This window comes from Microbacterium sp. UBA837 (assembly GCF_002296025.1).
GTDB lineage: Bacteria > Actinomycetota > Actinomycetes > Actinomycetales > Microbacteriaceae > Microbacterium.
Genome location: NZ_DBHD01000003.1, coordinates 1 through 57,671, shown reverse-complemented (window position 1 = coordinate 57,671; position 57,671 = coordinate 1). Strand labels below are relative to the sequence as shown.

The 57,671-nt window shown below is 67.4% G+C and carries 46 protein-coding genes (1 of these 46 running past the window's edge); 35 read left to right on the top strand and 11 right to left on the bottom strand.

Annotated features, from left to right (window positions below; genetic code table 11):
- A protein-coding gene (locus B3587_RS00360) for a protoporphyrinogen/coproporphyrinogen oxidase (protein ID WP_292725708.1) crosses the window boundary here: on the bottom strand, positions 1–659 show its beginning. Its footprint begins 751 nt before the window's first position; only the first 659 of its 1,410 coding nucleotides appear in the window; its start codon is at positions 657–659; the stop codon falls past the left edge of the window.
- Positions 649–1,770, bottom strand: a complete 1,122-nt coding sequence (gene hemE / locus B3587_RS00355; protein WP_292725706.1) for a uroporphyrinogen decarboxylase — start codon at positions 1,768–1,770, stop codon at positions 649–651. Before hemE ends, B3587_RS00360 begins: the two co-directional genes overlap by 11 nt.
- 41 nt (positions 1,771–1,811) lie before the next feature.
- On the opposite strand from hemE, the gene B3587_RS00350 reads away from it, so the two are divergent.
- Positions 1,812–3,071 (top strand): glutamyl-tRNA reductase, encoded by a 1,260-nt coding sequence (locus B3587_RS00350; protein WP_292725704.1) that lies wholly within the window; start codon positions 1,812–1,814, stop codon positions 3,069–3,071.
- 6 nt (positions 3,072–3,077) lie between these two features.
- Positions 3,078–4,163, top strand: coding sequence for a LacI family DNA-binding transcriptional regulator (locus B3587_RS00345; RefSeq protein WP_292725702.1), 1,086 nt, complete (start codon positions 3,078–3,080; stop codon positions 4,161–4,163).
- Here B3587_RS00345 and B3587_RS00340 read toward each other — a convergent pair.
- The 8 genes from B3587_RS00340 to B3587_RS00305 form a co-directional block, all read right to left on the bottom strand.
- Positions 4,145–5,026, bottom strand: a complete 882-nt coding sequence (locus tag B3587_RS00340) for a TatD family hydrolase (protein ID WP_292725700.1) — start codon at positions 5,024–5,026, stop codon at positions 4,145–4,147. The two genes, B3587_RS00345 and B3587_RS00340, sit on opposite strands and share 19 nt — an antisense overlap.
- A complete protein-coding gene (metG, locus tag B3587_RS00335) occupies positions 5,023–6,600 on the bottom strand; it encodes a methionine--tRNA ligase (protein WP_292725697.1) in 1,578 nt (525 codons plus the stop codon). The genes B3587_RS00340 and metG overlap by 4 nt, the downstream gene beginning before the upstream one ends.
- Entirely contained in the window at positions 6,597–7,448 is an 852-nt protein-coding gene (gene rsmI / locus B3587_RS00330; protein ID WP_292725695.1) for a 16S rRNA (cytidine(1402)-2'-O)-methyltransferase, read from the bottom strand. Before rsmI ends, metG begins: the two co-directional genes overlap by 4 nt.
- Before the next feature lie 53 nt (positions 7,449–7,501).
- Positions 7,502–8,740 carry a multiple monosaccharide ABC transporter permease gene (gene mmsB, locus B3587_RS00325; protein WP_292725693.1) on the bottom strand — a complete coding sequence of 413 codons (1,239 nt, stop codon included), beginning with the start codon at positions 8,738–8,740 and terminating at the stop codon, positions 7,502–7,504.
- Positions 8,741–8,763: 23 nt separating this feature from the next.
- The gene (gene mmsA, locus B3587_RS00320; protein WP_292725691.1) at positions 8,764–10,293 is read right to left on the bottom strand and encodes a multiple monosaccharide ABC transporter ATP-binding protein; all 1,530 of its coding nucleotides are present in this window, start codon (positions 10,291–10,293) and stop codon (positions 8,764–8,766) included.
- A gap of 70 nt (positions 10,294–10,363) precedes the next feature.
- Entirely contained in the window at positions 10,364–11,497 is a 1,134-nt protein-coding gene (chvE, locus tag B3587_RS00315) for a multiple monosaccharide ABC transporter substrate-binding protein (RefSeq protein ID WP_348681271.1), read from the bottom strand.
- A 73-nt stretch (positions 11,498–11,570) separates the two neighbouring features.
- Entirely contained in the window at positions 11,571–12,338 is a 768-nt protein-coding gene (locus tag B3587_RS00310; protein WP_292725687.1) for a class II aldolase/adducin family protein, read from the bottom strand.
- Between the two features lie 163 nt (positions 12,339–12,501).
- The gene (locus tag B3587_RS00305; protein ID WP_292725685.1) at positions 12,502–13,524 is read right to left on the bottom strand and encodes a LacI family DNA-binding transcriptional regulator; all 1,023 of its coding nucleotides are present in this window, start codon (positions 13,522–13,524) and stop codon (positions 12,502–12,504) included.
- 206 nt (positions 13,525–13,730) lie between these two features.
- On the opposite strand from B3587_RS00305, the gene B3587_RS00300 reads away from it, so the two are divergent.
- Both B3587_RS00300 and B3587_RS00295 read left to right on the top strand, forming a co-directional pair.
- The gene (locus B3587_RS00300; protein ID WP_292725683.1) at positions 13,731–14,282 is read left to right on the top strand and encodes a hypothetical protein; all 552 of its coding nucleotides are present in this window, start codon (positions 13,731–13,733) and stop codon (positions 14,280–14,282) included.
- A 9-nt stretch (positions 14,283–14,291) separates the two neighbouring features.
- The gene (locus B3587_RS00295) at positions 14,292–15,863 is read left to right on the top strand and encodes a dolichyl-phosphate-mannose--protein mannosyltransferase (RefSeq protein WP_292725681.1); all 1,572 of its coding nucleotides are present in this window, start codon (positions 14,292–14,294) and stop codon (positions 15,861–15,863) included.
- Positions 15,864–15,873: 10 nt separating this feature from the next.
- Here B3587_RS00295 and B3587_RS00290 read toward each other — a convergent pair whose 3' ends face one another.
- Positions 15,874–16,710, bottom strand: coding sequence for an aldo/keto reductase (locus tag B3587_RS00290; protein ID WP_292725679.1), 837 nt, complete (start codon positions 16,708–16,710; stop codon positions 15,874–15,876).
- An 85-nt stretch (positions 16,711–16,795) separates the two neighbouring features.
- Between B3587_RS00290 and B3587_RS00285 the strand changes: the two genes are divergently transcribed.
- The 31 genes from B3587_RS00285 to hrpA form a co-directional block, all read left to right on the top strand.
- Positions 16,796–17,734: an FHA domain-containing protein gene (locus B3587_RS00285; protein ID WP_292725677.1), complete on the top strand. Its 939-nt coding sequence runs from the start codon at positions 16,796–16,798 to the stop codon at positions 17,732–17,734.
- Between the two features lie 142 nt (positions 17,735–17,876).
- A complete protein-coding gene (locus tag B3587_RS00280) occupies positions 17,877–19,019 on the top strand; it encodes a serine/threonine-protein kinase (protein ID WP_292725675.1) in 1,143 nt (380 codons plus the stop codon).
- A 4-nt stretch (positions 19,020–19,023) separates the two neighbouring features.
- Positions 19,024–24,972, top strand: coding sequence for an Ig-like domain-containing protein (locus tag B3587_RS00275; RefSeq protein ID WP_292725673.1), 5,949 nt, complete (start codon positions 19,024–19,026; stop codon positions 24,970–24,972).
- A gap of 25 nt (positions 24,973–24,997) precedes the next feature.
- The gene (locus tag B3587_RS00270; protein ID WP_292725671.1) at positions 24,998–25,963 is read left to right on the top strand and encodes an AAA family ATPase; all 966 of its coding nucleotides are present in this window, start codon (positions 24,998–25,000) and stop codon (positions 25,961–25,963) included.
- Positions 25,960–27,315 carry a DUF58 domain-containing protein gene (locus tag B3587_RS00265; RefSeq protein ID WP_292725669.1) on the top strand — a complete coding sequence of 452 codons (1,356 nt, stop codon included), beginning with the start codon at positions 25,960–25,962 and terminating at the stop codon, positions 27,313–27,315. Before B3587_RS00270 ends, B3587_RS00265 begins: the two co-directional genes overlap by 4 nt.
- Complete coding sequence (locus tag B3587_RS00260; protein ID WP_292725667.1) at positions 27,312–29,867, top strand: transglutaminase domain-containing protein; 2,556 nt, start codon at positions 27,312–27,314, stop codon at positions 29,865–29,867. Before B3587_RS00265 ends, B3587_RS00260 begins: the two co-directional genes overlap by 4 nt.
- On the top strand, positions 29,864–31,036 hold the full coding sequence (locus tag B3587_RS00255) for a DUF5684 domain-containing protein (protein ID WP_292725665.1): 1,173 nt from the start codon (positions 29,864–29,866) through the stop codon (positions 31,034–31,036). The genes B3587_RS00260 and B3587_RS00255 overlap by 4 nt, the downstream gene beginning before the upstream one ends.
- A 14-nt stretch (positions 31,037–31,050) precedes the next feature.
- Positions 31,051–31,890 (top strand): PP2C family protein-serine/threonine phosphatase, encoded by an 840-nt coding sequence (locus B3587_RS00250; protein WP_292725663.1) that lies wholly within the window; start codon positions 31,051–31,053, stop codon positions 31,888–31,890.
- Positions 31,887–33,197, top strand: coding sequence for an FHA domain-containing protein (locus B3587_RS00245; RefSeq protein WP_292725661.1), 1,311 nt, complete (start codon positions 31,887–31,889; stop codon positions 33,195–33,197). The genes B3587_RS00250 and B3587_RS00245 overlap by 4 nt, the downstream gene beginning before the upstream one ends.
- Positions 33,194–34,741, top strand: a complete 1,548-nt coding sequence (locus tag B3587_RS00240) for a serine/threonine-protein kinase (RefSeq protein WP_292725660.1) — start codon at positions 33,194–33,196, stop codon at positions 34,739–34,741. Before B3587_RS00245 ends, B3587_RS00240 begins: the two co-directional genes overlap by 4 nt.
- A gap of 51 nt (positions 34,742–34,792) precedes the next feature.
- Positions 34,793–35,566 carry a hypothetical protein gene (locus tag B3587_RS00235; RefSeq protein WP_292725658.1) on the top strand — a complete coding sequence of 258 codons (774 nt, stop codon included), beginning with the start codon at positions 34,793–34,795 and terminating at the stop codon, positions 35,564–35,566.
- Positions 35,563–40,080, top strand: a complete 4,518-nt coding sequence (locus B3587_RS00230; RefSeq protein WP_292725656.1) for an FtsK/SpoIIIE domain-containing protein — start codon at positions 35,563–35,565, stop codon at positions 40,078–40,080. The genes B3587_RS00235 and B3587_RS00230 overlap by 4 nt, the downstream gene beginning before the upstream one ends.
- A gap of 42 nt (positions 40,081–40,122) precedes the next feature.
- The gene (locus B3587_RS00225; protein WP_292725654.1) at positions 40,123–40,413 is read left to right on the top strand and encodes a hypothetical protein; all 291 of its coding nucleotides are present in this window, start codon (positions 40,123–40,125) and stop codon (positions 40,411–40,413) included.
- A gap of 10 nt (positions 40,414–40,423) precedes the next feature.
- Positions 40,424–41,632 carry a hypothetical protein gene (locus B3587_RS00220; RefSeq protein ID WP_292725652.1) on the top strand — a complete coding sequence of 403 codons (1,209 nt, stop codon included), beginning with the start codon at positions 40,424–40,426 and terminating at the stop codon, positions 41,630–41,632.
- Positions 41,625–41,888 (top strand): hypothetical protein, encoded by a 264-nt coding sequence (locus tag B3587_RS00215; protein WP_292725650.1) that lies wholly within the window; start codon positions 41,625–41,627, stop codon positions 41,886–41,888. Before B3587_RS00220 ends, B3587_RS00215 begins: the two co-directional genes overlap by 8 nt.
- A gap of 140 nt (positions 41,889–42,028) precedes the next feature.
- Positions 42,029–42,448, top strand: coding sequence for a hypothetical protein (locus B3587_RS00210; RefSeq protein ID WP_292725648.1), 420 nt, complete (start codon positions 42,029–42,031; stop codon positions 42,446–42,448).
- The gene (locus B3587_RS00205) at positions 42,445–43,113 is read left to right on the top strand and encodes a hypothetical protein (RefSeq protein ID WP_292725646.1); all 669 of its coding nucleotides are present in this window, start codon (positions 42,445–42,447) and stop codon (positions 43,111–43,113) included. Before B3587_RS00210 ends, B3587_RS00205 begins: the two co-directional genes overlap by 4 nt.
- A 7-nt stretch (positions 43,114–43,120) precedes the next feature.
- The gene (locus tag B3587_RS00200; protein WP_292725644.1) at positions 43,121–43,795 is read left to right on the top strand and encodes a GPP34 family phosphoprotein; all 675 of its coding nucleotides are present in this window, start codon (positions 43,121–43,123) and stop codon (positions 43,793–43,795) included.
- A gap of 116 nt (positions 43,796–43,911) precedes the next feature.
- Positions 43,912–44,208 carry a WXG100 family type VII secretion target gene (locus B3587_RS00195; protein WP_292725642.1) on the top strand — a complete coding sequence of 99 codons (297 nt, stop codon included), beginning with the start codon at positions 43,912–43,914 and terminating at the stop codon, positions 44,206–44,208.
- Positions 44,209–44,313: 105 nt separating this feature from the next.
- A complete protein-coding gene (locus tag B3587_RS00190) occupies positions 44,314–45,051 on the top strand; it encodes a hypothetical protein (RefSeq protein ID WP_292725640.1) in 738 nt (245 codons plus the stop codon).
- A gap of 5 nt (positions 45,052–45,056) precedes the next feature.
- A complete protein-coding gene (locus B3587_RS00185; protein ID WP_292725639.1) occupies positions 45,057–45,770 on the top strand; it encodes a hypothetical protein in 714 nt (237 codons plus the stop codon).
- Positions 45,770–46,540: a hypothetical protein gene (locus B3587_RS00180; RefSeq protein WP_292725638.1), complete on the top strand. Its 771-nt coding sequence runs from the start codon at positions 45,770–45,772 to the stop codon at positions 46,538–46,540. Before B3587_RS00185 ends, B3587_RS00180 begins: the two co-directional genes overlap by 1 nt.
- 10 nt (positions 46,541–46,550) lie before the next feature.
- The gene (locus B3587_RS00175; RefSeq protein ID WP_292725636.1) at positions 46,551–46,766 is read left to right on the top strand and encodes a DUF2997 domain-containing protein; all 216 of its coding nucleotides are present in this window, start codon (positions 46,551–46,553) and stop codon (positions 46,764–46,766) included.
- A complete protein-coding gene (locus B3587_RS00170) occupies positions 46,763–47,260 on the top strand; it encodes a hypothetical protein (protein WP_292725634.1) in 498 nt (165 codons plus the stop codon). The genes B3587_RS00175 and B3587_RS00170 overlap by 4 nt, the downstream gene beginning before the upstream one ends.
- Positions 47,257–48,042 (top strand): hypothetical protein, encoded by a 786-nt coding sequence (locus B3587_RS00165; protein ID WP_292725632.1) that lies wholly within the window; start codon positions 47,257–47,259, stop codon positions 48,040–48,042. The genes B3587_RS00170 and B3587_RS00165 overlap by 4 nt, the downstream gene beginning before the upstream one ends.
- Positions 48,035–49,681, top strand: a complete 1,647-nt coding sequence (locus B3587_RS00160) for an AAA family ATPase (RefSeq protein WP_292725630.1) — start codon at positions 48,035–48,037, stop codon at positions 49,679–49,681. Before B3587_RS00165 ends, B3587_RS00160 begins: the two co-directional genes overlap by 8 nt.
- Entirely contained in the window at positions 49,671–50,327 is a 657-nt protein-coding gene (locus B3587_RS00155; RefSeq protein ID WP_292725628.1) for a 4Fe-4S single cluster domain-containing protein, read from the top strand. Before B3587_RS00160 ends, B3587_RS00155 begins: the two co-directional genes overlap by 11 nt.
- Before the next feature lie 804 nt (positions 50,328–51,131).
- Positions 51,132–51,431, top strand: a complete 300-nt coding sequence (locus B3587_RS00150; protein WP_292725626.1) for an FHA domain-containing protein — start codon at positions 51,132–51,134, stop codon at positions 51,429–51,431.
- 100 nt (positions 51,432–51,531) lie between these two features.
- The gene (locus B3587_RS00145) at positions 51,532–53,154 is read left to right on the top strand and encodes a hypothetical protein (RefSeq protein ID WP_292725624.1); all 1,623 of its coding nucleotides are present in this window, start codon (positions 51,532–51,534) and stop codon (positions 53,152–53,154) included.
- 25 nt (positions 53,155–53,179) lie between these two features.
- Positions 53,180–54,832, top strand: a complete 1,653-nt coding sequence (locus B3587_RS00140; protein ID WP_292725622.1) for a hypothetical protein — start codon at positions 53,180–53,182, stop codon at positions 54,830–54,832.
- Between the two features lie 62 nt (positions 54,833–54,894).
- The coding region (hrpA, locus tag B3587_RS00135) for an ATP-dependent RNA helicase HrpA (RefSeq protein WP_292725621.1) at positions 54,895–57,671 on the top strand (2,777 nt) is incomplete at its 3' end.

Below are 57,671 nucleotides of genomic sequence, written 5' to 3'. Positions count from 1 at the left end.
CCGGGGCGGGGCCCCGCGGCAAGCTCGGCGACGGCATCCGTCAGCGCGCCGGTCTGCATGAACCGCTGCCAGAGCTGCGGGTGCACCACCGAGAGCTTCAGGTCGCGGGCAGAGCGCGAGTAGACGCCGCGGCAGACGGTGTCTACCACCGCGCTTGCCAGGTCATCACCGAGTCGTGTGGCGACGAGGTCGTAGAGCGAAGGCTCCTCGGCGGGCACGGGCAGCACCTGCTCGGCGCGGGGCGGTACGAGCGCCAGGATGTCGGCAGCGCTGGGATCGGCGGGGATCCCCAGGACGCTCTGTCGCGGGAGCGGGGCGCGACGGATGCCGGAGTCGCCGCCGGCAACGAGCCACGCCCCGGCGGGGTTCGGGGCCGTGACAGTGACGGGAAGCTGCCAGCGGTCGATGAGATCTGTCACGCCGGTCGTTCGGGTCGCGAACGACTCGGCGCCGGCATCCGCAGCGACCTGCCCACCAGCAGCGCCCACACCAGCACCGCCGGCGATCATGACCGGCGCGAGCATCCCCCCGACGCGGTCGGAGGCGTCCACGACGACGGTTCGGAGTCCAGCCGCGGCGGTTTCAGCGGCAACGACCAGGCCCGCCATCCCCGCGCCGACGATGCACACATCGACGATCTCGTCCGTCTCAGCGGGCATCGTGCACCATCGTGACAAGATCCGTCAGCACGTCAGGATCCGTCTCGGGTGGCACGCCGTGCCCGAGGTTGAAGACGTGAGCGCGGGCGACCTTACCTGCGGCGATGATCCGGGAGACCTCCGCGGCGCGGACCTCGGCGGGAGCGAACAGCATGGCGGGATCCAGGTTCCCCTGCACTGTCACCTCTCGCCCTACCCGCTCCAGGGCCTCGTCGAGATCGATCCGGTGGTCGATTCCGACGACGTCGAGATCGAGGCTCGCGATGTCGGCGAGAAGGTCGCCGGTGCCGACACCGAAGTGCGAGAGCGGGACCCGCAGCATCCCGGAGTCCGCGGGCGGTTCGATCTGCCGCACGTGAGCGAGTGCTCGAGCGGATGCCGGGAGCGCTGCCTGCCGGTACAGGCGCGGGGAGAGAGAACCAGCCCAGGAATCGAACAACTGCGCAGCGCTGGCGCCGGCCTCGATCTGGAGGGCGAGGAAGCGTCCGCTGATGTCGGCGAGCCACTGTGTGAGCGCGTCCCACCCGGGCGGGTCCTCGTGGATCAGGCGGCGCGCGGCGAGATGGTCCTTCGAGGGCCCGCCCTCGACGAGGTAGGCAGCGAGGGTGAACGGGGCGCCCGCGAAGCCGATGAGCGGGAGCGGCGTGCCGCGAGTAACGGACTCGGCGGCGAGCATCTTGGTCGTGCGGCGCACAGCCTCGATGATCGGCCCGCCCCGCTCGGTGACGGTCCGCGGGTCGATCGCGGTGACCCGCGCGATGTCGGCACCGGTGCGAACCGGTTGGGAGAAGACCGGACCCCGGCCCGCGACGATGCGCACGTCGATCCCCGCCAGCATCAGGGGCACGACGATGTCGCTGAAGAAGATCGCGGCATCCACGCCGTGACGGCGCACGGGCTGCAGCGTGATCTCACTCACGAGCGCGGGGTCGAGGCAGGCGTCGAGCATCGAGCTGCCCTCACGCAGCGCACGGTACTCGGGAAGGGAACGCCCCGCCTGCCGCATGAACCACACGGGGGTGATAGCTGGTCGGTGTCCGACGAAGGCGCGGATGAGGTGCGAGTCCTTCGTCGCGTGCGCAACGAACGGATGCTGATCGGAGAGCTGCATAGTTAATCGATATACTAACCAGTCGACGCGAGGAGGAAGCGATGCTGGTCTGCCTATCGGCCAACCATCGGGCTACCCCGTTCGCCTCTCTTGAGCGCCTGGCCGAGGTGGGTGGCGAGGTCCGCCGCGACATCCCCCTCGCCCACGAGTCGATCGGCGGAGCCGTCGTGCTTGCCACCTGCAATCGGTTCGAGGCCTACCTCGATATCGACCCCGACGAGGGCCACTCTGCTGAGTCCGCCGTCACTGCCGCGCTCGGCGAGCTGGCCGATGCCTCGGGTATCGACTACCGAGAGCTGCGCGAAACGCTCGATGTCACCGTCGGCAATCGTGTCGCGCATCATCTGTTCGCCGTGGCGTCGGGCCTGGACTCGGTCGTGGTCGGCGAGGACGAGATCGCGGGTCAGGTCACGCGCGCCTACGAAGACGCCCGCGGCGAGGGGATGACGACCCGCGCCCTCGAGCACCTCTTCGAGCGCGCGAAAGAAACATCGCGGACCGTCAAGAACTCGGCGCGCGTGGGGGAATCCGGTCGTTCTCTGGTTCGACTTGCCCTGGAGCTCGCCTCCTCACGGATCGCCGACTGGTCAAGCGCCCGCGTGCTCCTGATCGGGACCGGTCAGTATGCCGCGGCAGCATTGGCGGCACTGCGCGCGCGCGGCGCGCGCGGCATCCGTGTTCATTCGGCCTCCGGTCGCGGCCCCGCGTTCGCCCAACGACACGGACTGATCCCGGTCGACCCGGAATCGTTTCCCGCCGAGATCGCGTCGGCCGATGTCATCGTGACCTGCACGACCCGGGTCGTGCTCGGCGGCGACGAGCTGGATGCCGGTCGCGCCGCGGTGACAGCCGCAGCCGAGCGGCTCCTGGTGATCGACCTCGGCATGCCCCGGAACGTCGCCGCCGACGTGCAGGCGCGTCACGGCGTCGAGGTGCTCGACCTCGAGACGATTCGCTTGCACGCACCGCTTGACGAGTTCGCCTCGCTCGCCGATGCGAAAGCGATCGTCGCCGACGCAGCGCTCCGCCACGCCGGGGCAGGTCGGGTCCACGATGTCGCGCCGGCGGTTCGAGCGGCGCGAGGGTGGGTTCAACAGCTCCTGGATGCTGAGATCGCGCGCCTCCCCGAGAACCCCTCGGAGAGTTCGCTGAAGACCGAACGGGCGCTCCGGCATTTTGCCGGCGTGATCATGCATCACGTCGTTGCGCGCGGCCATACACTGGCGTCCTCCGGGGAGGGCGAACGCTGGTCAGCAGCGGTCGAGACAGTTTTCTCGGAGGCGCCGAATCCCGGCACGTGAGTGAGCATGACCCAGCAGCCCGACCAGACACCGATCCCGTTGCCGCGCGCGCGGGTCACGGTGAAGGATGTCGCGGCGAGAGCTGGCGTGTCCACCGCCGCGGTCAGTCAGGCACTCAATGGCCGGGGCGCGCTCAGCGCCGACACCAGACAGCGGATACTCGATGCCGCGACCGAACTCGGATACTCCCCCGACCGCTACGCCGCAGCGCTCCGGCGCGGGCGAACACTCTCGATCGGGTACGTCGCGTCACCGCCGCTTGACCCGGTTCGCGAGGCCACTCAGGCGCAATACGCCATGCGACAGCTCAGTGCCCTCGTTGACGCCGCAGCCGCGCACCACTTCACGGTCACGGTCATCCCCTATGCGCGCCCGGAGCTGCTGCGCAGCGCCCGGGTAGACGCCGTGTACGCGCCCGACGCCCGCGAGAGCGACCCACTGCTGGCGATCGCTGCAGCGCAGAGCATCCCCGTCATCACCAATGACCTCCCCCTTCCGCCGGACGCAGGGATGTGGATCCGCACCGGATACGAGGATGCCGCGACCGCGGCCCTTGACCTGCTCGCTGCCAGTGGCGCCACGAACATCGGGCTTCTCACCGGCGAACCGGGGCTTCCCCGTCTGGAGATCGGCGAAAGCGTCTACCAGCAGTGGTGTGCCAGCCGCGGCCAGGCCCCGATCGTCGCCCGGGTGGATGCCGCGAGCCTGGAGCTTGCGGGGAGCATCCGTGAACTCCTGCTGCACGGTGTCGACGGGCTGTTCTCGTTCGCGCAGGAGGGGCCGCGCCTGTTCCTCGACCTCGCCGCGCTCGATGTCGTCTTGCCGCGGGATCTGCAGCTTGTCGCGCTCTGTCTTCACGACTGCGCACTCAACCGCCGCCTGAGCGTGACGCACGTGTGCGTCCACCCCGAGCTCGCTCCCGCGCTGCTCTTTCCCGAACTCGTGAACGCGCTGGAGACGGCGAGCACCCCGAGCTCGCCGGTCGTGCTGCCGTGGGAGTTGGAAGGTGGATCAACGACCCGCGCGACCCCGAGCCGCATCCGCCGGGACGACGGGGTCCCGCGCGCTTCCGTTCAGGCGAACGTGCCGTAAACCTCGAGCGTGTTCGCGGCGACCTGGGCGGCGAGCTCGTCGACGGAAACACCCAGCTCTGCTGCCATGAAGCGCAGGGTGATCGGCACGAGATACGGCGCGTTGGGGCGCCCACGGTGGGGTACCGGAGTGAGAAAGGGCGCGTCGGTTTCGACCAGGATGCGCTCCGCCGGGGTCACGGCGAGCGCATCGCGCAGATTCTGCGCGTTCTTGAACGTGATGTTGCCCGCGAAAGAGAGGTAGTAGCCGCGGTCGGCGGCGATCCGCGCCATCTCGGCATCCCCGGAGAAGCAGTGGAAGACGGTCTTCTCGGGCGCGCCAACGCTCTCGAGCAGGCGCAGAACCTCGTCGTGCGCGTCCCGGTCGTGGATCTGCATTGCGATGCCGTGCTTTTTGGCCAGAGCGATGTGCGCCTCGAAAGACCGGTACTGAGCCGGCTGACCCTCGGCATCCGTGCGGAAGAAGTCAAGCCCCGTCTCGCCGATCGCCCGCACCCGAGGGTGGGCGGCAAGCTCATCGATCGCCGCGATCGCCTCATCGAGGCCTCCCGCCGCCTCGTAGGTCGGTGCCTCGTTCGGGTGGATCGCCACCGCTGCGAGAACCTGCGGGTGATGCTCCGCGGCCCACACCGCCCACCGCGACGACTCCACGTCACCGGATGCCTGCACCACACCCGCGATCCCCGCCGAGGCCGCGCGGGCGAGTTGCTCCGACAGGCCCAGCGGGTCGTCGCCGTCCACGATCTCGAGGTGACAGTGGTTGTCGTACACCGGAACAGCCACCGGCTCAGGCAGCGGGGGGTAGGTGAGGTCACGCCGACCCGATGCCGACCTCTCCCGCACGTAGGCGCTCGGGTCGCTCACGCGGGCTGCTCGACCCGGGGGAACAGCGGCGCCAAGCCATTGATCGAGGTGCCCGGCTTCAGCTGACCCCAACTCCCCGCCTCGCGAAGGGGCTGATCCTGCAGCCGGCCGATGGTCTCGGCAGCGCCGAGGGCGATCCAGAGCTTCTCGGTCGAGATAGGCATCACCGGCGAGAGCAACTGAGCAAGCGCGCGCAGACCCTCGGCGGCGGTGTACAGCACGGTCTCCAGCCGCGCACGCTGCGCGTCATCCTTTGCAAGGGCCCACGGCTCGTTCTCGGTGATGTAGCCGTTGAGTTCGTCGACGATCGTCCAGATCGCGGCGATGGCCTCGTCGATCCGGAACCGCTCGATGGCCGCATCCGCCGCCGACGCCGCGTCGGCGACGACACGCTGGATCGCCAGGTCGGCGTCAGTGTACTGTGCGGGCGGCGGCACGATCCCCTCGAAGTACCGCTCGATCATCGCGACCGTCCGCGAGGCAAGGTTTCCGAACCCGTTCGCCAGCTCCGCCTGGTAGCGCGCGGACAGATCCTCCCATGAGAACGATCCGTCCTGACCGAAAGCGATGGCCGACAGGAAGTAGAAACGGTATGCGTCTGAGCCGAAGACGTCGGTGATCTCGGTCGGGGCGATGCCGGTGAGCTTGGACTTCGACATCTTCTCGCCGCCCACCAGGAGCCAGCCGTGCGCGAAGACGCCGCGGGGCACCTCCACACCGGCTGCCATGAGCATCGCCGGCCAGATGACGGCGTGGAAGCGCAGGATGTCTTTTCCGACGACGTGATAGGCCGGCCAGCGTCGCGCGAACTGCTCGGGGTCGGATCCGTAGCCGACGGCGGTGGCGTAGTTCAGGAGCGCGTCGACCCACACATAGATGACGTGCGAGGGATCCCACGGCACCTTGATCCCCCAGTCGAAGGTCGACCGTGAGATGGAGAGGTCCTTCAGTCCACTGCGGACGAAGGATGCCACTTCGTTGCGCGCGGACTCGGGTCGCACGAAGTCGGGCACGCTCTTGTAGAGCTCGAGCAGTCGGTCCTGGAACTCGCTGAGCTTGAAGAAGTAGTTCTTCTCCTGCAGGAGCTCGAGCGGCTTCGAGTGGATCGCACAGACCTTGAGACCCTCGAACGCCCCCGTGCCGTCCATGATCTCGGCCTCGGTCTTGAACTCCTCACAGCCGACGCAGTACAGCGCCTCGAATTCGCCGGCGTAGATGTAGCCGTTGTCGTAGATCGCCTGGACGAACTGCGTCACACGCTCCTCGTGCCGGGCCTGGGTCGTGCGGATGAAGTCGTCGTTGGCGACATCCAGGGTGCGAAGCAGCGGGAACCACGACTCACCCACGAGGCGATCGACCCACTCCTGCGGTGTCGCACCGTTCGCGGCAGCAGCCCGCAGCATCTTCTGTCCGTGCTCATCGGTGCCGGTGAGCATCCAGGTGTCGTCACCGGACTGCCGGTGCCAACGCGCGAGCGTGTCGACGGCGACCGTCGTGTACCCGTGGCCGATGTGGGGGACATCGCTCGGGTAGTAGATCGGCGTCGTGATGTAGAAAGAACTGCCGGAACTCACCCGTGAAGTCTAGTTCGGGCTGATGCCGCCTCGCGGGTCTGTGACAGCGATGCGTTGTAGAGCTCACGCGACGAGTGCCCGGATGCTGCGGCGACGTCGGCGCAGGCATCCTTCAGGCGTTTGCCCTGCGCGAGGAGATCCGAGACGTACGCCACCGCGTCCTCGAACGACATCGCGGGCCCCGCAGCGCCGCCGACGACGATGACGATCTCACCTTTGATCCCCTCGGCCGCCCATGTTGCGAGCTCCTCGAGGGATCCGCGGCGCACTTCTTCGTGGAGTTTGGTGAGTTCGCGGCAGACGGCGGCGGCGCGATCGGCGCCGAGGACCTCGGCCATGTCGGCGAGGGTCTGGGCGCACCGTCCAGGTGATTCGAAGAACACCATCGTGCGGGATTCGGCACGCAGAGCCGACAGTGCCCCGCGCCGCTCCCCCGCCTTGCGCGGCACGAAGCCCTCGAACGTGAAACGATCGGTCGGGAGGCCCGACACCGCCAGCGCCGCGAGGACCGCACTCGGCCCTGGCAGGACGCTCACTGCGACGCCGGCATCGGCCGCCGTGGCGACGACCCCGAATCCCGGGTCGCTGATGGTCGGCATCCCCGCATCCGAGAGCAGGAGCACATCGCCTTCGCGCGCGAGATCGACGATCTCCGCTGCGCGCGCCTTCTCATTGTGGTCGTGCACGGCGATCAGTCGGGGCCGGTTCTGGATGCCGAGCGCGGCGAGGAGCCGCTGCGTCGTCCGGGTGTCTTCGGAGGCGACCACCTGCGCATTTTCCAACGCGTCGATGAGGCGCTGGGACGCGTCGCCGAGATTCCCGATCGGCGTGGCGGCAAGGATGATCACGGCCCCAGCCTAGGCCGGTCGCCTGAGGCTGGGGCCGCGCCCGTCCGACTGACTCAGCTGTTGCCGGAGCGTCGCTTGTTGTAGACGTCGAAGGCCACGGCCAGCAGCAGCACGAGACCCTTGACCGCCTGCTGCCACTCGATACCGATGCCCATGATCGACATACCGTTGTTGAGCACACCGATGATGAGGCCACCGATGATGGCTCCACCGATCGTGCCGACACCACCCTGAACCGCCGCGCCACCGATGAAGGCCGCCGAGATCGCCTCGAGCTCGAAGCCGTCACCGGCCTTGGGCCCCGCGAGGTTCAGACGCGCGGTGAAGATCAGGCCGGCCAGAGCGGCGAGGAAGCCCATGTTGACGAACAGGAGGAAGTCGACGCGCCGGGTCTTGATGCCCGACAGCTCGGCGGCGTGCCGGTTCCCGCCGATCGCGTATACGTGCCGACCGAAGACGGAGCGGTTCATGACGGTGCCGTAGAACAGCACGAGCACGGCCAGGATGATCAGCGTGACCGGGATGCCCTTGTACGACGCGAGCGCGAACATGAAGAAGCCGATCGCGGCCGCCACGAGGAGGAGCTTCACGATGAACCAGACGATCGGGTCGACCTCCTGGCCGTACTTCAGACGCGCGGCGCGCGAGCGCACCTGATTGAGGACGAGCAGCACGATCGCGGCTGCGCCGACCAGCAGCGTGAAGATGTCGGGCGTGCCCTCACCGAAGACGCCGGTGAGGAATCCGTTGCCGAGGGCACGGTACTCCTCGGGGAACGATCCGATGTTGGCGTTTCCGAGCACGACGAGGGCGAGGCCTCGGAAGATGAGCATGCCGGCGAGGGTCACGATGAAGGCCGGAATACCGACGAAGGCCACCCAGAAGCCCTGCCACGCTCCCACGACGGCGCCGATCAACAGCGACAGCACGATCGCAAGCCACCACGGCAGGCCCCACTGCACGGCGAAGACACCCGAGAGCGCACCGATGAAGGCTGCCACCGAACCGACCGACAGGTCGATGTGGCCGGCGATGATGACCATCACCATGCCGATCGCGAGAACGAGGATGTAGCCGTTCTGGACGATCAGGTTCGAGATGTTCTGGGGTCGCAGCAGGATGCCGTCGGTGGTGATCGTGAAGAAGATGACCACCGCGATCAGGGCGATGAAGATGCCGTTCTTGCCCAGGTCGGCGAGGATGTTGCTGAACCAGCGGGTGAACCGGTTGTCGGGCGGGTTGACGAGCGCGCCAGCCGCCGTGGACTCTGTGTTCTGGGTGTCGTTGGACATGGTGTGTTCTCCTGCGGGGCCCGTCAGCGGGCCTTTTCCATGGTCATGAGCTTGAGGACTGACTCGGGAGTCGCGTCCTCGACGGGCAACTCACCGGTGATCCGCCCCTCCGAGATGGCGTAGAGGCGATCCGAGATCCCGAGAAGTTCGGGCAGTTCCGACGAGATGACGATGATGCCCTTGCCTGCGGCTGCCAGCTTGTTGATGATCGTGTAGATCTCGTACTTGGCGCCGACGTCGATCCCGCGCGTCGGTTCATCGAGGATGAGCACGTCGGGATCCGAGTAGATCCACTTCGACAGCACGACCTTCTGCTGGTTGCCACCCGAGAGCTTGCCCGTCTTGACGAGCACGTTGGGAGCCTTGATGTTGAGGTCGCGGCGGTACTCGTTGGCGACCGCATACTCCTTGTTGTCGTTGACGAGCCCGAGACGCTCGAGCTTGCCCAGAGACGCCATCGAGATGTTCCGCTTGATGTCTTCGATGAGATTGAGTCCGTAGGTCTTGCGGTCCTCGGTGGCGTAGGCCAGTCCGTTCTCGATGGCCTCCGCGACCGTGCGTGTCTTGATCTCGCGACCGCGCATGAAGACCTTGCCGGTGATCTTGCTGCCGTAGCTGTGACCGAACAGGCTCATCGCGAACTCGGTGCGCCCGGCGCCCATCAGACCCGCGATGCCGACGATCTCACCGGCGCGGACGTTGATCGACACGTTGTCGACGACGACGCGGGACGGATCTTGCGGGTGGTGCGCCGTCCAGTCCTCGACGCGCAGGAGCTCCTCGCCGATCTGAGGATCATGGTCGGGATAGCGATGCTCGAGGTCGCGGCCCACCATGTCCTTGATGATGCGGTCCTCGGTCACGTCGTCGCGGGCGATCGTCTCGATCGTCTTGCCATCGCGGATGACGGTGACGGTGTCGGAGATCTTCTTGATCTCGTTGAGCTTGTGGCTGATGATGATCGACGTGATCCCCTGCTCCTTGAGCTGGAGGATCAACTCGAGCAGGTGGTCGGAGTCCTCGTCGTTGAGGGCGGCCGTCGGCTCGTCGAGGATGAGCAGCTTCACTTCCTTGGAGAGCGCCTTTGCGATCTCGACGAGCTGCTGCTTGCCGACACCGATCTGCTTGATCGGCGTGCGGGGGTTGTCGCGCAGGCCGACGCGGGCGAGGAGCTCCGCGGCCTGGAAGTTGGTGCGGTTCCAGTCGATGAGACCGAGGGCTCCGCGCTGTTCGTTGTTCAGGAAGATGTTCTCGGCGATCGAGAGGTGCGGGCTCAGCGCCAGCTCCTGATGGATGATGACGATGCCCTTGGCCTCGCTGTCGCTGAGGCTGCGGAACGCGACCTCCTCGCCCTCGAAGACGATGGTCCCGTCGTAGGAGCCGTGCGGGTACACGCCCGAGAGCACCTTCATGAGGGTGGACTTGCCGGCGCCGTTCTCACCGCAGATCGCATGGATCTCGCCGCGCTCGACCTCGAGGTTGACGTTGGAGAGCGCCTTCACACCGGGGAAGGTCTTGGTGATGCTGCGCATCTCCAGGATGTTGTCGGTCATCGTGACTCCTTGTCCGAGGGCTCAGATCGGGCGGCGCGAGTGCGCCGCCCGACCGTGCCTTCGATCGTTCTTAGCCGTTGATCTCGTCTTCGGTCCAGTACCCGCTGTCCACGAGGACCTCGGTGATGTTGTCCTTGACGACGATCGCGGACTCCAGCAGGTACGACGGGACGACCTTCACGCCGTTGTCGTAGTCCGTGGTGTTGTTGACGTCGGGGCTCTCGCCGTTCAGGAGCGCGACCGCCATGTCGACCGCGACCTGCGCGAGCAGTCGGGTGTCCTTGAAGATCGTGGAGTACTGCTCACCGCGGTTGATGGCCTTGACCGAGTCGAGCTCGGCATCCTGACCCGAGATGATCGGCCAGCCGTCGCCGACCGTGTAGCCGGCGTCGGTGAGGGCCGAGATGATGCCTCGCGAGATGCCGTCGTAGGGCGAGAGCACGGCGTTGACCTTCGTACCGTCGGAGTAGTTCGCCGTGAGGATGTCCTCCATACGGCTCTGAGCGGTCTCACCGTCCCAGCGCAGCGTCGCGGCCTGCTGGAAGTCGGTCTGACCCGAACCGACGACGAGGGTTCCGTCGTCGAAGTACGGCTGAAGGGTGTCGATCGCGCCGTCCCAGAAGAAGTAGGCGTTGTTGTCGTCGGGCGAACCGGCGAACAGCTCGATGTTGAACGGACCGGTCGAGGCGCCCTCGATCGGCGTGCCGTCCAGCTCTGTCAGCCCGAGCCCGTTGAGGATCGACGTGGCCTGCTGCACACCCACCTGGTAGTTGTCGAACGACGCGTAGTAGTCGACGTTCTCGGTGTCGCGGATGAGGCGGTCATACGCGATCACGGGGATGCCGGCATCCGCAGCCTCCTGCAGGACGCTCGTGAGCGTCGTGCCGTCGATCGAGGCGATGATGAGCGCCTCGGCGCCCTTGGTGATCATGTTCTCGATCTGCGAGACCTGAGTGGGGATGTCGTCCTCGGCGTACTGCAGGTCGACGGTGAAGCCCTGCTCTTCGAGCTGCGCCTTGACGGCGTCGCCGTCCTGGATCCAGCGCTCGGAGCTCTTGGTGGGCATCGCGACGCCGACGAGGCCGCCGTCTCCGCCGCCGCCGTCGGTCGAACCGCCGCCACCGGAGCCGGAGCATCCGGAAAGCAGCAGGGCACCGGCGGCGAGGGTTGCCGCTCCGGCGAGCAGAATCTTTGTGCTCTTCACAGTGATTTCCTTTCTGAAGGACATCGTTGTCTTGGTGTTGTCCTGGTGAGTGCGTGTATTCAGTTGTGGGTGTTCAGTTGTGGGTGAGACCTGACCCGGGCGCAGCGGCGTCCGGGGTCGAGGTGGCATGACGGCGGGCGCGCTCGTGCAGCGCCGCGGCGACCGCGGCGTCGAGAGCGAGATCATCGAGCGGACCGGACTGAGAGACGAGGAACGCGTGACGCGCCGCGACTTCGAGGGAGGTCGCGACCCTCATGGCCTCGCGGAGGTCAGCACCGATCGCGAAGACCCCGACCGCGCGGACCAGGGCGACCGAACACGGGGACGCGAGGGCACCGGCGACAGCCTCCCCGAGCGTCTCCTGATCAGCGACGTCGGTCACGGTCACGGGAACTGCACCTCCGAACTCTTCGGCGGCGGCGACCGTGAGGCAGGGCAACGACGCAGCACGAGCTGCCCAGGCCAACGCGTACGGCGAGTCGGTGTGAACGATCGCCCGCGCGCTCGGGACATCGCGGTAGATGCGTGAATGCACCGAGGCATCCGCGGACGGGAGTCGTTCGCTGCCGAGGACCTCGGGGAGGGCCACCCCGTCGAGATCGCACAAGACCATGCGCTCGGGAGAGATCTTGTCGAGGAACGCACCGGCGGGGGCGATCACGAAAAGGTCGGCGGCGGTGATGCGCGCCGACGCGTTGCCGCGCGGGCAGGCGACCAGGCCGCGTTGCTCGAGCTCAGCCTGCCGATGAGCGACATCGGCACGCGTCCGGGCGATCGCGACTTCGGCTTTCACACCGGCGGCGTACCCCTCGGTCGTGCCCGCAACATCCTTGGGCGGCATGGCTGAACTCCTTCGTTCCGATCGTTGGTGATCGGTGTGACGATCAATGTGACCGGTCACATTGCGAAACTATAGACCGGACGCCGTCCCGAGTGTCAAGCAGCGAAAAGTCTCGGATTGGTAACGGGCCGCCGGAGGGCCGTTTCCCGCGGAGCGCGGGTCGTCAGATCCGCCCGAGCGGGCCCGACGACGCCCGGGGAATGAAGGTCGGCGCGATCGTGCCGATCCCTCCAGCGGCAGATCCGGCCCCCGTGTCATCGAGCAACAGCGCCACGCAGCGGCGGCCCAACTCGGGGAAGTCCTGCCTCACAGTGGTCAACGGCGGCCAGAAGTGTGCGGCTTCGGGGATGTCGTCGAAGCCCACGATGCTGATGTCCCGCGGCACCGACAGTCCCTCGTCACGGATCGCATGGAGAAGACCGAGGGCCATTTGGTCGTTCGAGGCGAAGACCGCCGTGAAGTCGCGGACTCGCAGCAGCTCCCGCCCGGCGTGGTAGCCGAACTCCGCCGTCCAGTCCCCCAGGATCGGCGCCGTCATCGGCAGGTCATGAGCGTCCATCTCGTCCAGGAATCCGCGCATGCGCGCCTCGGCTTCGATCCAGTCCTGGGGCCCCGCGATGTGATAGATCTGCCGATGTCCGAGTTCGATGAGGTGGCGGGTCGCCATTCTGGCCCCCGCGATCTGGTCGACCGAAAGCGTGTGCTCAGGGCCCAGCACCGCGGACTGCAGCGTCACATAGGGAACATCAATCCGCTGCGAGGTCAGCGCGCGAAAGACCCGCATCTGCGGGGCGATGACCACGAGCCCCTCGATCGACTGGGCGCTCAGGTGCGCGATGCCATCCGTGATGGAGTCCGGATCGGCGGCGTCGATGTTGGCGGTGGAGACCCAGTATCCGCGCTCGCGTGCGGCCTCTTCGATCGCCGCGATGCTCGACGCGGGACCGTACTGCGTGGAGGAGGACGCGAGGATGCCGATCGTCTGCGATCGGCTGGTCACCAGCATGCGCGCCGCCCGGTTGGGGGTGTAGCGCAGGTCGGTCATCACCTGCACGACGCGTGCCCGGGTCTCGGGACGGATGCTCGGATGGTCGTTGAGTACGCGCGAGACCGTCTGGTGGGAGACGCCGGCAAGTCGTGCGACATCCCGGATGCTCGGCGGCCGTCCGCCCGCTCCCTCGCTCATCGCACACCTTCCGTGCGCACGGTCACATGACGGTGTGCCAGGTTTCCGCGCCTGTTCGCTCATGATAGCGGCATGCTGTATGTGACTGTCACATCGGGGCCGGGCGCGTGTGCCGAACGACGTCGGAATCTGTCACATCCGTCACATCGCCGAGCCGGCATGCACTCGTCCTTCCCCCGCGGGAAACCGGCAGCTACGCTGTCCCGGTGGCAGACTTCCTGCGATTTCTTCCTCTCAGCGCCCGACCGCGTCAGGACGAAGGAGACGTCTCGAGCGATCGCCGTCGCGAGATCGACGCTCTGCTGGAGAGCCTGTCGGCGGTGACCGGCGCGAAGGAGATGTGGGCGGCGTTCGCGACGGATGCCGGGCTTGCGGGGCCATGGCGTGCGTCGGATGGAACGATCACCGGCTTTCGAGCTGCCGTGCTCACGCAACGGCGCAGCATCCGCGTGCTCTCCAAGGCACTCGCCGCCGCGCTCCGGATCGCCGCCGACCTCGGCACGGACCTCGAAGTCGACCCGATGACCGCCGGCGCCGTCGCCCTGTACGCCCACGGCGCCGGACCGTTCGAGCGCCGCGCCGTCGTCGCCGGCCATACCGTGCGGGCAACCGATGCCGAGTGGGCCTTCGGCAACGGCCCGGTGCTGGAAGGCACCGCGGTGCAGATCGCCGGCTTCCTGCTCGGCGTCACGGATGACCCCCCGAGACCGCCGGACCCTGCGTCGGAGCCGCCGGAGCTCACATCCTCGCCCGAATAGGCTGTCACGGTGACCACCACCGTCGAGACCCCCGTACGGCCGACGGTCTACGACCGTGTCAGCACCCGGGTCGCGGCCTCCCCCCGACTGCAGATCGCGGTGCCGGCGCTCGTGACTGCCGTTGCCGGCATCCTGCGCTTCTGGAACCTCGGACATCCACACGAACTCGTCTTCGACGAGACCTACTACGTGAAAGATGCCTGGTCCCAGTGGAACCTGGGGTTCGCGGCGAAGTGGCCCGACGAGGCCGATGAGCGATTCGCTGCCGGCGAGACCGACATCTTCCTCGACGAGGGGAGTTTCGTCGTCCACCCTCCGCTGGGCAAGTTCCTCATCGGCGCGGGGATGGCACTGTTCGGCGCCGACTCATCGGTCGGATGGCGCTTGGCCACAGCGCTGTTCGGCACCCTCGCGGTGCTCCTGCTCTACGTCGTCGCACTCACTCTCACCCGCTCGATCGGTGTGGCGACGGCGACAGCGGGCCTCATGGCGATCGATGGACTGGCCATCGTGCTCAGTCGCGTCGCGCTGCTCGACACCTTCGTCATGTTCTTCACGCTGCTGGCGTTCTGGTTCGTTCTGCTGGATCGACGATGGCTCCGCGAGAGGGAGTGGCCCCGACGAGTGACCGTCGGACGCTGGGGAACCGACCCCCGTTGGGGTCCGGTCTTCTGGGCGAGGCCGTGGGTCCTCGCGGCCGGCCTTGCCGCAGGAGCGGCGACCGCCGTGAAGTGGTCAGGCCTCTACGTCCTGGCCGGCATCGGCATCTACCTCGTCATCGTCGACGCCCTGGAGCGGCGCCGGCGGGGCGTCGAGTACTGGCCCGCCGATGCCGCGGTGCGCCAGGGACCGGTGACCTTCGTGCTGCTCGTGCCGCCGGCACTCCTGCTCTACCTCGCGACGTGGACGGGGTGGCTGGTGACCGACGGTGGCTACGACAGGCACGCCGTGGACGGCGCGCCCGCCACCGGGTTCTGGTCGTGGGTGCCGCTGTCGCTGCAGAATCTCTGGGCGTATCACCAGGCGATGTACGGCTTCCACGTGGGGCTGTCGGCAAGCCACAGTTACGCAAGCCCGGCCTGGCAGTGGCCGCTTCTTGCCCGCCCGACCTCGATGTTCTATCACAGCGACCCGCTCGGCGAGGCGGGCTGCACGGCAGCCGCAGGGTGCGTGCAGAACATCTACTCGATGCCGAACCCGCTCGTGTGGTACGCCGCCGTCGCAGCAACGGTCTACCTCGTCATCCGGTTCGTACGGCGTCGGGACCTCGCCTCCGGCTTCGTCCTGACCGGCATCGCCGTCACCTGGGTGCCGTGGCTCCTTTACCCCGAGCGTACGGTGTTCCAGTTCTACACGGTCGTGATGCTGCCGTTCCTGCTGCTGGCGCTGGGGCTGGCGCTGCGCGATCTGGCCCATCCCGCCGGGGCACGTCCAGACAGGCGCGTGACGGGCCAGCGTGTCGTCGCCGTCTTCCTCATCGTGGCGGTGGCGCTCTCAGCGTTCTGGTACCCGATCCTCACCGCGACCGGCGTGCCCTACGACTTCTGGCGACTCCACAACTGGTCGCCCACCTGGATCTGACGCGTGGCGCTCAGTTGACCTCGTCGGGATGCGCCGAGACACGACCCGAACCATCGCCCGGGTCGATCGCGTCGATCGCGGCGATCTCGGCATCCGTCAAGGCGAAATCGACGATGTCGATGTTCTCGGCGAGCCGCTCACGTCGCACGGACTTGGGGAAAACGATGTTGCCCTTGTCGAGGTGCCAGCGCAGCACGACCTGCGCCGGGGTCTTGCCGTGCGCGGCGGCCGCGCCTGCGACAGCCGGAGCCGAGAACAGGTCGTACTTGCCCTGACCGAGCGGGCCCCAGGCCTCGATCCGGATGCCGCGAGCGCTCGCCCACTCGACCACCTCCCGCTGCTGGTATGCGGGGTGGAGTTCGATCTGGTCGAGGACGGGGGCGACTCCGGTCTCGGCGATGATCCGCTCGAGGTGGGGAACAAGGAAGTTCGCGACCCCGATGCTTCGCGTGAGACCCTGCTCACGCAGGTCGATCAGGCGCTCCCACGCGTGCACATAGTTGTCGCGTGCCGGAGTCGGGCAGTGCACGAGGTACAGGTCGACGGCGTCGAGTCCGAGCTTGTCGAGGCTTTCGCCCAGCGCAGCTCGGGGTTCGTCGCCGTCGTGGCGGTCGTTCCAGAGCTTCGTCGTGATGAAAAGCTCGTCGCGCGGGATGCCGCTCTCGGCGATCGCAGCACCGACCCCCTCTTCGTTGCCGTAGATGGCCGCCGTGTCGATATGCCGATAACCGAGTTCGAACGCCTCGAGCACTGCACGACGCGTGTCATCGGCCGGAACCTTGAACACGCCATAACCCACCTGCGGAATGCGGTTGCCATCGAGAAGCTGCAGCGTAGGAATCGTCATGATTCCTACCTACGTGGCATGGCGCAGCCCGCGATGCCGTGGGTGGCGCGAAGAAGACCCCACGGGCGCGCAATATGCTGTGCGCATGTTCAGCTATACCCCGGCGGCTGCCGATCGCGACGCCTGGGGCCTGATCACCGATCGGTTCGTCCTGACGATCGCTACCGACGCGGGCCACGCACTCGAGCTGTGGCGCACGATGACAACCCCGGATGCGACGCTGGAGAGCATCCTCGAAGCCCTGGTCACCCGCGGGGTGCGGGTGATCCCCGACTTCGCGCTGATCGAGCTGCTGGACGCCTCGACCGGCTCGGCATCCCTCGCCCTCCGCGGGCGAGGACGGGCTGAGGTCGGCAGCGCCCAGCATCAGCGCTACTCGGGCAAGGGTGCGGCCACGTGGGTCGAAGCATCGACACAGCAGATCGCCGAGCTGACGATCGGTCTGCGCGGAGAGCCTCCGGGGCCGGCGCGACTGCCCGTCGAGCGCGGAGTCGTCCGCACCGAACAGGTCCACTGGGGCATTCCACTTCCGGAGTTCGACACAGCTGTCGAGCACTCGTCCGAGCCTCGCTGGGCGACCGGTATGGTGCCGAGCGCCGACCCCGAGCACGGCGAGCTCGACGACCGCACGGTGATCGGTTCGAGGGCCGCCGCCCGCGCGGATCTCGACGATGCCACCGTCATCGGGCAGCGCCGCGTCGAACCGCGCCTGGCTCTGCACTTCAGGAATGGCCCACTCATTCCCATCGCGGGGACCGTCGTCTTCGGCCGCTCACCCACTCGCGCGGGCGCGACGACAGTGGCCCTCGCTTCGCCGCGACACGAGGTGTCCGCAACACACGCCGAGGTAGTCGCCGAGGGGGTGCAGCTGCGGCTCCGGGACCTCCGGTCCACCAACGGCACATTCGTCACTGTAGGAGACGGCCCGACGATCGAAGTGCGCGATCGCGAGATAACGCTAGCGCCCGGCGACCGCGTCGATTTCGGCGACGGCAATATCGCCGAGGTCACTCTGTCTCGCTAAGGCCGTCCCCGCGGCCGGAGTTGCACAGTCGTGATCCGCATGTGATAGGAAATATCCGAACGGCCAGGGGAACAAGGGCAGTCACGCAGTTGAACGCGGTACACACACCCGACGGTGCCGCGCTCACTTCGAGGGGGAAACAATGGCAGGGCGCCTACCAGCGGCGCCGCCGATCCTCAGCGGATTCACCTATGTGAGACCACTGGGCACCGGCGGCTTTGCCGACGTGTTCCTGTTCGAGCAAAACATGCCTCGCCGCCCCGTCGCCGTCAAGGTGCTGCTTCAAGACATCGTTGACGACGGCCTGCTGCGGATGTTCAACGCGGAAGCCGACGTCATGGCGCGCCTGAGCGCTCACCCCTCCATCCTCACGATCTACCAGGCCAGCGTCTCGGCAGACGGTCGCCCCTACATCGTGATGGAGCACTGCCCGAATTCGATGACCAACCGCTATCGACGCGAGCTCATACCGGTCGCCGAGATCGTCGCTCTCGGCGTGAAGATCGGGTCTGCCCTCGAAACCGCCCATCGCGCGGGTCTGCTGCACCGCGATATCAAGCCCTCGAACATCCTCATGACTGCCTTCGGGGCTCCGGTACTGTCGGACTTCGGGATCGCGGCCTCGATCAACGCCCGCGGCGACGGTGAGGTCTTCGCTATGTCTGTCCCGTGGAGCGCCCCGGAGGTCGTCGACGAATCGATTTCGGGCTCGATCCCCAGCGAGGTGTGGAGCCTCGGCGCGACGATCTACACGCTGCTCGCTGGGCGGAGCCCCTTCGAGATCGCCGGCAGCGGGCAGAACGGGCGGGATCAGCTCAAGGGCCGGATCCGCAAGGCTCAGTACACCCCGATAGGTCGATCGGATGTGCCTGCTTCGCTCGAAGCGCTGCTGCAGCGGTCGATGAGCAAAGACCCCGCACGGCGCCAAGCCTCGGCGGCGCAGTTCGCCTACGAGCTGCAGGTCGTCCAGCACGAGATGGGGCTCCCTTCGACACCCCTCGAGATTGCCGTCGACGAGTGGGCGGCCGCGGGAGCCGCGATCGACTTCCAGGACAACTCACTGCGCGGCCCAGTCCGCCCCACCGTCGAGCACGCCTCCCGCCGCCCGCAGCGCGCGTCGCGCTCCACCGCGCGCCGGGTGAGCCTGGACGGCACAGTGCTCGCCGGGTCCTCGCCCTCACGGCCTGCACGCAGCCGCTGGCTCATCCCGACGATCATCGCGGGCGCGGTGGCGGTCGGCGTCGCAGCGACGGTGACAATCCTCGCCCTCACGGGGGTGTTCTGAGCGGATGACATCCACCCCGACGAGCCCGACAGGGCCCCGCTGGCGCGCACTCGTGGCCGGTGGGGCAACGGTCGCGGTCGTCGGCCTGGTCGTCGCGGCCGCAGCCGTCTGGCCAGGATTCGATGCACAGGAGACGCCGCTGCAGGATTCGTCCGTGTGGGCGCTGCAGACCGGCGACGGGCGGAACTATGCACGGGTGAACACGGCACTGGGCGAACTCGTCACGGTCAAGCAGGTCGAGAACCCCAGCAGACTCGCCCAGACGCAAGGGCATCTGTTCGTCTTCACCGATGGCGACAGCAAGTACGCGGATGTCTCGCTCCCCTCACCTCCCGACATCGACGCCGATGCCGCCGACGTCCTCCAGCCGACCCCGTCCGGAACCAGCGAAGTGTCTTCGGCGGGCGATTATCTCGCCTATCTGACCGACACGGGCGACGTCTACGCCGCCCGCCTGTCGACCGGCGGTGCCGCGACGATCATCGACCCCTACGCCGACGTCGTGGTCGAACAGGGGCAGACGCGTCCGCGCATCGGTGCTGATGCGGTGACCGTGACCGACACCGGAACGTTGCTGGCGCTCTCGCTCGCGAGCGGGAGGATGTTCACCGCGGACGCCGCCACGGGCGAGATCACCGACGAGGAGGAGGTCGAGATCCCGGCCACCGACGACGTGCAGCTCAGTCGGGTCGGCGGGCGGTGGGCCGTCTTGGAGCCCACCAGCGGAACACTGTGGATCCAGGGCGTCGACGGTCCGGTCTCCCTCGATGTCGATGAGAACGCACGTCTTCAGAGTCCAGACCCGTCCGCAGCCGAGGTCTCGATCGCCGACGGAAGCGGCCTGGTGACGGTCGCCCTCGACGGTCAGAACACGCAGCGCACTGTCGAGGCCCAGGGTGCGCCCGCGCAGCCGACCTCCGTCGGGGGTGTCCTGTTCGGCGCATGGCTCACCGCCGAAGCTGGCACGCTGTGGTCCTCGGAGTCCGGAGCCACCGACCTCGACTTCGCCGGAGCCGCGCTGGACGAGCAGCTGACGCCGGTCATCGCGGCCAACTCCGGACAGGCGATCCTCAACGAGACCACCTCCGGCTGGGTGTGGACGCTGCCCGACGGTGCGCTGGTCGCCTCGTCGCAGTCCTGGCGCAGCGAAGAGGCCGCCCGTCAACAGGAGCAGGACCAGAATGTGACGCCCGACCGAGTCCTCGACCCGCGACCTCCGGTCGCCGAGCCCGACTCCTTCGGCGTCCGTGCGGGGCGGGACGTCGTCCTGCCCGTGCTCCTGAACGACCACGACCCCAACGAGGATGTCCTGAGCATCATCGGCTCGTCGGTGACGGGGCTTGATCCGGCCTTCGGCACCGTCCGTGTTGCCAATGAGAGTCAGCAGCTGGTCATCGAGGTCGCAGCGGGAGCCTCCGGCTCCGCGACCTTCTCGTACCGGGTGACGGATGGGACCACGGCCGATGGTCTCAACTCCGAGCCAGCCAGCGTGACCGTTAGCGTCGTCCCGGAGGATGTCAACAACGCGCCGATCTGGTGCGGTGGCGACCCGGGATGTCTGGCCACGTGGCCCTCGCCCGATGTCCTGCCCGGCGGTACCGTCTCGGTGGACGTGATGGAGGCCTGGGTCGACCCGGACGGCGACCCCGTCTACCTCTCGGACGCCACCAACGGCACCGGCTTGGGAACGGTCGCCGCCGACCCTGCGGGCACGGTCACCTACCAGCACCCGGATCCCAACACCACGACGGCGCTGAGCGTGCAGGTCGATGTCACCGTCTCGGATTCCCGTGGCGCGTCATCGAGCCAGCCCCTGTTCATCTCCGTCACCCCGTCGCCACAGCTGTCCGCCGACTCGTTCGCGTTGACCGGGGAACTCGGCCTGCCGATGTCGGTCACCCTGGATGACCGCGTGCACGGCACGAAGGGCGCGGTGTCGTTGACCGCCGTCAAGACGCTCAACGGTTCGACGGCCACCGTCGTCCCGAACTCCTCCGGGCTCTCCTTCACCTTCACCGCCGACCAGCCGGGCTCGCATGTCGTGCAGTACACCGTGCGCGATGACACCGGCGAGATGTCGGCGACCGTGCGGATCACGGTGCTCGATCCCGCGGAAGTCCGCATCTCGACGCCGCCGCTGACCGCCTTCGTCCGACCGAACGAGGATGCCTCGATCGACGTGCTCACCGCGGTCGAGAACCCGTCGGGGCGCGTCCTGCTGGTCAGCGATCTTCGCCCGGAGCCCGCCGCTGGCGCCTCGCTGAGCGTGGACGTCGTCGCACAGAGCCTGATCCGCGTGTCCGGTACCACCGCCGACGGGCAGCCCGGGCAGTTGGGTACAGTCCGGTACACGGTCTCGGACGGGACCGGGGATCCGAACGCCACCGCAACGGGCGAGCTGACCGTCATCCTGCTGCCGTCCCCGAGCGCCAAGCCGCCGATCGCGACCGATGACACTGTCACCGTGCGCGTCGGCTCCCTCATCGACATCCCGGTTCTGGCCAACGACACCGCTCCCGCCGGCGCACTTGTCTCGATCGATCCATCCCAGGTTGTGAACGAATCCGATGCCGGACTCGCCTTCGCGACACCGCGGGTGGTGCGTTACCTGGCCCCCTCCGAGCCGGGCACCTATTCCGTGGCGTATACGATCTTCCGCCTCGGGTTCCCCGAGATGACCGACAGTGCGCGCATCTTCATCACGGTGCTGCCCTCTGATACGAACACCGCTCCCCTTCCCACCGACCTTTCGGGACGGGTGCTGAGCGGTCGCGCGGTGTCGATCCCGTTCGACAGCTTCGGTGTCGACCCCGACGGCGACAGCGTGGTTCTCGACCGCATCGTCACGCAGCCCGCGCAGGGCTCGGCGGCGATCTCGGCCGAGTCTAATGCGATCGTCTACACGAGCAACCCAGGCGCCCGCGGCCAGGATGCCTTCACCTACCAGGTGCGAGACTCCCGTGGCGAGACCGCCGTCGCTACGGTCCGCATCGGCATCCTGGACGAGGCCTCCGACCCGAGCCCGGTGACCTACAGCGACTACGCCCAGGCGCAGGCCGGTGCGTCCAACACGGTCGTGCTGTTCCCGACCGACAATGACGTCGATCCCACCGGGAGCGAGCTGCAACTGGTCGATGTGCGTCCCAACGCCCAACCTGACACCGACGAATACGCGAAGGTCGAGGCGATGCTGACCTCAGTGGATACCGAGACGGGGCAGGTCGTGCTCGCGGCGGGGACGGAACTGGGCACCTACTCCTTCTTCTACACCGTACGAAATCGCAGCGGTGACACAGCGCAAGGACTGATCGTCCTCAAGGTCGTGCGTACTCCGGTACCCGACTATCCGGTCGTGCAGGACACCATCCTTACCGCCGAGTCCCGTGAAGATCTGCCCGCTGGGATCGATGTCGTCACAGGCCGGGTGACCTGGAGCGGTGGCGACATCTCGAACCTCACGATGGCTCTCTGGGACGACTCGGCGGCCTTCACCGCGCAGGGCTGGTCGATCTCAGGAGAGATTCCCGAGGACTCCACACTCGTGCCCTTCCAGCTCTCGGGCACCGCCTTCAACGGGACCGAGGTTGTCACCTACGGGTTCCTCCGGATCCCCGGCGACAACGACATCGAACTGGCGCTTCGTGCCGGGTTCGCACAGATCGAGGTCAACGAAGAGGGTTCGGTCGACGTAGACATGGCGCAGGCCGTGGCAGTCCCCAGGGGAGAGGAGCTTGTCGTTGACGGCGCCGGCGTCACCTCGACCGGTTCCCGGGCTGGGCAGTGCTCCCTCGAGCGCGGCACGACGATTCGCTATGACGCGGGCGTCGGCGGCCCCTGGACCGACACCTGTACCGTGCCGGTGCGACTCGCCTCGCAGGAGGATCCCACCTATCTCGCGCTGCGGGTCTCGATCATTGCGAAGGCACCGCAGCCGGAGCTGCGTGCCGCATCCCTCAGCGTCAGCCCCGGCGCCGAAGCCGTGTACGACCTGCAGTCGATGACAACCTGGAACGGGGAACCCGACTGGGCCTCGGTCGAGTACGGCATCGAGTACTCCGGCGATCAGTTCGAGGTGACGCAGTCCGGCTCCTCGCTGACCATCGTTGCGAAGGACGCATCGCGGCCCGCCCGTGAGGAGCCGGTCACCGTGCGCATCCTCAGCCACCCGGATGCCGCGGCAGCGACCCTGGCACTCACGGTCGGGCCTGCACCTTCGACACTCCCGAAGGGCGGGACGGCGACGCAGCAGTGCTCCCAGAGCGGTGGCACGACATCCTGCACGATCCAGGTGATCGGCGTGGTCGGCGAGGTCAATCCGCTTCCCGGCACGCCGCTGACGCTGGTCTCGGTGACAAACCCCGAGAACTGCCCCGACGTCACGTTCACAAAGGCCAGCGCCACCGCGGTGACCGCGAGCTGGGCCTCCGATGCGCCAGGCGCGGCCGACTGCACCGGAAGCTTCTCAGTGCAGGATGCGCAACAACGCGTATCCAGTGGGGATCGCGACGGCACCGTGATCCTCGACCTCCAGGGACTGCCGGCAGATCCCGCACGCATCAACTGGACCAACTACACCGGTGACACAGTGACCCTGCGGGTGGTGTCCGAATCCACGTCGTACCCGGCGGTGAGCGGCTACCGAGTCGCGGGGAGCAACGGTGTTGAAACGACCTGCTCTGCCACAGGCGAGTGCGCCCCGATCTCGGCGACCAACGGTGAGAAGGTCACGTACCAGGCGTGGGCGGTCAACTCCACGGGTGAATCGCGAACCAGCGCGAGCATCGTGGCCTGGGCGTATCAGGCCCCCGTCGCCCCCAGCGGGATCGAGGCGGCTCCTGTGCCGAACCCACCCGATGGTCTCATCGCGAAGATCACCGTGACCGGGATCGGTCCGACCACGGGCGCCATCCGTCTGACAAGCCCTGTCGGCGAGACCGTCACCGTTTCTGTCCCGTCTGGACAGAACAGCGTCGAGTTCCCCGCGTTCCTTGTCGGGTCGAACACCCCCACCACTGTCACTGCGACCCCGGTCACCCGGTTCGAGGTGCCGCCCGAATCCGTCGTCGCCGGCGGCAGCTCGGACGGGACCTCGGTCTCGGGCGAAGCCTGGGGCATCGGTGCGCCGCTGATCACCGACCCGACGGTCACCGCGAGCACCGACGGCAGCGGGCAGATCCAGGTCGCCGCGACGGTCACGCCCAACGGCACGGGCGCCACCGTGAAGGCTCGGGCCGTTCTGGCCGGCACGACATGCACTCCCTCGGGGTCGGTGACAGGATCCTCGTTCTCGACGACGCTCGCCGGCACGGTATGGGAGGCGACGACGGTCAATATCTGTGCCGAGACCTGGTACGACGGAGTGTCGTTCGGCACGACAAGCTGGACCAGCGGCACCGTCCGTCCCAGCGAGACGATCCCTCCCCCGACCGGAGATACGACCTACTCGATCACTGCCACGGCCGACTCCACTGTCGCCAACGCGCGGGTACGTGAATGGAGTGTCATCAGCGCCCCGGCGCTGGCCGCCACCGGCAGCTACGAGGTGGTCTTCTTCACGGGTGGCACTCCCGTCGCCTCCTTCAACGAGGCATTCCGATACAACGGTGTGGCGCCGGCGCCGCTGACCGCGAAGGCCTGTCTGGCGGGTAGCACCGAGACGTGTTCCGAACCCGTGACGATCTCACCCGCTACTGGATCACCGGCCTACCTGGTGCGGATCGAGTTCCCCGCGACCTGCGTCAGCGGCGACGTCTCGCCCGGTCAGATTGTCGTTGCAGCTGAGGCCGGTCAATACTCGACGTCCGCGTCAGAGGATGGCTCGACGGGAGCGACCTACTCGGTCGCGTTCACCGCGGCCCTGTCGGCGCTCGACACACAGTCATACAGCCTCACCTGCACCGCCCCGGATCCGCCGCCCGCTGACTCCGGAACAGAGGGGAGCACCACCCCGTGAGCACCGCACGCCCGAAAGGATCCGCATGACCCTCTCCGCCGAACAGACCAACTGGTTCCAGGAGTCGTTTGACAGCCTGGTCGCCAACGTCGAACAGGTCGTGCTCGGAAAGCGCCACGTCATCGAGCTGGCCTTCACGGCGATGATCTCCGAGGGCCACCTGCTGCTGGAGGATTACCCGGGGACGGGCAAGACGTCGCTTGCCCGCGCCATGGGGCGCACCGTTCAGGGCACGAGCAGCCGCATCCAGTTCACCCCCGATCTGCTTCCCGGCGATGTCACCGGTATCACGGTGTACGACCAGAAGAAGGGGGAGTTCGAGTTCCACATGGGACCGATCTTCGCCAACGTCGTCCTCGCCGACGAGATCAACCGCGCAAGCCCCAAGACCCAGTCGGCCCTGCTCGAGGTCATGGAAGAGGGCCAGGTCACCGTCGACGGCGTGACCCGCCCGGTCGGCACCCCCTTCTTGGTCGTGGCCACCCAGAACCCGGTCGAGCAGGCCGGCACCTACCGACTGCCCGAGGCGCAGCTCGACCGCTTCCTGCTCAAGACCTCGCTCGGCTACCCCGATCACGCCGCCACTCTCAAGATCCTCGAGGGTACGGCAACAGCGAAGCGCGAAGTCGCCCCCGTGATCACCCCCCAGGGTGTGGTGACGATGGCCGACATCGCCCGCGAGGTCTACCTCAACCCGCTCGTGCTCGACTACATCTCGCGCCTGGTCGAAGCCACCCGAAACGCGACGCAGGTGCGCCTGGGCGTGAGTGTGCGCGGCGCGCTCGCGCTGACAAAGGCCTCCAAGACCTGGGCCGCAGCCCACGGCCGCTCGTACGTCACCCCCGACGACGTGAAGGCGCTGGCCGAGCCGGTCCTCGCCCACCGCCTCATCCTCGACCCCGAGGCGGAATTCGACGGGGTCACCGCGAACGCCGTCATCGGACAGGTGCTTCTGGACACCGTGCCGCCCAGCCAGCGCGAGTCCGCGTGAGCTCACACACCGACTCCCGGATCACGCGAACGAGTGGATCGACCGGCCGGTCCACCACTCGAACGCGCTATGCAACGGGGGGAGCCACGACGGTCGTCGTCGTCCAGGGAATCAAGTTCTGGCGGCGGCTGAGGCAGACGATCACGCGCGCGACACGGGCGGTGACCGAAACGGTCACCGCTGGCGGGTGGATGCTGGTGGCCGCCGCCGTGGTCGGGCTCACGGCCGGACTCATCCTCGGCTGGATCGAGTTCGTCGCCGCCGGGACCATCGCTCTCAGTCTTCTGCTGCTCGCCTCGGTGTTCCTCTTCGGCGCGCGGGCCTACGAGGTGGACCTCACGCTCGCCCATGACCGGGTCGTCGCCGGCGCCGAGGTCAGCGGCGCGATCACCGTGACCAACATCGGGCGTCGACTCGCCCTCCCAGGGGTCGTCGACGTCCCCGTCGGCGAAGGTCTTGTCGAAATAGCCGTACCCCTGCTGCGGCCCGGGGCAGTCTTCAGCGAACAGGTCGCCATTCCCACCCACCGCCGCGGTGTCATCGCGATCGGCCCAGCCCGCACGGTCCGCGGGGACCCGCTCGGACTGCTGCGACGTGAGACAGCGTGGCAGGACCACCACACCCTGTACGTGCACCCGGTGACCACGGTGATCCCCAGCACCGCCACAGGCTTCGTCCGCGATCTCGAGGGCAATCCCTCGTCTCTCATCGTCGACTCCGACATCTCCTTCCATGCCATCCGCGAATACGTCCCCGGCGATTCCCGCCGCCAGGTGCACTGGAAGTCGACTGCCAAGACCGGCACGCTCATGGTGCGCCAGTACGAGGAATCCCGGCGCTCGCGCATGCTGATCGCACTCGCCACAGCCGAGACGGAGTTCGCTAACGAAGACGAGTTCGAGCTCGCGGTCAGCGCCGTCGGCTCGCTCGGTGTGCGCGGCATCCGCGACGGCCGTGACGTCGACGTCGTCGTCGGGCAGGAAATACCCGAGTTCGCCAGACGCATCACCCGCGCCGTGCACGAACTGCCGACGGTGAGCGCCCGAACGCTGCTGGACGCCCTGTGCGAGGTCGCCGAGCGCGCTTCCGTAAACCCCCTCCTGGATGTCGCCACCTTCGCTGTCGAGGCCCATCGCGATGTCTCGGTCGGATTCCTCGTGTGCGGCTCGACAGTCACCGCGCATACTATCCAATCCGCGGCCGTCGCCTTTCCCCTCAACGTCAGTGTGATCGTGATCGTCTGCGACCCAACCGCCGAGCCCGGCTATCGGCAATTGGGTGATATCGCCGTGATCACGATCGGACTCCTCGACGACCTCCGCCACATCCTTGCCCGGCGGTCGGCGGCATGAGCGCGCCTGCCGCCCCGATCCGCGACCGTGCGCGCCGCAGCGCGCGCACCTCCGCCCTGCCACGAATACTGTGGGTCATCGACGTGGGGCTGGTCGTCGCATTCGGCGGCGTCGCCGCTGTGGCCGCGTGGCCGATCTACCGCGACCCTTGGATGTATCTCACCGTCGGAATCGGGGTTGTGACGGGGGTTGCGATCGCCGTCCTGGCTGCCCGCAGCCGGTGGTCGTGGTGGATCGTCGCCCTCGCTACCGTCGCCGCCTACCTCGTCCTCGGTATCCCCCTCGGGGCGCCGCGGGCACTCACGGATCTCAGTGAACTTCCCGCCGCAGTCGTCGATATCGCCACCGCGCCGGTTACCGGGTGGAAGAACATCCTCACCCTCGACGTGCCTCTCGGCACCTACCAGGCAGTGCTCGCACCGCTCCTGCTGGTCTGTCTCCTCGCGCCTGTGATCGCTCTGAGCACGGCGTGGCGCACACGTCACTGGGTGTTCGCCGCGCCGCTCGCACTGACGATGCCGGTCTTCGGCATCGTCTTCGGCTCAAGCGCGGTGCGCGGCATCCTGGAAATCGGACCCGTCACCGTTCCCGGAGTGGTGGAGCTGTCCACGGGCCTGTTCTGCCTGCTCGCATGCGTCGGCTGGTTCGTGTGGCGTACCAACGCCGCGCGCTCCCTCGAGCTGCGCACGGCCGAAACAGCGACCGGCGTGCGCGCCAAGCGCCCCCGCGGCGCCGCGACCGGCAAGTGGCTGCTCGCCGGTGCGATGGCGACCGTCGCGACCGTCGTCGGGCTAGTCGTTGCGCCGCTGGCCGTGGCGGGGCAGGTGCGCGAGGTTCCCCGCACCGTCATCGCCCCGGAGTTGCGGATCCGCTCCGAACTCAGCCCCCTCATCACCTACCGCGAGAACTTCGATGACGACATCGTGGACACCGAGCTCTTCCGCATCACCACCGATTCGTCGGTGGACCGCGTGCGCCTTGCCACCCTCAGCTTCTACGACGGGGTCGTCGCGCGCGTCCTTGCCCCGGACGGGCTGGATCCGCTGGCCACCGCGTTCGTGCGACTTCCGACTTCGTCTGGTGCGGGGACCGTCCGCTCGGTGATCGAGATCGGTGCCTATTCGGGGATCTGGGTGCCGATCACCGCCGGGCTCACCTCCGTGGGATTCTCCGGTGCCGATCGCAACCTGCTCGCGGACGGCTTCTTCTTCAGCCCTACCGCCGACATGGGAGTGCAGCTGTCGGATCCGGGCCTTGCCCCGGGCGTGTCGATCTCTCAGACCGCCACGCTGGCCGCCGCCGACGTCCAGGATCCGCTCGTCGGCGAGCCCCGACTCGACGAGGATGTCATCCCGGATTCGCTCACCCAGTGGCTCGAGCTCCAAGATGTCGCCGATGGCTACGACGGGCTGGTGACTCTCATCGAGCGCCTGCGCGCCCGCGGGTATCTCAGCCACGCACTCACGATCGATGAGGACGTCCCGCCGTTGTGGATGACCCAGCTGGACGACTACTCATTCGAGCCCAGCCGGGCCGGGCATTCGACAGATCGGATCGGGTCGCTGTTCAGCGCCCTCAATGAGCGCCAGAATGACGTCGGCGGCAACGACGACGCTCTGCTGGTTGCCGCTGTCGGTGACGACGAGCAGTTCGCCGTAGCCGCGGCCCTCATCGCCGATCGACTCGGCTTCGAGAGCCGTGTCGTCCTCGGCGCCCGGCTTCACAGCGAGGACGACACGCTGAGTGTCTGCGAAGACGGCAGCTGCGTCGGCGGTGACATCGCCGCCTGGATCGAGATCCGCGACACCGCAGGCGGCTGGATCCCGATCGACACGACGCCCCAGCACGCGAACCCGATCGCGCCCGAGATCGATCAGCGCAACGACCCCCCGATCCCCACCGACGTGCGCCCGCAGCAGGCGGATGCCGTCCCGCCACCGGATGCCTCCCCCGCGGATGCCGGCACAGCCGACGACACGGCCGCGCCAGAGAGCGTGGACCTCTCAGATCTCTGGGCAGCGCTGCGCGTGTCAGGAAGCGTCCTGCTGGTCCTCTTCATCCTGCTGGGCCCCCTGCTGGCGATCATCACGGCCAAGACGGTGCGGCGACGCTCCCGCCGTCACGCAGCCGACCCCGCAGACCGGGTGATCGCCGGCTGGGACGAGTATGTCGATGCCGCGGTCGACCGTGGGTTGCCGCTGCCGCACGCGCAGACACGCTCCGAGCTCGCTGCGCTGTACGACGCGGAAGGCACCGGCGCCGCGGTCGCGCTGGCCTCGTGGGCCGATCGGTCGGCCTTCGCGTTCGAGCAGCCCACCGAAGCCGAGAGCGACGCGTTCTGGAGCCTCGTCGACGCAGAGCGTGCGCATCTGCGAACGGGGCTCGGTCGGTGGGCCAGCCTGCGTGCTCGAATCTCGCTGCGATCCTTCCGCCGCGGCATCCAGACGGCGACCGCGCAGGCAAGAGCAAAGCGCGCCGCCCGCCCGCGCACCGCTGATACCCACACCACCCGGATGACGCGCACGGCGTCGCGGAAGGAGCAACGTTCATGAACGATGGATCCGGCGCAGCCGCCGGGCTGATGGGAGCGGGGATCGTCGTGATCCTCGTCGCGATACTGATCCCTCTCGGCATCTATATCTGGACAGCGCTCGCACTCGGCGCTGTCTTCACGAAGGCCGGCGAGCCCGTCTGGAAGGCGTGGGTCCCTGTCGTCAACACGTGGACGCTGTACGAGCTTGGCGGCAAGCCCGGGTTCTGGGCGCTGTTGGCCTTCCTGCCAATCGTTAACATCGTCGCGTTCGTCTTCCTCATCATCTCGATCGATACCGTGAACAAGCGATTCGGACGGGGATCGGGGCTGACCGTCCTCGCTGTGTTCCTCTTCCCCATCTGGGCCAGCATCCTCGGGTGGGGAAGCTCGCGGCTGCTCTCAGGGCCGCTGCGCCCGGCATACCCGACGGGTCAGATGCCATCCGACACCCCGGCGGCGCCGCCCGCGCCGCCGACCAGTCCGTTCTCACTTGCGGGCGGCGCGGCAGTTACCGCGGCACCTCCGCCACCTCCGGCTCCCCCCGCGCCTCCGGCACCCCCGCGTGGACCCGCGCTTGCCCCGCCCCCGCCCCCGCCCCCGAGCCCCTCATCGCCCTTTGACGCTCGCCCCGCGACGCCCTGGCCCGCACCTCCCGCCCCGGCGCCAGCCGCTCCCGCTGCGGCGCCGACCGCCTTCATCCCGCCGCCGCCGCCGTCCGCCCCGAACCCTGCGCAGCAGCCCGACAGCCTGTGGGCTCCCGCGCCGGCAACGGCACCGGACGTCGCTCCTGCGGCCCCTGCGCCCGCCGCCCCGACTCCCGTGCACATCGACGAGGATGACGAGCGCACCGTGATCTCGCGCTCCAAGCGTCCCTCGTGGCTGCTGACCCTGCCCGACGGCAGCGATGAGGCCATCACCGCAAGTACCGTCATCCTCGGGCGCTCACCCTCGGCCCCGGCCGGGTCGGATGCCCAGGTCATCGCGGTGGTAGACGACACCAAGACGGTCTCGAAGTCGCACGCTGTGCTGCGTCTGGTCGGTGACACCTGGGTCATCGAAGATTCGGGTTCGACCAACGGCTCGATCGTGCTCGACGAATCCGGCGCCGAGATCGAGGTCACCGCAACGCACGCGCTCATCGAGACGTTCCAGCTCGGGGACGCGACATTCCGCATCCGCAAAAGTTGAAGGCCACCACGCGCATGACGACGCTGACGATCACCACCGGGGCGCAGACCGATACCGGTCGACGCCGCACGATGAACGAGGACTCGCTCCTCGCCGCGTACCCGGTGTTCATCGTCGCCGACGGCATGGGCGGCCACGACGCCGGCGATCGGGCGAGCGCCGCGGTCATCGATGCCTTCCGGCCCCTCGTGGGAGTCGATGATCTCGCACCCCACGATGTGATGGCGGCGGTCCAGCGCGCCCACCACAGTGTCGCGACGATCGCCGACGCTCTTCCCAACGGAGCCGGGTCAACGCTCACAGGGATCGTCGTCGTCACCCAGAACGAGAACCGCTGGTGGCTGGTGCTGAACATCGGCGATTCGCGTGTGTACCGGCTGATCGGCAACACGCTCCAACAGGTGACGGTCGACCACTCGGTCGCGCAGGAACTCGTCGACGGGGGCAAGCTCCGCCGCGAGGATATGGCGACCTACAGCGGCCGCAACGTCATCACTCGGGCCGTGGGAGCCCCCGACAGTGAGGCCGAGTACTGGTTGCTGCCCATCGTCACGGGCGAGCGGCTGCTGATCTGCTCCGACGGGCTGACCGGCGAGCTCCCCGACGAGAGTTTGCGCGCCGGTCTCGCTCTCGGTGGAAGCACCCAGCAGACGGCGACCACTCTGGTGATGCAGGCGGTCGAGCGCGGCGGGCGCGACAACGTGACGGCGATCGTGGTCGACGTCGTCGCCGGCGGCGCGAGCCCCGACTCCGACGACGTCACTGGCGGCATCGGCGCAACCAGCGCGGTTGTCGCCGATCTGCTCCCCGACGAGGACACAGTCCCCTCGAGCAAGCAGCGGGCGCGCGGATGACAGGCTGGACGTACATGCGGGGCGATCATCCCGCGATCATCCAGGGATCGACCTGCGTCGCATTCGGCGGTGTTCACGGCGAGGACCGCGCCCGCGCGGTGCTCCCCATGATGACAGCCGACACGCCCCTTGAAGATCTGCTGGATGTCGTGCTCCAGACTGGGATCGGCGCGCTACCGGACTTCTTCGTCGGCAGGGTAGAAGACGGCACGCTGACGGCGATGCTGCGCGGCGCGGCGGTCCTCACAATCGAGGATGATCGGTGGCGCCGCTCCACGGTTGACGGCCTCGGCGCACGGACGTGGCGCGAAGTGGCGTTCGACGGTGTCACACGCCTGGCCGTCTGTTTCGACAGGCAGCTGGTCCGCGCGGATCTGCGCGCGATCCCGGACCGCGAGCGCACGGCCCGGCCGGGCGCCCTGGCGATCAGCGAGATCGTCTTTCGCCGGCCGGATGCCCCGCTGCGGCTCATGACGGTCACGCACGCAGCGCGGGGAGGGCTCAGCGCCGAGACCGAGGACTTCCCCGCGCACCTCTTCGACGACGGATCCAGCGCAGCCTCCCCGACTGAGCAACCTGCGACCGTGGCGCAGCACAGCGCTGCACCGGCGCCAACCTCTGCTGGCGACCCCGAGCCGACCTCTCCACCGCGATCGCAAGAGGAGGCCGAGACCGACCGCTACCGGTTCGACGACCTCTTCGGGTCCACGAGATTCTTCGGCGTCGAGGCAGCCGCGGTTCGCGCAGAAGAGGTGGAGGACGAGGTCGCATCCTCCCCCGCCGCCATTCTCCCGACGCCGTCTTCCACTGCTAGAGGACACGCGATGTCACCCGCAGCGTCGGACGAGATGTCGGCCGAGGTGTCGGGCCTTGTCTGCGCGACCGGCCACCCGAACCCGCCCACGCGGGCGACCTGCGTCGTGTGCGCGATCCCGCTGACGGGAGCCCAGCCGGCGCGCACGAGTCGACCTCAGGGGATGCTGCGCCTCCCGGACGGACGCCGCCTTCCCATCGACGCGCAGATGATCATCGGCCGCAGCCCCCGCGCAGAGCGGTCGGATAGTCGCACTCTTCCGACCTTGGTGAAGATCGAAGGCGCCGCGACCGACGTCTCGCGCAACCACGCGCGCATCGGTGTGGAGGGGTGGAACGTCGTCATCGAGGATCTGGGCTCGACCAACGGGACGGTGATCCTCGCGACGGATGGAACGCTCCGGCGCCTGCGGGGCGGCGAGACCGCGCTGCTGACCGCTGGAGTCGTGGTGGACCTGGGAGGCGTGCGCATCCACGTGGAGGATGTGCCGTGACTCCGGGGTACGGCGGGGTGGACATCCCGGGGCTGACGTTCGAGCGGCACCTGGGTGCCGGCGCGTTCGCAGACGTACTGCTCTTCCAGCAGGAGTTCCCCCGTCGCCGGGTCGCTGTCAAGGTCATGCGCGAAGCGGTCACCGATCCCCGCACGCAGGCCTCGTTCGAGAGCGAGGCGAATCTGCTTGCAACCGTGTCGACCCACCCCTCGATCGTCACGGTGTATCACGCAGCGATCACGACAACCGGCCGCCCGTACCTGGTGATGGAGTACTGCTCGCGCCCGGGGCTGGCCGAACGCATCCGCGACCGGCCGCTGAGCGTCCCGGAGATGCTGCAGACGATGATCCGCCTCTCGGGCGCGGTCGAGACCGCGCACCGCCACGGGATCCTGCACCGCGATCTCAAGCCAGCGAACGTTCTGACCACCGACTACGGGTGGCCCGCCCTTGGAGACTTCGGGATCTCTGTCGTGGCGGGGCACCCGACCAACAGCGGCGGCGCGATGTCGCTGCCGTGGGCGGCACCCGAGGTCGTCGCGGGGCACCCTTTCGAGTCGACAGCTGATGTGTACGGGCTGGCGGCCACGGCCTACACGCTCCTCGCGGGCGCCTCGCCGTTCGAGCTCACCGGAGCGCGTGACGTTCCCGCCCTCATGTCGCACATCATGTCCACTTCCGCGCCGAGAATCCCCCGCGACGATGTTCCCGAGGCTGTTCAGCAGCTTCTCGCGATCGCATTGGCCAAGCATCCGACCGAACGCCCACAATCAGCCTCGGAGTTCGCGCGCGGACTCCAGCGCATCGAGCAAGACATGGGACTTCCGACGACGCACCTCGACATCCCGAGCGCGCAGGACATGCCTGACGACAGCGCCGAGCGCACCCGGCTCTCTCCGCGCGAGACGGCGGTTGTCGCGGGCGCCGTCGCACCGTCCCCTACGCCTCCGGTGGACGACCGGACCGCTATCGCCGGGGCGCGGGCAACGATTTCTGACCCCGAGCTCGCCGAGCCCACGATCGCACGCCCGCGGACGCCGGCTGTACCGGACGAGGCAACGGCGATCGCGCCACCACGGACGCTCTCCGAGCCGATCGATGACCGTACGGCGATTGGCCCCACCCGGGACCTCGACGCCGAGCGCACGGCACTCGCGTCACCACGGACGCCCGAGACGGCTCGCACTGAGCTTGCCGGACAGCGCGTCGATCCCGCAGATCAGACGATCCTGCGCTCCCCCGCCAGTCCCCCTGCTCCGCAAGCTCAGGCGTGGACGCCACCTCCGGGAGCGCGAATCGCCTATGACCCAGGCGCGGAGTCCGCTGCCCGGAGTACGTACGGCATCCGGGAGTCGCTACCGACACCGGCGATCACCCGTAGCGTTGCGCCCGCGCCGCAGGTCGCCCCGACGGGGGGCTCCGCGGCCGCACGCCGTGCCCGTCACCGGCGGATGACCTGGCGGCTGATCATCATCGGCGCCGGGGCGCTGCTCGTCCTGTCCGCCGCGGCCGTCATTGTGGCGCTGCTGCTGGGCGCGGGCTGATGAAGGCGAGAAGCAGGATGCGGCAGGGGACGCCTCTAGGGAGACGACACGATGGATGACGACACGACAGCGTCGACGCTGACGATCGACTTCTGCGGCGAGCGCCACGCCTGCACGCCAGGGAGGACCTTCAGCGTCGGCCGCGATGCCGATCTCAGCATCGACGACAACCGCTACCTGCACAGGCGACTGCTGGAATTCGAGTGGGCGTCCGGGATGTGGTGGATGACGAACTGCGGCCAGTCGATCACCGTCGGGGTGGCAACGGCGGACGGCACCTACCAGGCAATGCTGGGCCCGGCCGGCCGCATGCCACTCGTGTCATCGCCGCTGAGCGTCGTGTTCAGCGCGGGCCCGTTCACGTACGAACTCGGGGTCATCCTTGACGGCTCCTCGGCGAATCCGGCGCCGGATGCCGCCTTGCCGGTCTCCACCGGCGCCGACACCGCACTGTCGGCAACGCTCGGCGCCACCACCTTCACCCCGAGCCAGCGGCTGCTGATCATCGCGCTATGCGAACCGATGCTTCGCGACGGGATGGCAGGCGCAAGCCGCATTCCCTCGTCCGCCGAAGCCGCAGAGCGTCTCGGGTGGCCGATCACGACCTTCAACCGCAAACTCGATAACGTCTGCGACAAACTCGACCGCGACGGCGTCCCAGGTCTGCGTGGCGGGGTCGGGAAGCTCGCCCGCAACCGCAAGTCACGCCTGGTCGAACACGCGATCATGGCACGGCTGGTGACACCGACGGACCTGGCACTGTTGGATGCCGGTCAGCCGAGGGAGATCGCCCCACAGACGGCTAGTGGCGGGAGCACACGATGAGAACGAAGTTGACACTGATCCGCCCGGACGCCACCTACACCGACCTGACCATATTCGTCGACGCGGGCGCACACGTGGCAGACGTCGCTGACGCAATCGCCTCACGAGACCCGCAGCACTCGACCCTTGGCCCGCAGACGATCACGGTCAACAGAAGCGGAACGTGGAACGCCATCGATCCCACGATGCCCTTTCAAGATGCGGGCATTGTCTCGGGATCTCACATCAGCCTGATCGACTCCGGCTCAGAACCCGCACGTCTTGCGATGGCGGCCGGGCAACCGACCGCTCGGTTCCGGGCATCAGGCGGCACAGACGACGCGCGAGTATTCACCGTCACCGGTCGAACGACCTCGATCGGTCGCGGTGAGGCAAACGGCATCGCTCTGACTGACCCATCGGTCTCAAAGTCCCACGCCGTCATCGACATCCTCGATGACGCCGTCACGATCATCGATCAGCAATCGGCAAACGGTCTTGTCATCGACGGAGGCATGCTCTCACGCGCGACCCTGCGGCCGGGTTGGAGCGTCGCGCTCGGCGACGTGACGCTCACACTCATCGACGTCGTCGGCGTGCCCGGACGCACCCCGCGCGAACCAGCGTCGATTCCGTTCAACCGGTCACCACGCGTCGAGGCACGGTTTCCGGGAACGGAGTTCCCCTCCCCGGAGCCACCCATCGAGCAGGACCGCCAGCCGTTCCCCTGGCTCATCATGATCGCGCCGCTCATCATGGGTGCCGTCTTGTTCTCGATCACGCAGTCGCCGCTATCGATTGCTTTCGTCGCGCTCTCCCCGGTCCTGATGCTCGCAAACTGGTTGACCACTCGTGGAACACGGCGCCGACGCATGCGCGACCAGATCCGCCGATTCGGTGCACAGATGGAATCTCTTCGCACCAAACTCGCCACGTCGCTCACTCTCGAGCACCAGATCCGCCTCAAAGAGGCCCCCTCGACTGACGAGGTCGTCGCCGCGGCCCTCGGCCGGACCGAACTGCTGTGGACACGCCGACCGGAGCACTGGTCGTTTCTAAACGTTCGGATCGGAACGGGGACCCTCGCCAGCCGATCACGCATCGCCGACATACCCGGTCAGGAACGCGCGCTACCCGAGTACGTGGACGAGCTCAGTTCCCTGGCCGACGAATTCGCACTCGTACCCGCAGTTCCTGTGTTCGAGAACCTGCACGACTCCGGCAGCATTGGTGTCGCGGGACCAGTCGGAGCCGCGGAGGAAGCCGCTGCCGCCCTGATCACTCAGCTCACCGGACTCCACTCCCCGGATGAGCTAGTCGTCTCGGCAATCGTCGGCCCAAGTACGGGGAACTCCTTCGAGTGGATGCGATGGCTTCCCCACACATCCTCGCCTAGCAGCCCGCTCAACGCTATCCCGCATCTGACCGACAGCGAATCGAGTACGCGTGTTCTCATCGCCGCGCTCGAAGAGCTCGTCGATGCACGTGCACCGGCATCCAAGCGGGACGCGTACGCAAGGCGCGCCATGGCTGTGTCGGACTCCGCGGTTGCGCGCGCGGCACAGATCGGCGAGGACGACTCGGCGGCGCTACCACCGTCGATACCCCTACCTGCGATCGTTGTGCTGATCGCGCACGATTGCATCGCGGACCGTGGCCGTCTCGTCCAGTTGATGGAGCGTGCGCCGGATGCGGGTGTCTACGGGATCTGGCTCGAAGCCTCGTCGGCTCAGTTACCAGCGGTGTGTCGCACGTTTCTCGAGTTCTCCACCATCGGGTCCCTCGACGCGCGAATCGGCCATGTGCGCCAGGGAGAGCAGTTCACCCCTGTCCAACCCGAGCGGATCGACCATGAACGGTGCGCGGCGTTCGCACGTTCGCTCGCGCCCGTCACGGATGCTGGCGCCTATTCAGCCGAGGCGTCCGACGTTCCGAGGTCGGTGTCCCTCGTAACCCTTCTGGACTCAGAGCTACTCACGTCCACCGCCGCAGTGATCGACCGATGGGCTCAGAACGAGTCGCTGATCGATCGCTCGGCAGCGCCCTCCGGTCGCCATCGTCCTGGCAGGCTACGCGCGATCATCGGGCAAGGCGGGACGGATGCCATGCACCTCGATCTCAGGGCCCAGGGCCCTCACGCACTCGTGGGGGGGACCACCGGATCCGGAAAGAGCGAGTTCCTGCAGACGTGGGTGCTCGCCATGGCTGCCGAGTACAGCCCCGATCGCGTGACCTTCCTCTTCGTCGATTACAAGGGCGGTTCAGCGTTCGCCGACTGCGTGTCCCTGCCGCACTCGGTCGGCCTTGTTACTGATCTCAGCCCGCATCTCGTCCGACGCGCCCTGACAAGTCTGCGCGCAGAACTGCACTATCGCGAGCATTTGTTCAACCGCAAGAAGGTCAAGGACATCCTCGAGATGGAGAGCCTTCGTGACTCCGAGACCCCGCCAGCGCTCGTCATCGTCATCGATGAGTTCGCGGCACTCGTAAGCGACGTTCCAGAGTTCGTGGACGGTGTGGTCGACATCGCCCAGCGAGGTCGTTCACTCGGCATCCATCTCATTCTCGCGACGCAACGCCCTGCCGGAGTGATCCGAGACAATCTGCGTGCGAACACGAACTTGCGCATCGCTTTGCGCATGGCCGACGAGGCAGATTCTGTCGATGTGCTCGGCACGCCAGCCGCAGCTCACTTCGACCCGAGTATTCCCGGCCGCGCGAGCGCGAAGACGGGCCCCGGACGGCTCACGCCCTTTCAGGCCGCCTACGCGGGAGGGTGGACAACCGGCGAGAAGCCCGCTCCGTCGATAGACGTGGCCGAGTTGCGCTTCGGCTCACCCGTGCTGTGGGAAGTGCCCGACACGGAAGACGCTCCACGCGTCTCCGACCCTGGCCCGACTGATCAGACGCGACTGGTACGTAGCATCGGCGAAGCGTTCATCGGCGCCCGCCTACCATCGCCCCGGCGTCCGTGGATGCCCGAGTTGGCGCAGATCTACGATCTGGCACGACTCCCCCAGCGAACGGACACAAAGCTGGTCCTCGGCGTGGCCGACCTCCCCCACCGCCAGGCTCAGGAGCCGGTCTCTTTCCTGCCGGACATCGACGGCCATCTCGCGATCTACGGCACGGGCGGCTCAGGAAAGTCCACAGCTCTACGCACGCTCGCGATCTCCGCAGGCATCACTCCAAGAGGCGGGATCGTCGATGTCTACGGTCTTGACTTCGGATCTGGCGGCCTACGCATGTTGGAACCGCTCCCCCATGTCGGCGCAGTGATCGCAGGTGACGACTCCGAGCGCGTTGTGCGCCTGTTCCGAATGCTCCAAGCGGAACTGACCCGGCGGGCAGCGCTCTTCGGCGAAGCACGCGCGTCGACGATCGACGACTATCGCGCATCCATGGGCAGCGAAGACCTCGCGCGAATCTTGCTCCTCGTCGATGGATTCCCTGCCTTCCGTGCCGAATACGAGGTGGGAGCGGGGCGCGCAGAGTGGTATGCCGCCTTCCTCCAGTTACTCTCGGATGGGCGGCCTTTCGGCATCCATATCGCACTGACTGCCGACCGTGCAGCGAGCGTGCCGTCAGCTGTGGGGGCGTCCATCTCTCGTCGGGTCGTACTCCGCCTGGCCGAGGAGACTGGATACACCCTTCTGAACGTGGAGGACGACATCCTTTCTCCGACCTCGCCGTCAGGCAGAGCGATCATCGACGGGTGGGAGACGCAGATCGCAGTGCTCGGAGGCTCTCGGAGCACGGTTGATCAGGTACGTGCGATCGCCGACCTCGGCGCGACGATCGCCGCGCGGCGACGACCCGCCGAGCAGGTGCGCGCCCTGCCGAGAAAGGTTCTGCTCTCGGAACTCCCGACAGCAGTGGAAGGAGAGCCGGTTCTCGGGATCTCGGATGAGACGCTCGAACCGGTGGGATTCGAGCCAGCTGGCGCAATGCTCATCGCCGGGGCGCCTTCGAGCGGTCGGACGAACGCGCTGCTTTCACTGGCCTCGGCACTGAGCCGAGCTCAGCCGGAGTCTGAACTGTACTTCATCGGCGGTAAAAGATCTCGGCTCGCTGGTCTGGCCCTCTGGACTCAGACAGCACTCGACATTGATGAAACGACCTCGCTTGCCAGAGAGCTCTCAGCTCGGGTCGGTGGCGAGCCTGTCCCGCACATCGCAGTCTTTGTTGAGGGGTTCTCAGACTTCCTCTCGACGCCCGCCGACGCAGCTCTCGTCGAACTCATCAAACTGATCAAGCGCTCCGACCACTTCTTCGTCGCCGAGGCAGAGACTGCGGGCTGGGGCTCCTCCTGGCCACTTCTCGGCGAAGTGAAATCCGCCCGACGCGGCATCATCCTCCAGCCCGACCCGATGGATGGCGACCAGATCATGCGCACGCCGTTCCCAAAGGTCTCTCGCGCGGAGTTCCCGCCCGGCCGCGGCTACCTCGTCCGGGGCGGACGAGTGACGCGGGTTCAGATGCCTTTGGTCGATGGGGAGGACTCCCCATCGACCAAAGGCGGAGGACGTCGCTAGCGTGAGGGACAGACACCGGGGACAGCAGCTTAGGGAGACGACGTGGCGGATCTGAGAATCGATCTCGACGGTCTGGAATCAGCGGACGTGCAACTCGGGCGAGTCGAGCGCGCCTTCGAGCACTCGGACTCGATCGCCGCCGGAGTCGCCGACCTCGTCGGGCACTCGGGGCTTGCAGGCAAGCTCAGCGAATTCTCCAACGCCTGGGACCTCCACCGCGACGACATGCTCACCGGTGTGCGGGCCGTCCGCAAGACGGTGAGGAAAGTTCACGATGAATTCGCGGCTGTGGACCGCGAGCTCGCGTCGAACTTGAACGGGGACGGCAGCTGACATGTCGTGGATGAGCCCCATCCCGGGAGATCCCGCAGGCGTGAAGGACGCGGCAGCACGTTACCTGAGCACGGCCGACAGCATCGATGAGGCTGCCAGAGAACTGCTCCGTGTCGCCAACGAGATCCGAACCATCAGCCTGGCTGTCGACCAGGTACGCAGCCAGTCGGCCGAACTGGCCGGCGTGATCGAACGCGCCGAGACTCGCTACCGCGGGACAGGCGACGCACTGCACACCTACGCGGTGGCGCTACAGGAAGCACAGCGGAAGCACGAAAGCGCGATGGCGAGCGCTCGAAGCGGCAGTTCCGATCTTGACAACGCCTCGTACTACCGCGACTACTACCGCGAGCTGGCGGAGACACCTGGTCCCGAACAGCTCGAGATGATCGAGAAGTATCGGCACTGGCGCGAAAAGGCAGAAAACGCTCAACACGACGTCGATGTCGCGCACCAGCAGGCGGCAGCCGCCTACGAGGAACGGGATTCCGCCGCGCTGGTTGCCATGAGCTCCATCGTCACGGCCATGGAGGCCTCGGGGCTCAACGACACTCTGTGGGACCATCTGGCCGCAGTCTGGGACGGAATAGTCGAATTCTGGGTGACCGTCGTAATCCCCGCGCTCGAAGCGATCGTCGCCTTCATCGACGAGTACGGCTGGATTCTCGACGTCCTGGCAACGATCTTTACGATCGCCGCAGTCTTCTTCCCGGCTCTCGCGGTCGTCGCCGCGGCTCTGCGTCTCATCTCCCTCGCGGTCAACGCACTTGCATTCGTTGCGACGCTTGCCCTCACTTTGTCCGGGCGGAAGTCGCTGGGTGATCTCATCGGCGCGAGCATCGGCCTCGCTCTTGCATTCACGGGAACCATCGGGAAGGGCGCATTCGCCAACGGCTTGCGTAACGTGACCGCGGACTTTCGTTTCGTTACCAGCCCGGCGAGCTGGTCGACACTCGCGCAGCCGCAGCTTGCCTTCCGCACAGTGTTTCAGCTGGAGGGGCTGCACGCTGCGAGCGAGCTCGCGAGCAGCGGGGCTCGGAACGTGCTTACGCACGACACGATGCAGGCGATCATCGATTCGGCAGGGCGCGAAGCGCTCGCCGATGGCCTCAAGGACGCCGCTGGCGGGATCGTCCACGACTACGTTGTAACCAAGGCGATCGAGAACGTGAGTTCGGGGTGGACGGACATGATAGTGGGGGTGTTCGAGAATGTCTGAGACCGCATCACAACATGCCGATGACGTACTCGGCCTGTTCTGGCTGTCCGAACACTACACACCCGAAGCCTGGGCAACGGCGGTCATCGCGGATGAGTTCTCAGCGCAGTACCGCGGACCAAGAGAATCCTTGGAGTCGCTCGATCGGGCCGGCTCTGTTGACGTCGACAGAATCGTCGATGTCCTCGAGCCGATCATCGCGCGTTCCGTGGCCGAAGGGCGCACACTGGCCTCGATGGCGGAGGAAGAGCTGTGAACCTGCCACGTCCTTTCGTCTTCAGCCTGCCAGGAGAGTGGATTCAACTCGCGTCGATCCGCGACGTAAATCTGCTCTCGACCGGCGACTCGCATGTATCCCCCGCGAGACAGCGCAGGCTAAAACGTGAAGTCTCAGCCATGCAGGCCTGGGCTTCCGACACGGCCGCGGCGAGCGTCTGGCTGCAGGTTGTCGACGGTGGTGCGGTCGCGATCGCCGAACTCGCGCTTCGCCCCGCCTCGGCTCCCTCCGCTGCGGCACTCGTGGAGTCCCTTGCACTGAGCCAGCCTGTCGGGTATCGGCGTCAGCTCGTCTCGACGCGGAGCATTAACGTGGCTCCAGGCGTGAGCGTCGCTTACGGTCGGGAGATCATCGCGGGTCCGACGCCGCCTCATCGGCTCGTTGCCTGTTTCAGTGCGTGGCTTTTCGATGATTCGACGCCGGGCGAAGTCTGGAACATGCGAGTGTCTACGCCCCATCTGGACCGCGAAGAACAGATCGCCGAAGCTGGCCTCGCTTCCCTGGCCAGGCTCGCGGAAACCTACCTGGGGGTATCGTGACGACCACTCATGCCGGTGAGGACGTACTCACCTTCATTCTTCCCGGGTCTTGGCTGCGAATCCCGCTCGCGGAGCCGGACGCGCGCAAGGAAGCAATCTCACGCGCTGCCTTGGTCGCCTTTGGGCGCTCCGATGAACACGCCAGCCTCCGGCAAGCGTTTCGGCAAGAACTCACCCGAGCCGCGGTGGCCTCCGCAGATGCCGGAGCCTCCGGCTGGTACATAGCCTCGCAAATCATCGAAGGCGTCCCGCTGCCGGCGACTCTCACCGTCACACTCTCGGAGCCGATCATCGCGCTCTCGCGAAACAATGAGCGCAACCTCCTGCTGCTCCAGACGACAATGAGCCATTTCGAGAAGTCCGGATGGGTTGAAGATCCCTGGCACGACGAAATCGGCGGCTCGGTTGTGGCGCGTCGCGCCAAGACCACCGCGCCTACCTCCGAAGTCAGCGATCTCACGACACTGCCGACATCGCCGACCTATACGGTGATGTATTGGTTGACGGTGCCGCACGAGTCACGGATCGCGACCCTCGCCTTCGGAACAACGCAGCCCACGCTCCGATCAAGCCTACTTGAGCTGTTCGATGCGGTCGTGTCGAGCGTACGTTTCCCCCACTCCGAAACGCAGCCGGACACGCTCCCGCTCGACGGTGAGCGATAATCAAGGGATGACGGTCGCCTTCGACACGGGCAGGGCCCTCACTCTCGGAGAACGCCTCCTGCTGTTCAGCTTCCGACCCAACGGCGGAAAGGTAGCACGGCTCAAATGGGCAGGCGTTGCTGCTGCGATCGCGGGTGGCGCTATCGTCGATCTCGCCCTCCACGGGCTTGTCTCACCCAGTGGCGGTGGCCGCCTCGTGCCGAGATCTGCCACGCAGCACAACGGCAGGCAGGAAGTGCTCAAGGTGATCCAGCGCGACTCGCTACCTCGCGCGGACCGGGATCGGCCCGAACGGTGGATGCGGGACTGCACCCTCATCGCCCGATCAGTGGGACGAGGTCTCGCGGCGCAGGGCATCGGGCGAACGACATGGGCCGGTGGCTATCTTCCGCCCTCGTCTGCCACTGACGTGGCCGGCTGGGCAGCGGTGCGCGCAGCTCTGCTCGATGACATCCCGGCGGACAGCGAGACCGCACTGATCCTGTGGATATTGACGCTTGACGGACTGAACGCGGACTCCGTCTTTTCGAGAGATCCCCTCTCGAACGACGACCCCCACTGGTGGAAACGGGCGTATCGCGTTGCCGCGCCGACCTGGGAGTCCCTCGAGACTGCCGGCGCCGTTCGCGCCGCGTTGTCCGGCATCGCCCAGTACACGCGCTGGAGCCCAAGCCGCGCGTAAGCTCCGTGGGGAGTTCTCCCCATTGGAAGTTCCTCAGCCTCTGGATACTCTCGACTCACAACCCACGGGTGAGCATCATTCCGGGGGCGGAGTGATCGAAAGAATCGGAGACAGCAGTGGCCAACCTCAATGTCACATATGACGAAATGCGTCAGGCCGCGGGGCGCCTGCGCCAGGGCAAGGATGACATTCACAACACCCTCGGCGAGCTGAAGGCTCTCGTGGACAACCTCGTGAGCAGCGGGTACTCGACCGATCTGTCGAGCCCGGCGTTCCGCGACACCTACGACAGCTTCACCACCGGCACCAAGCAGGCGGTTGACGCTCTCGACGGACTCGCGCAGTACCTCGAAGTCGCTGCGCAGACGCTGGAGGAGACGGACTCTTCACTGGCCAACGCGATCAACAGCTGACAGCACCGCCCGACGACGTCTGACGGCGGGGTGGGGGCACTTCGCACCCCACCCCGCCGTCAGACCGTCCACTCGGGCAACAACCCGCAGTAGGTTCACGACACAATGACAATCGCCGATTCCGTCCCGACGCAGCAGCGGATCGTACGATTCTCGCGCGTGCTGTGGGCGATCGGCATCCTCGCCATCACCGCCATCGTCACATCGACCACCTTCACGTACATGCTCGGCGACGCTATGCGCGTGAACACCTATGCATGGATGCAGACGGAACCGCGTGTGGCAGCAGAAACCGACGCGTCAATGTACGCAGGGAGCGGCGCGATGCTCGTCCCCCTGCCGGAGAGTCTGGTCTCCCGCAGTCCCCTCGTCGTCACTGCGGACGAAGAGGTCGACTATCTGCGCTTCTACGTCACCGGGCCATCGCCCGCGGCAGAACCCGGGGCGGCGCATGCCACCGGCTTTGTGGACGCCTACCGACGAACCACCGTGCTGATGATGGCTCCCGACTCGCTGCTGTGGACCGCGGGCCAGGGGAACTGGACATTGACCTTCGACCAGCTTGATCCGATACGCGTCGACGGTTCGTACAGCGGCAGCGGTTCGCAGTTCCTCATGTATGAGGGACCCGCCGCGAGCGCGACGGCGACCTCGGACGGCGACGGGACCTTCAATATCGAGGTCTTCAGCGACGAGGGCTACGAGTGGGTCGTGAACGACAGCGACTCCGTGCAGACCCGGTTCTCGTGGGATCCGAACCCTCGCATCGTCATGTCGGTACGCACCGAGCACTCGTCGACTCCGTGGACGATCGACTTCGACACACCAGCGGTCTCCAAGTAGGTCTCGTGACAGCTGTCCCTCCCGGTATCCGCACCTACTCCGCACTCCTCTGGGTCGTCGGCGCGATCGTCATCGGGGCCATTGCGACGACCACCGTCGTTTCCGCGCTCTCCGGTCCGCCGCGATGGCTCACTGACTTCCCCTGGGAGCGGGAAAACCCCACCATCGCCACACAGAACGGGTCGACCTGGTCCGCGCCGGGGAACGCGATGATCGTCCTCCCCGACGAGCTCACCACCGGCAGCGCCATCGAGGTGCGCCGCACCTCCGGGCAGGGTGAGCTCCTCTTTCTCGGGCAAAGCCCCTCCGCCGAGGCGGCACGCGACGAGCTCCCGCAGAGTCTCGGCATCCTGGATGCTGTGAACGCCGACACCGCGACGTTCGCATCTCCCGGTACCGTGCTGTGGGTGCGCACCGACGGCCCGTGGACCCTCGTCATCGAGCCGCTGCAGGCCGAGACGGTCGACAGCGCCGTCTCGGGCACGGGAACCCGCTACCTGCGCTACGACGGACCATCGAACACGGCCGGGTTCCGCCACGAGGGCGATGGCACGATCACGGTCGAAGTACTCACCGCCGCCGAGCGTGAAGCGCCCGTCATCTCACTCGGCGTGATCGACCAGCAGCTGACCTGGTCCTCGTCACCGGAGGTCGTCTTCCATATCATCGCCGAACCCGGAGCCGTCTGGAGTCTCTCCGTCGATGAGGGGACCCCCTGATGACCATATTTGCCGCTGCCGCTGCCGGCCCCGCGGCAGCGCGCATCCGTGGCTACAGCATGGCCCTCTGGGCGGTCGGCGTCCTTGCCATCGGCGCCATCATCGGCCTCACCGCTTTCTCGGTCGCGGTCGTTCCCGGCGGCGACTCGGTCTACGCGTGGGAGTCGGACAACCCGCTTGCGGCCACCACGACGGACGGGGGAACGACTTGGAGCGCCGAGGACTCCGCGTATATCGAGGTTCCGGCATCCCTCGGCGACGCTCCCCTCGTCATCACGCTGACGGCGGGCGGTCCGTATGCGACGGTGGGCCTCAGCGGACCGGGGGCGACGACGGCCGACGGCTACCCGCCGCTGGTCGCGGTGCTGACCATCGACAAGGACGGCGTTCCCGTGGCGAGCACGCCTGGCAGCCGGCTGTGGGTGACATCCGAGCTCTCCTCCGGCGCTGAGGGTCCCTGGACGGTCACGCTCACCCCGCTCCCGGTCACCGACCTCGACGACGGAGAAACAGCAGGCTCCGGCAACGTTGACCTGCGCTACAGCGGCTCCGCCACGACCGCGACGCTCACGCAGACCGGGACCGGACTACTGGCCGTCGAGGTCATCACCCCGACCACGGAGCCCGAGGTACTCACCGCGGTCGATACATCCACACTCACGGTGGCGTGGTCACCGGGTGAGAGCGTGGTCCTGCGCATACGATCGGAGAGCACCACGGCATCCTGGACCGTCGCGGTCGGCTCCGCTGCCGCCGGTGCCGGGGAGTAGGGGGAAGAGCATGGATGCCGCACGCATCGTTGTGACCGTCCGCGTCGACGGGACGATCGAGGCCGAGACGCACGGGGTGACCGGCGCCGCGTGCCTCGACTACATCGCCCGACTCGAAGACCTCATTGACGCGAACACGGTCGCGTCGCGCTTCACCGAGGACTACCACGCGACCTCGAGCAGAGGCTCCATTCGCACCGCGACGACCGACGAGGTGAGCGCGTGAGCGTCTCACTGCTGCTCGTGCCCGCGGTGATCGCCGCTGTCGCAGGCTCGACCGCGGCCGGCGCTGCCGGCGCGATCGGCACCCTCGCCTCGGGCTCTGCCGCCCAAAGCGACCGCTCTCTGATCGTCGCCACGCGCATGCGCGATCTGGGCCTGCTGAGCCAGGCCGTGGTCGACATCCACGGCACTGTCGCCGTCGCCGACGACGAGCACCTGTCGGCGATCGTCAGTGACCTGCGACTGGACATGACGCGCGGGGCGGACGGCATCTGGGCCGCGCACATCGACGCGGCCCGTACGGTCGATGTCGACGAAGCGAATGCCCTCATGCTCGCCCTGGACCGCGCCTATCTCGCGCGCGTGCAGCAGGCCGTTGCCGAACGCATCCGGCAGAACGCGGATGCCGCCGGGTTCCACGTGATCTCGGACACGGTCGAGGCGGACGCCAGCGTGCGCCTCGTTCTGCAGGTGACCACCTCAGTAGGGGGATCATGAGCGCCGGCTGGCGGCCCGCGGCGACCCGCATCAGCGCCGCCCCCTCGATCGGATGGCTGCTGCTCATGAGCCTCTGGCTGCTGCCGATCCTCGCCGGATTCGGGCGGCTCACCTGGCTCGGGTTCGCCGTGATCGGCGCCCTCACCGTACGCACGTCTTGGATCATCACCTCAGGCATCTATGCGCTGGCCGCTGCCGCGATCCCCTTCCTGCCATGGAGCGAGGCCGTCACGTGGGGCTACCCCGCCCTGTGGATCGTCGGCATCATCCACGCGCTCATTGTCAGCCCCTCATGGCTGAACGAGGCCTGGAGACGCAGGCAGAACGGGCTCCCCTGGTTCCGCCCCGCCCCGAGGACATCTCGTCCCTCGCCACCTATGTCGACGCAACCGCCTGGTCCCCGCGCGGTGGATGTCGGTGCGGACGTCTTCGGCGTCAGCACCGCCGACTACCTGGCGCCCACGCCCGCCCCCGCAATCGGGCCGGCAGCCGCCGCCACGGAGCCGCACTCGGGGCCGGCACCGGCGGTGAACGCGCAGCTCGATCCGCAGACCGCCACGGTCGACCAGCTCGCCGCACTGCCCTTCATGGGGCAACCCCGCGCGGAGTACGTCGTCGCGCATCGCGCCGCGCACCCCGTGCGCACGCTCGATGAGCTGATCGCGCTCCTCGCCCTGCAGCCGCACGAGGCGGCCGCGATGCGCGGTTCGCTCACCTTCGCGTCGAAGCCCAGCGCGACCCGACAGCCGCCCGCTGCCGGGGGAAGGATCCTGGATGTCTGAACACCGCGCATTCCGCGACGAGCTCGCCCTGCTGCTGAAGGCCCGCTTCCCGCTGCTGTACATCGAGTCCTTCGAAGAGGGTCGGGTGCTCGCGGAGATCCGCGCGGTGGCCGCAGACCCGGAACGCATCCGCACGCCGCGACCGGTGTGGGTGTGGTCGGCGACCTCGGGCCTGGTCGGGCCGGACGGCTCCGCGGTCGCCGCATCCACTGATCCGGGTCGCGCCCTCGATCATGTGGCCGGCCACGATGACCCCGCAGTGTTCGTCTTCTGCGACCTGCACGCCTCGCTCGGCGCCGGTCAGCGTCCCGCAGACCCGGCCGTGGTGCGGCGCCTGCGCGAGACTGCTGCGCTGTTCCAGACCGGTTCCCTCGCCCGGACGCTGGTCATCGTCGCCCCGGAGCTGTGCATCCCCACCGACCTGAGCAAGGACGTGACGATCGTCGATTTCGCGCTGCCCACTTCCGAGGAGATCCGCGACACGCTCGAGGCGATGATCGCAGCGAACACCCAGAGCGGCCGCATCCGTGTTGACCTCGACGAGCAGGGTCGCGAGCGCCTCGTGAGTGCGGCCCGCGGGCTGACGCTCCAAGAGGCCGAGAACGCGTTCGCCCGCGCCATCGTGCAGGACGGGAGCCTCAGCGCCGACGACGTGCGGATCGTCACCGATGAGAAACGCCAGACCATCCGCAAGTCCGGGGTTCTCGAGTATGTTTCGGCAGACCTCGACCTGGACGATGTCGGCGGCCTGCAGAACCTGAAGCGCTGGCTCACGAAGCGCAACAACTCCTGGCTGGCCGAGGCGTCGGCATGGGGCCTGCCGGCCCCGAGGGGGGTGCTCATCACCGGTGTACCCGGCTGTGGCAAGTCGCTGACCGCGAAAGCCATCGCTGCCGCCTGGCAGCTTCCCCTGCTGCGGTTGGACGTGGGGCGCGTCTTCTCGGGTTTGGTGGGCTCCAGCGAGCAGAACATGCGCACCGCCCTACGCGCGGCAGAGGCGATCGCGCCTTGCGTGCTCTGGATCGATGAGATCGAGAAAGGGTTCTCCGGCGCGGGAGGCGGCAACGACTCCGGAACCTCGAGCCGCGTGTTCGGCTCATTCCTCAGTTGGATGCAGGACAAAACCGCGCCCGTCTTCGTCATCGCGACAGCCAACAACATCGATGCACTCCCACCGGAGTTCTTGCGTAAGGGTCGCTTCGACGAGATCTTCTTCGTCGATCTTCCCACCGACCCCGAGCGCCGCCAGATCTGGCAGGTACACCTCGCAAAGGCCCTGAGCCGGCCCGCCGTAGCGGGGGCCATCACCCTCGACGAGCCCACCCTCGCTTCCCTCGCTGATGCGAGTGAGGGATATTCGGGAGCCGAGATCGAGCAGGCCGTCGTCGCTGCGCTCTTCGACGCCTATGGCGAGCAGCGACCCCTCATCGTGCCCGATCTGATCCGTGCGGTCGCGACCATGGTCCCCCTCAGCATCACGATGGCACCCCAGATTGCGGGCATCCGTTCGTGGGCGAGTGTTCGCGCCGTCGCCGCGACAGCGTCTGAAGACAGGGCAGGCTACGCACCGTCCAGTTCGGATGCCGAGGCAGACACCGCAGCCGGAGAAGCCCGTGGGGGTCGACTCGTTGACTTCTGACGTCGTGCGGGTGGCGCGCATCGTGCCGCGCACGATCGCGGAGGGCCCCGGCGAGCGCTTCGCGATCTGGGTGCAGGGTTGCTCGATCCGGTGCCCAGGATGCTTCAATCCCCAGTTCTGGGGAGCGCGCGGGGGAACCGAACAGACCGTGCACGATCTGCTGGACGCGGTACCCGTGGATGTCGAGGGCGTGACGCTGCTCGGTGGAGAGCCGTTCGAGCAGCCAGGCGCCCTGGGCGTCTTCGCCGAGCAGGTTCGCGCCCGCGGCCAGAGCGTCATGACCTTCAGCGGCTATACCGTGGCCCAGTTGCAGTCCCGCGCCCAGACCGACGCGGGTGTGGCGCGCCTGCTTGCAGCGACAGACCTCCTCGTGGACGGCCCCTTCGACCGGAACCAGATCGACCGAGAACGACCGTGGGTGGGTTCGCGCAACCAAGGATTTCACGCGTTGTCGTCTCGCTACGACGCTCTGGTGAACCGCTGGCACGAGTCTCCGGATCTGCTCGAGGTTCGCGTCCTGCCCAGCGGCCAGGTCGAGATCAACGGGTGGGCTGAGACCCGCGACATCGAGGATCTGCTTGACGGACTGCGACTGAACGGCCGGATTGGCACGCCGACCGGCAGGACCGCTAGTGTCCTGTCCTAAGAGCGGAGTGCCGCTGCACCGCTCTTCATCACCCGGGGGGACAAGATGACCGGCGCTCCACCTGCGGTACTTGTCGCGTTCGACACGGCTAGTACGCCCGACCGAATATCGGGAGCCGCGCACATCAGCGCCAGTCGCGTCACGAGCCGGCGCTGGGCGCTCCTTCCGAGCCCGTCCACGCCAGATCACACCCGGTTCGCCGTGTCGCTCAACGGAAACACAATCGGTGAACTCGGCGTCCGGTGCCGAATTGCCGGCGCACGGTGGTCGGCGCTGGTGGAGGTGTCCGGCGACATGTCCGACCCCGAGGTCAGCTCGGGAGTAGGCGCATTCGCGACGGCATTCGCTGACGTCGTGCGTGCCACCGATCCATCCCTGCGTCAGATCGCCGGAACACCCAGCAGTAGCCATCCTCTACCCCCACCCCCGCCACCCCCACCTCCGCCGGCGGCGCCTCCTGCGACCGCTGCGTCTGCACAGCGACTGCCCCCGTTCCCGCCGCCGCCTCCTCCACCGCCGCCTCCCCAACCGAATGTCGCGCAGGCCTTCGCAGCGATACCGGCGCCACCTCCACCGCCGCCACCGCCGCCCGCCGCGCCACTCCCACAGCATCAGGTAGCTCCGGCGTTCGCTCCGCCGCCAGCGGCGATACCGGCGCCGCGACCAGAGGCGTGGGCGCCCGCAGCCCCTCCTCCCACGTCTCGTGAGTCCATCGAAGCCGAAGCCGAAGCCGAAGCAACGGTGCTCACACCACGCTCGCGCGCTGCTCGCGCTCCGTCCTGGACGCTGACGCTTTCCGATGGCATGACATTCGCCGTCACCGGCGCAACGGTCATCGGACGACGCCCCACGCCCCCGGCTCTGCACGCAGATGCGGCCACGCTCGCGCTCCCAGACCCGCAGAGGATGCTGTCCAAGACACACGCACTCATCGAGGTCGAAGCGGATGCGATCTGGGTCACCGACCTCGACTCCACGAACGGCACCGACATCATTTCCGGCGACGGCACCGCGCGCACCATCGCGCCACATGAGCGATGCCGTGTGCTGTCCGGCCAGACTGTGTCGTTCGGGGAGCTGCCTGTTCGGGTCGACAGGCCGTGAAGCCGTGCGCCCTGGATGACGGGGAGAAGTCCCCATCGCGTACCGCGAGACCTGGCTGGAATGATCACCCTGACACATCCCTACGAGGATCGGAGCCCCGGTGACCGACGTTTATCGCGAGATCCAGGACCCTGCCACGGCGCCGGAGCGGCTTGCAGAGATCGTCGCTACTCACCCAGAGCTGGCGCCCTGGGTACTCCAACACCCAAACTGCTATGACGCACTGCGGGAGTGGATCGCCGCCTATGCGACACCCCCAGCCGGCCCGGCCACAGGAGCTGGCGACGTCTTCTCTACGACGGCGTCCAGCGACCCGTTCGCGCGAGCCGTCGAGCCTGCCCTTTCGTCGCACCCCGCAACACCGTTCGGGCCTGCGCCCGGCACGCAACCGACGCGGCCTCGCGGACCCTTCTTCCGCCGCCGCGGCATTCTTATCGGAGGATCCATCGGGATCGCTGCAATCATGCTCGTCGGCATCGGTGGGGCTTGGTGGGCGATCTCGGGACTGACCCGGGGCGCGTCGAGCCCTGAAGGAGCTGTTGCCCGCCTGCTCTCGGGCGTCGAAAACGTCGACCCGGTCACGGTCGCCACATCCCTCGCGCCGAGCGAGTTCGGCGGGTTTGTCGAACCACTCCAGCGTCTGGCCTCCGCGGTCCCCGGCGAGGATGGCGGAGCCGACATGGCACAGTTGCTGGCTGATGTGCGTGCGTCTGCGGAGCTGAGCTCCACAGCGATGGCGTACGAGACTGAGCAGCTCGCGGACGGGGTCGTGCGCGTCTCGTGGACGGACGGTGAGATGCGCCTGTCCGGTGATGAGAGGGAGCTCGCGCGATCGTTGACAGCCCTCTACGAGCCTCTGCTCCGAGCGCAACAGGCCGCGATCTACGGCTACTCCGACGCCGAGATTGACGAAGCGATCGACGCCATGGTCGATGGCTGGTCATCGAACGTCGACCTCGATCAGAGCTGGGATGCGCGCGACGCTGCGGATTGGTACGGAGCGGGGCCGATCTCACTCGTCGCCGTCGATGAGGGCAACGGCTGGTACATCAGCCCACTGCTCAGCTTCTACGATCTGCAGTGGCGGCAGTCCGAGGAACAGGGCTACGTCGATTCCCGCGATCTGGGGGACGCGATCATCGAGGCCGAGGTGTTCGAGACTCCTGAGGTTGCGGCCGAGGAACTTACCGCCGCTCTGGAATCTGGACGCATCGAACGGGTCGCGGCGACCTTGCCCCTCGCTGAGCGGCGCGTTCTGTCCCTGTATGGCGACGTCTTCAACCTTGAGTACGTCGTCAACGAATACTCCCCGAGCATCGAGACAGCTGATTTCTCGGCGGCAACGAACGGTGACCGCGCCCGATTGAGCATCGAAGAGCTCCTCGTCGACTTCACGGAGTGGTCCAACGGATACGAACTCCACGATCGGTATGACATCAGCGAGGTCTGCGCCGAGTGGAGCGATGAATACCTCGATTCCAGCTATTCGTCCTGGTGGGACGAGTACACATACTGGACCGACCAGCGCACGGGGAGCGCCTGCCTCGATGACCCCGCGTGGACCGACAGACTCGGCGCGGGCGACGTCGATCTCATCGCCGTGCGCGAGGGCGGGGGGTGGCTCGTCAGCCCTATCGCGACGATCGCCGACGCAGCCTCCATCGCGGTCGATAGCTTCATTCCGTACTACGAGTCCGGCGCTCTCGACGAACTCTTCCGCTGACGCATCCTGGAAAGACGCGCCCCAGATGACCTACCCCGCACCCGAGCAGCCCTCCTCTGCCGCCGCGTATCAGGGGCAGTACGTCCCCTATCCCACCGCACCCCTCACACGAGGACCATCGCCTCTTTCATCGATCCCGGTCTCGGACTGGGTGCGCGATGCAGCAGCCGTCGCCCTCTTGCTCGTCTCCCTCGCGCTGCCCTGGTCTCTCTCGTTCTCAACCGACGGGCTCCTGGGTGACTCGTTCACCTCGACAGCCGCGACGAGGGTCGATGTGCTGCTGATCACGATCCTTTCGGTCCTGTCGGTCGCCGTCACCGTCCTCGCGCGAGCCGGTGCACTCGGGACGGGGCTCACCCCGGGCCGAACCGCCGCCCTCCGTGCTGCACTGAATGCGCCGTACGCCATCCTCGTGGTCGTCTATATGTTCCTTGACGCCGTTGGCGCCGGAGAGGTTGCCGAGTATCTCGGCGTCGGTTCCGGACTCGGCGCGGCTGTCATCGTCGGCTTGGCCGGGGCACTCTTCGCCGCGACACCGCGGCTGCACGAGATCCGCGATCCGCTCAGCGGCGGGCGCCTCGCGCGCGGCGGCGTCGTAGGCACCTTCACCGTCCTGGCTGTCATGGCACTCACGATGCTCGTAGGGTTCATCCTGCTCCTGCTCGCGATGCCGTGGCAGGCGATTTCGGGCTGGGACGCCGCTGCCGCGATCGTCGTCCTCATCCTCCAGGATGTCGCGCTCGCGCTTCCCGCAGTCCTCGTCCTTCGACGCTCCCCGACGGCACCTCGAATCGCGGGGTCGGTCGGAATCGCGGTTGTCGCCGGGATCATCATTTCGGCGCTGACGGGCTTCGAGCTCGGCGGTACCCTCAGCTCGCTGCACGGCGGCGGGTACATCCTCGTGTGGTTCGGCGCCTACGCTGCGTTGCTGACGAGCCCCGCACTGCTCGCGTCGATGACTGCGCTTCCACCCCTGAACACCTGGTTCCTCACGGCGAGACAGGCGCTCGTCACGCTGACAACCGTCTCGACGATTCTGGCTGTGTTCGCGGTAATCGCGCTCGTGACCGATCCGTCGAGCGCCATCGGCTTTTCCGTGGGCATCCTGCTCTCTCAGGTGCTTGCCGCAGGCGTCGCGCTTGTCGCACGGATTCAACTTGTCGGTGCGCCTCAGACGTCGCGCGCGATCGTCCTGTCTCTCATGGCAGGAGCTGCTGTCGGAGAGATCGTCGCGCTCATTCTGAGCGCGACCTCCCCCCGCTACAGTGGCCTCGCCCTCGAGCCGGTGCTTTATCTCGCTCTGCTGGGACTGCCCGCGGTGGTCACCTACGCCCTGGTGGCGCCGCGCGAGGTTCGAGAGTATTTGGGTACGTTTGCCCCGCCTGCCGCACCGACGGCGTACCAGTACGACGCAGACCAGTACCGGGCCGCTGCGCCGACTGCTCTTGCTCCGCCAGCGACAGATGCGGCGGCTCCCGCCAGCTCCGCGGATTACTACGCTGCGCGCGCCGCCGACCCGCTGACACCTGCAGAAGAGCTCTACCAGTACACGTCGGACCCATCACTCTGGCCGTCGCTGGCCGCCAACCCTGCTCTCTACCCAGAGCTCGTGACCTGGCTTGCCAGCACCGGCGATCCCCACGTCCTTGCCGTCCTGCGGTCCCGCGGCGCGATCTAGGATTCTCGCGCCGCTGCCGCGGCCGGCGTAACCGACGACCGTAGCGGTTACGATCGAAGGCTATGCCCGCGCCAGAACCCGTCATCCTCTACCCGCCGGAGCTGCCCGTCAGCGCCGCCCGGGATGAGATCGCGCGCGCCATCGAAGACCATCAAGTCGTGATCGTCGCGGGGGCGACAGGCTCGGGCAAGACGACCCAGCTTCCGAAGATCTGCTTGGAGCTCGGTCGCGGTCGTATCGCCCATACGCAACCTCGGCGGATCGCCGCGCGTTCGATCGCCGAACGGATCGCGAGCGAACTGCAGGTACCCCTCGGCGGCGCGGTGGGCTATCGCGTACGGTTCACGGATGCCGTGAGCGAGGACACGCGCATCACCCTGATGACCGACGGCATCCTGCTCAACGAAATCCACCGTGACCGGCTGCTGCGCCGCTATGACACGATCATCATCGACGAGGCTCACGAGCGGTCACTGAACATCGACTTCCTGCTCGGGTACCTCCGCCGGATTCTGCCGAAGCGTCCCGACCTGAAGGTCGTCGTGACCTCGGCGACGATCGATCCCGAGAGCTTCGCGCGGCACTTCTCACCGAGGCCGGAAGATCCCGAAGCAGCCGCCCCGATTGTGGAGGTCTCGGGGCGCACCTACCCGGTCGAGATTCGCTACCGCCCCCACGACGAGAACGCCGACGACGACATCGACGGCCTGGTCGCCGCGCTGCGCGAACTGGATCGCGAGGAGCGGGGCGATGTTCTCGTGTTCCTTCCCGGCGAATCCGAGATCCGCGACGCGATGGATGCCGTCCGCGGCATGTACGCGAACGATGCCGCTCCCACCGAGGTGCTCCCGCTGTACGGTCGCCTCAGTGCCGCCGAGCAGCACCGGGTCTTCGAACCGTCGACCCGCGCCGGCGTGCGCCGCCGCGTCATCCTTGCCACGAACGTCGCCGAAACGAGCTTGACCGTGCCCGGCATCCGGTACGTGATCGACACCGGGACCGCGCGCATCTCGCGCTACTCCGCCCGGTCGAAGATCCAGCGACTCCCGATCGAGGCGATCTCGCAGGCGTCCGCGCAGCAGCGTTCGGGCCGTGCGGGGCGCACGGCGCCGGGTATCGCCATCCGGCTCTACGCCGAGGAGGATTTCGCCGGGCGCCCCGAGTTCACCGAACCCGAGGTCCTCCGCACCAATCTGGCCGCCGTGCTGCTGCAGATGATGGCCCTCGGAATGGGGGATGTCGCAGCCTTCCCGTTCCTCACTCCCCCGGATTCACGCGGCGTGAAGGCTGCGATGGACCTCCTCGTCGAACTCCGCGCGGTCTCGGGAGGCAGACTCACGAAGGTCGGCCGGGAGCTTGCCCGGCTCCCGATCGATCCGCGGTTGGCGCGGATGCTCGTCGAAGCGCGCGAGCGGGATGTGCTGCCGAGTGTCCTGGCGATCGTGGCCGGCCTGTCTATTCAGGATGTCCGCGAGCGTCCCGAGGAGCAGCGCGAGCAGGCCGATCGCCTGCATGCGCGGTTCACCGACCCGACGAGCGACTTCCTCTCGCTGCTGGGTCTGTGGAACTACCTACAAGAGATGCAGGTAGAGCTCGGCTCGAGCGCGTTTCGGCGGATGTGCCGGGCCGAGTTCCTCAACTACGTGCGCGTGCGCGAATGGGTCGATGTGCACCGACAACTCGCGGACCTCATGGGTGCACGGCGCGCGAAGACGAGGGTCGACGCCGACCCCGATGCCGTCCATCGCGCGATCTTGTCGGGGCTGCTCTCGCAGATCGGCATCCGCGATGACCGCACGACGACGTCCGCAGCCAAGGGTGCAGCTTCCGGGAAGCCACGGCGCCCCACCGCCGAATACCGGGGAGCCCGCGGCGCGCGCTTCGCAATCTTCCCGGGCTCGGGGCTTCGCAAGAAGAGCCCGGATGCCGTCATGGCGGCAGAACTCGTCGAAACCTCGCGCCTGTTCGCCCGAACGGTCGCAGCGGTCGACCCAGCCTGGGCCGAGGAGCTCGCCGGCGAGCTCGCCCACCGTCAGCTGGGCGAGCCGCACTGGTCTCGATCGGCGGGTGCGGCATCCGCGTACGAGAAGGTGACCCTGTTCGGGGTAGAGATCATCCCGAAGCGCCGCGTGCAGTTGGCCCGCTTCGATCGGCCGCTCGCACGCGAGCTCTTCATCCGCCACGCGCTCGTGCAGGGCGAATGGGATGCCGCGAACCTCGACAAGCGCCTCACTGCCTTCGACCGGCGTAACGCGGACATGCGGCGGCGCCTGGAGAAGCTCGAGGAGCGGGAGCGTCGCCGCGACATCCTGGCCGGTGATGAGGCGGTGTTCGCGTTCTACGACGCGCGGATCCCGCGCGAGGTCTTCGACGTCCGCTCGTTCGAGTCCTGGTGGCGTGAGACCTCGAACCGCACACCGCGCCTGCTCGACATGGGCGAGTCCGACCTCGCCGAGCGCGCGGCTGCGGCGCGCAGCGACGAGTACCCCTCCCGGTGGACACAGGGCGATCAGGTACTTTCGCTCAGCTACCGCTTCGAGCCGGGTGCACCCGACGATGGAGTCAATGCTGTGGTACCGGTGGCGCTGCTCGCGGGGCTGCGCGATACCGGATTCGACTGGCAGGTACCGGGACTGCGCGACGAGCTGATCGCCGCCCTCATCCGGGCACTGCCCAAGACCATCCGGCGTCACGTCGTGCCCGCTGCCGACTGGGCGGCTCGGTTCTCGGCAGATCTTGCCGGCGAAGGCCCGGAGGATCACGGCGGACTCCCGCCGACCACCCTTCGGGCAGCCCTCGCAGCACGCATCCAGCGCGTGGCCCACCAACCCGTCACGGC

What these genes read in the sequence shown, in the direction of transcription:
- B3587_RS00230 (WP_292725656.1), top strand. Translation starts at nt 35,563, where the DNA reads ATGAGAACGAAGTTGACACTGATCCGCCCGGACGCCACCTACACCGAC.
- B3587_RS00345 (WP_292725702.1), top strand. Translation starts at nt 3,078, where the DNA reads ATGACCCAGCAGCCCGACCAGACACCGATCCCGTTGCCGCGCGCGCGG.
- hemE (WP_292725706.1), bottom strand. Translation starts at nt 1,770, where the DNA reads ATGCAGCTCTCCGATCAGCATCCGTTCGTTGCGCACGCGACGAAGGAC.
- B3587_RS00220 (WP_292725652.1), top strand. Translation starts at nt 40,424, where the DNA reads ATGAGCCCCATCCCGGGAGATCCCGCAGGCGTGAAGGACGCGGCAGCA.
- B3587_RS00235 (WP_292725658.1), top strand. Translation starts at nt 34,793, where the DNA reads ATGGATGACGACACGACAGCGTCGACGCTGACGATCGACTTCTGCGGC.
- B3587_RS00210 (WP_292725648.1), top strand. Translation starts at nt 42,029, where the DNA reads ATGCAGGCCTGGGCTTCCGACACGGCCGCGGCGAGCGTCTGGCTGCAG.
- B3587_RS00250 (WP_292725663.1), top strand. Translation starts at nt 31,051, where the DNA reads ATGACGACGCTGACGATCACCACCGGGGCGCAGACCGATACCGGTCGA.
- B3587_RS00245 (WP_292725661.1), top strand. Translation starts at nt 31,887, where the DNA reads ATGACAGGCTGGACGTACATGCGGGGCGATCATCCCGCGATCATCCAG.
- B3587_RS00310 (WP_292725687.1), bottom strand. Translation starts at nt 12,338, where the DNA reads ATGCCGCCCAAGGATGTTGCGGGCACGACCGAGGGGTACGCCGCCGGT.
- B3587_RS00160 (WP_292725630.1), top strand. Translation starts at nt 48,035, where the DNA reads ATGTCTGAACACCGCGCATTCCGCGACGAGCTCGCCCTGCTGCTGAAG.
- B3587_RS00175 (WP_292725636.1), top strand. Translation starts at nt 46,551, where the DNA reads ATGGATGCCGCACGCATCGTTGTGACCGTCCGCGTCGACGGGACGATC.
- B3587_RS00350 (WP_292725704.1), top strand. Translation starts at nt 1,812, where the DNA reads ATGCTGGTCTGCCTATCGGCCAACCATCGGGCTACCCCGTTCGCCTCT.
- mmsB (WP_292725693.1), bottom strand. Translation starts at nt 8,740, where the DNA reads ATGTCCAACGACACCCAGAACACAGAGTCCACGGCGGCTGGCGCGCTC.
- B3587_RS00290 (WP_292725679.1), bottom strand. Translation starts at nt 16,710, where the DNA reads ATGACGATTCCTACGCTGCAGCTTCTCGATGGCAACCGCATTCCGCAG.
- B3587_RS00190 (WP_292725640.1), top strand. Translation starts at nt 44,314, where the DNA reads ATGACAATCGCCGATTCCGTCCCGACGCAGCAGCGGATCGTACGATTC.
- B3587_RS00305 (WP_292725685.1), bottom strand. Translation starts at nt 13,524, where the DNA reads ATGAGCGAGGGAGCGGGCGGACGGCCGCCGAGCATCCGGGATGTCGCA.
- B3587_RS00285 (WP_292725677.1), top strand. Translation starts at nt 16,796, where the DNA reads ATGTTCAGCTATACCCCGGCGGCTGCCGATCGCGACGCCTGGGGCCTG.
- B3587_RS00140 (WP_292725622.1), top strand. Translation starts at nt 53,180, where the DNA reads ATGACCTACCCCGCACCCGAGCAGCCCTCCTCTGCCGCCGCGTATCAG.
- B3587_RS00280 (WP_292725675.1), top strand. Translation starts at nt 17,877, where the DNA reads ATGGCAGGGCGCCTACCAGCGGCGCCGCCGATCCTCAGCGGATTCACC.
- B3587_RS00150 (WP_292725626.1), top strand. Translation starts at nt 51,132, where the DNA reads ATGACATTCGCCGTCACCGGCGCAACGGTCATCGGACGACGCCCCACG.
- B3587_RS00270 (WP_292725671.1), top strand. Translation starts at nt 24,998, where the DNA reads ATGACCCTCTCCGCCGAACAGACCAACTGGTTCCAGGAGTCGTTTGAC.
- B3587_RS00215 (WP_292725650.1), top strand. Translation starts at nt 41,625, where the DNA reads ATGTCTGAGACCGCATCACAACATGCCGATGACGTACTCGGCCTGTTC.
- mmsA (WP_292725691.1), bottom strand. Translation starts at nt 10,293, where the DNA reads ATGACCGACAACATCCTGGAGATGCGCAGCATCACCAAGACCTTCCCC.
- B3587_RS00260 (WP_292725667.1), top strand. Translation starts at nt 27,312, where the DNA reads ATGAGCGCGCCTGCCGCCCCGATCCGCGACCGTGCGCGCCGCAGCGCG.
- B3587_RS00180 (WP_292725638.1), top strand. Translation starts at nt 45,770, where the DNA reads ATGACCATATTTGCCGCTGCCGCTGCCGGCCCCGCGGCAGCGCGCATC.
- B3587_RS00200 (WP_292725644.1), top strand. Translation starts at nt 43,121, where the DNA reads ATGACGGTCGCCTTCGACACGGGCAGGGCCCTCACTCTCGGAGAACGC.
- B3587_RS00255 (WP_292725665.1), top strand. Translation starts at nt 29,864, where the DNA reads ATGAACGATGGATCCGGCGCAGCCGCCGGGCTGATGGGAGCGGGGATC.
- B3587_RS00165 (WP_292725632.1), top strand. Translation starts at nt 47,257, where the DNA reads ATGAGCGCCGGCTGGCGGCCCGCGGCGACCCGCATCAGCGCCGCCCCC.
- B3587_RS00275 (WP_292725673.1), top strand. Translation starts at nt 19,024, where the DNA reads ATGACATCCACCCCGACGAGCCCGACAGGGCCCCGCTGGCGCGCACTC.